Here is a 56,720-nt window from a genome sequence, read left to right on the forward strand (position 1 = left end):
GGGGTCGTTCGATGCCGGCGGTGAAGGTCACCACGATGCTGTCCTCGGAGAACGACAGGTCGATCAGATCACCGGGTCCGTAGCCGGGCAGGCCGCACACCCACAGCTGGTTCAGATCGTCCATCACCTGCTTGGGCGTGACCCCGAGATCGCGGGCGGCCTCGGCCGCGCTGATCCCCGGGTGCGCCAGGAAGTAGGGCACGAGATTGAGCAGTCGTCCCAGTCGCGCCGACAGTCGTGTGCTCATCGCTCCTCCTCCCCCGCATCCGTGACCGCCTGTTCGAGGATGCGGTGCACCTCGGCCCGTAACTCCGGTGGGTCGAGCACCAACGCGTCCGCGCCCTGCCCGGCGACGATCCGGGCGATCCATTCCCACGAGCGCACCGGCACCTCGAGTTCCACCCCGTCGCGGTCTCCGATCCGCCGTGCCGCGCCGGTCCGTCCGAGCCGGCGTAGCTCCCACGCGCGTCCATCGGCCACCCACAGGCGTGCCGATCCGCTGACCTCCGCCGGGGAGGTCGCGGCGAGCACCCGCCCCCGCAGATCCACGCCCTCCGGGATCTGCACCGCCCCCTCTGGGCCGATCGCGGTGATCTCGTCGCCGATGCGCGAGAGCCGGAAGGTGCGCACGGCGTCGCGGTCGCGGTCGTGGCCGACGAGATACCAGCGGCCGTGCACGGTGACCACACCCCACGGTTCGACGGTGCGCGTCGACCACGGCTCGGTGGGGGAACTGCGGTGGGTGAACCGCACCGCGCGGCGCGCGTCGATCGCGGCGAGCAACGCCGTCAACGCGGGTTCGGAACCGCGGGCGCGCGGCGGCAGCGGCGCGACGACCTCCCCGCCGTCGGAGTCGACACGGATCCCGGCGGCGCGCAGCTTGAGCACCGCACCCTGCGCCGCGGCGGTCAGCTCCGGCGATTCCCACAGCGCGGCGGCGACGGCCACGGCGGCGGTCTCCTCGCGGGTGAGGTCGATCTCGGGCAGTTCGTATGCGTCGCGGTTGATGCGGTAGCCCTCCACCGTCGACGACCGCGACGGCCGGCCCGTCTCGAGGGGCACCCCGAGATCGCGCAGTTCGTTCTTGTCCCGCTCGAACATGCGGCTGAACGCCTCGTCGCTCGCGCATTCGGAGTAGCCGGCCACCGAGGCACGGATCTTCTCCGCGGTCACGAACTGTCGGGTGGACAGCAGCGCGATGACCAGGTTCACCAGCCGTTCGACTTTCGAGATCGCCACGCGCCAACCCTAGTGCCCGCGCGCCGCCGGCACCGCATCACCGTCCATCGGAGCGGACCGGACGGTCCGCTCCNGATGAGCCGTTCGACGCGTTCGTCCACGGACCGGAACGGGTCCTTGCACAACACGGTGCGCTGCGCCTGGTCGTTGAGCTTCAGATGCACCCAGTCGACGGTGAAATCGCGGCCCGCGGCCTGCGCGGCGGCGATGAAATCACCGCGCAGCTTCGCGCGGGTGGTCTGCGGCGGGGTGTTCACCGCGGCGTCGACGGACTCGTCGTCGGTGGCCCGCGCCGCCAGTCCCTTGCGTTGCAGCAGGTCGAACACACCGCGTCCGCGTTTGATGTCGTGATAGGCCAGGTCGAGCTGGGCGATCTTCGGGTCGGACAGCTCCATGTTGTAGCGGTCCTGGTAGCGCTGGAACAGCTTGCGCTTGATCACCCAGTCGATCTCGGTGTCGACCTTCGCGAAGTCCTGCGATTCGACGGCGTCGAGGACGCGGCCCCACAGGTCCACCACCTGCGCGACGTGCGGGTCGGGTTCGCGCTGGTGCAGATATTCCACCGCCCGCGCGTGGTATTCGCGCTGGATGTCCAGGGCGCTGGCCTGCCGGCCGCCGGCCAGGCGCACCGGGCGCCGGCCCGTCAGGTCGTGGGAGACCTCGCGGATGGCGCGGATCGGGTTGTCGAGCGCGAAGTCCCGGAACGGCACCCCGGCCTCGATCATCTCGAGCACCAGCGCCGCCGACCCCACCTTGAGCATGGTGGTGGTCTCGGACATGTTCGAGTCCCCGACGATCACGTGCAGGCGCCGGTACTTCTCGGCGTCGGCGTGCGGCTCGTCGCGGGTGTTGATGATCGGCCGCGACCGGGTGGTCGCCGACGAGACGCCCTCCCAGATGTGCTCGGCGCGTTGCGACAGGCAGAAGGTAGCGGCCTTGGGGGTCTGCAGCACCTTCCCGGCGCCGCAGATCAGCTGGCGGGTCACCAGGAAGGGCAGCAGCACATCGGAGATGCGGGAGAACTCGCCGACGCGGGCGACGAGATAGTTCTCGTGGCAGCCGTAGGAGTTGCCCGCCGAGTCGGTGTTGTTCTTGAACAGGAAGATGTCGCCGCCGATGCCTTCCTCGGCGAGACGCTGCTCGGCGTCGATGAGCAGTTCCTCGAGGACCCGCTCACCGGCATGGTCGTGCTCGACGAGCTGGAGCAGGTCGTCGCACTCGGCGGTGGCGTACTCGGGGTGCGAGCCGACATCGAGATACAGTCGCGCCCCGTTCCGCAGGAAGACGTTCGAACTACGCCCCCAGGACACCACCCGGCGGAACAGATAGCGGGCCACCTCGTCGGGGCTCAACCGACGATGCCCGTGGAAGGTACACGTGACGCCGAACTCCGTCTCGATACCCATGATTCGTCGCTGCACACCTCGACAGTACCGCGCGAACCCGACCCCCATGGGTCGCAACGACATCTACGGTCGAGGTGTGATCGTTCCCGAGCGTTACCGCACCGCCGACCGGGCCCTGTTCGAGCGCTCCGGGGCGCTGCGCGCGTCCCCCGCCGACCCGCTGCTGCGCGATCTCGGACGCGCCGCCAACCACAGTGTGCTGTGGGTGGCGTGCGCCGCGGTGTGCGCCACCGCCGGCGGTCACGCCCGCCGCGGGGCGGTGCGGGGTCTGCTGTCGGTGGCCGGGGCCAGCGCCTTGACCAACGGGCTGCTCAAACCGCTGTTGCCGCGCCGCCGGCCCCCGGCGCGCACCGACCCGAAGTTTCGGCGCCGCACGGTGCCGATCCCCCGCTCGTCGTCGTTCCCGTCCGGGCACGCCGCGTCGGCGGCGGCGTTCGCGACCGGGGTGGTGCTCGAATCCCCTGCGGCTGGGGCGGTTCTGGCGCCGCTGGCCGCGGCGGTGGCCTATTCGCGGGTGCACACCGGCGTGCACTGGCCCGGCGACGTCGTCGTCGGCGCCGCGGTCGGGGCGACGGTGGCGTGGTCGACGCGCCGCTGGTGGGCGGTGCGCAGCCGCGAACCGGCGACCGTGCAGGTCGCGGCGGCCGCGCCCGCCCTGCCCGGCGGCGACGGAATGCTGCTGGTGGTCAACCGCGATGCCGGGACCGCCGAGGAGATCGCCGCGCGGGTCACCGCCGCGCTACCGGGGGTGCGTCGCGTCGATCTGGATCCCGACCGCGATCCGGCGGAGCAGTCGGAACGTCTGCNCGGCTGCCGGTGGCGGTGTTCCCCGGCGGCACCCTCAACCATTTCGCGCTCGACCTCGGCGTGGTGGATCTGGAGGAGACGGTGCGGGCGGTCACCGCCGGGCAGGCGGTGGCCGTCGGGCTCGGGCAGGTGACGGTGACCGGGCCGGACGGGCGCACGGTGCGGCGGTTCGTCAACACCGCCAGCTTGGGCGGCTATCCGGATGCGGTGCGGTTGCGGCAGCACTGGGAACCGCGGATCGGCAAGTGGCCGGCGGCGGGGTTGGCGATGCTCGCGGTGCTGCGCACGGCGAGCCCGATGCCGGTGCAGATCGACGGGGCGGGGCGGGCGGTGTGGTTGCTGTTCGTCGGCAACGGCCGCTACACCCCGGCAGATCAGGTGCCGATGTCCCGGGCGCATCTGGATCCGGGCACCCTCGACGTGCGGTATCTGCCGGCCGAGAGTCGGTTCTCGCGGCTGCGTCTGCTCCTCGCTGCGGCGACCGGCACCCTCGGCGCGTCACCGATGTATCGGCAGCGGCACATCCCGGGCCTGGCGGTGGAGGTCATCGGGGATCCGGTGGCGTTGGCCACCGACGGGGAGGTCCTCGCCGACGGCACCGGTTTCGACTTCGAGGTGGTGCCGTCGGCGTTGACGGTCTATCGGCTCGCGGTGGATCAGCCCGCGTCGGGACCGGACCCGGTCTCCGAGCCGGTCGCGGTGTCGGACCCCGATTCGGGGGCCGGATCGGCGGGCGTCTCCGACGGCGCCGCCTGAGCGGACCCGGTGCTGGGCAGCAGCGCGTCGAGCGCCGCCCCCGAGATACGCCGGAAGGCGCGGCGCGGCCGCTGCTTCTCGAGCACCGCGACCTCGAGTTCCCCGCGGCCGAGCACCCGCGGCGCCGCATCGGCGGTGGCGGGCTGCTGCAGCGCGGTCACCGCCACGGCGACCGCCTCGTCGAGCGGCAGACCCGGCTTGTACGACGAGCGCAGCGCGGTGATGATCGGTTCGGTGTTGCCGCCCATCACCACGAACTGCGGTTCGTCGACGATCGAGCCGTCGTAGGTGATGCGGTACAGCTGCGGGCCGTCGTCGGTGTCGGCGCGCCCGACCTCGGCGACGCAGATCTCCACCTCGTACGGCTTGGGCTGCTCGGTGAAGATGGTGCCGAGGGTCTGCGCGTAGGCGTTCGCCAGTGCCCGCCCGGTCACGTCCCGCCGGTCGTAGGAGTAGCCGCGCATGTCGGCGTGCATGATCCCGGCGCGCCGCAGATTCTCGAACTCGTTGTACTTGCCGACGGCCGCGAAACCGACCCGGTCGTACAGTTCGCTGATCTTGTGCAGCGCCTTCGACGGATTCTCCGCCACCAGCAGCACACCGCCGGCGTAGGTCAACGCGATCACCGACCGGCCGCGGGCGATGCCCTTACGGGCCAGCTCCGAGCGATCGCGCATGATCTGCTCGGCGGACGCATAGTACGGAAGTGTCACCGGGCATCTCCTGCGGTGCGGTCGGCCACGATGGTGCGGGCCAGCTCGGACAGGGTTTCCTCCGCGACGGCCACGGCCCCGGCCGCGGTGATCACCACCGCCGTCGGGTAGATCCCGCGGGTGGTGTCGGGACCACCGGTGGCGGTGTCATCGTCGGCCGCGTCGTACAGCGCCTCGACGGCGCTGCGCAGCGCGCTCTGCTCGTCGGCATCGGCGCGGTAGAGCTTCTTGAGCGACGAGCGGGCGAACAACGATCCGGAGCCGACCGCGTGGTAGCCGGCGCGTTCCTCGTAGCGGCCCCCGACCACGTCGTAGGACACGATCCGCCCGGCGCGGTGCGCATCGGACGCGTCGAGGTCGAAACCGACCAGCAACGGCACCACGGCCAAGCCCTGCATGGCCGCACCGAGATTGCCGCGCACCATCGACGAGAGCCGATTGGCCTTGCCGTCGAAGGTCAGCGGCACACCTTCGATCTTCTCGTAGTGCTCGAGTTCGACCGCGAACAGTCGCACGAGCTCGATCGCCAGACCCGCGGTGCCGGCGATGCCGGCCGCCGAATAGTTGTCGGTGATGAACACCTTGTCGACATCGCGGGAGGCGATCAGGTTACCCATGGTCGCGCGCCGGTCGCCGGCGATGAGCACACCCCCGTCGAAGGTCAGCGCCACGATGGTGGTGCCGTGCGGGGCGAGGTCCACGTGGTCACCTCGTTCGAATCGGAACCGGTTCTCCGGCAGCATCTCCGGGGCGTGCATCCGCAGGTGGTCGGAGAACGACGACAAGGGCGACGCGAGGTGCAGCTTCGGCTGCACCTCGCGGTNTGCACATATGCCCGCACGAAGTCCTCTGCGTTCTCCTCGAGCACGTCGTCGATCTCGTCGAGAAGATCGTCGGTGTCCGAGGCGAGCTTCTCGCGACGCTCCTGACCGGCACCGCCGTCACCGACGACCTCGTCGTCGTCTCCGCCGCCACCGCGTGTGGTCTGCTCCTGTGCCATAGCCGCCGACCTCCTCCTGTACTCGGCGCGGAACCGTCACCGGTCGACGATCGGTGTGGTCACCGCTGCTTCGAACTCCTACCCTACCCAGCGAACCGGTCCACCGGTGGCGACACGCGTACTCGCGGCCTGTGATCCGGCCACCGCCCTCCGCCGGGAGGGGTGGTCAGTGAGTGAGCTGATCGACCAGTTCCGCCGCCGACTGCGCAGTCTCGAGCAGCTCCCCGACATGCGCGCGGCTGCCACGCAGCGGCTCGAGCGTCGGGATGCGCACCAACGATTCGCGACCGAGATCGAAGATCACCGAATCCCAGCTCGCCGCCGCGATATCGGCACCGAAACGGCGCAGGCACTCACCGCGGAAGTAGGCGCGGGTGTCCGACGGCGGGGTGTGCACCGCATCGAGGACCTGCTGCTCGGACACCAGCCGCTGCATCGACCCGCGGGCCACGAGGCGGTTGTACAGGCCCTTGTCCAGGCGCACATCCGAGTACTGCAGGTCGACCATGTGCAGGCGCGGCGCCGACCAGGACAGTCCCTCGCGGTTGCGGAAGCCCTCGAGCAGCCGCAGCTTCGCGGGCCAGTCCAGCAGGTCGGCGCATTCCATCGGGTCGCGTTCGAGCAGATCGAGCACCATCGCCCACTTGTCGAGGATGTCGAGGATCCGCTTGTCCTCGGTGCCATCGTGGAACTTCGCGACCCGCTCGTGGTAGATCCGCTGCAGCGCCAGACCTGTCAGCTCCCGGCCGTCGGCGAGCGCGACGGTCTTGCGCAGCGACGGGTCGTGGCTGATGTGGTGCACCGCGGTGACCGGGCGGGCGAGCTGCAGATCCGACAGGTCGATGCCGGCCTCGATCAGGTCGAGCACCAGCGCGGTGGTGCCGACCTTGAGGTAGGTGGACATCTCCGCCAGATTCGCATCGCCGATGATCACGTGCAGGCGCCGGTACTTGTCGGCGTCGGCGTGCGGCTCGTCGCGGGTGTTGATGATGCCGCGCTTGAGGGTGGTCTCGAGACCGACCTCGACCTCGATGTAGTCGGCGCGCTGCGAGAGCTGGAAACCGGGCTCGTCACCGGACTGGCCGATCCCGACCCGGCCGGAGCCGGTGATGACCTGCCGGGAGACGAAGAACGGGGTCAGGCCCGCGACCACCGCGGAGAACGGGGTCTCCCGGTCCATCAGGTAGTTCTCGTGGGTGCCGTAGGAGGCGCCCTTGCCGTCGACATTGTTCTTGTACAGCTGCAGTCGCGGCGCGCCGGGCACACTCGACGCGTGCCGGGCGGCGGCCTCCATCACCCGTTCCCCGGCCTTGTCCCAGATCACCGCGTCGAGGGGGTCGGCGACCTCCGGGGCGGAGTATTCGGGGTGGGCGTGGTCGACGTACAGGCGCGCCCCGTTGGTGAGGATCATGTTCGCGGCACCGACCTCGTCGGCGTCGATGACCGGGGCCGGGCCGTTGAACCGCCCCAGATCGAAGCCCCGCGCGTCGCGCAGGGGCGATTCGACCTCGTAGTCCCAGCGGGTGCGGCGGGCGCGCGGCACCCCTTCGGCGGCCGCGTAGGCCAGCACCGCCTGCGTGGAGGTCAGGATCGGGTTCGCCGATGGCTCGTTGGGTGAGGAGATCCCGTACTCGACCTCGATACCGATGATCCGCTGCATGCCCTCGAGCCTAGGCGATCCGGACGCTCACGGTCGTGACCAGCCCCGCCACCGGTCAGCGGTGCGGCTGCGGGGTGCAGTCCAGATAGCCGTGCGCCCCGATCGCCTGCAGCGCCACCCGGCCCGAGCGGCGCCCGCGATGCTCGACCACCGCGGTGCCCGGCAGCAGCTGCGCGAACGGGGTGGTGACCCGGTTGGTGACGATCTTGTCGAACCGGGCCAGGGTGCGCGGCAACGGCACGGTCGGTCTCCCCCTGGATAGGCCGCGACGGCCGGACCTTCCGGAGGAGGGAAGGCCCGGCCGTCGCGGATCGATTGTCGCGGGTCGATTCCTACAGGTACTGGCCGGTGTTCGACTCGGTGTCGATCGCGCGGCTCGCGCTGGCGTTCTTGCCGGTGACCAGGGTGCGGATGTACACGATCCGCTCGCCCTTCTTCCCCGAGATCCGGGCCCAGTCGTCCGGATTCGTGGTGTTGGGCAGGTCCTCGTTCTCGGCGAACTCGTCGACGATCGAATCGAGCAGGTGCTGCACCCGCAGACCGGGCGCCCCGGTCTCGAGCACCGACTTGATCGCATACTTCTTCGCCCGGTCGACGATGTTCTGGATCATCGCGCCGGAGTTGAAGTCCTTGAAGTACAGGACCTCCTTGTCGCCGTTGGCGTAGGTGACCTCGAGGAAACGGTTGTCCTCGGACTCGGCGTACATCCGCTCGACGACCCGCTCGATCATCGCCCGCACGCACGCGACCCGATCGCCGCCGAACTCGGCGAGATCGTCGGCGTGCACCGGCAGGCTCTCGGTCAGGTACTTCGAGAAGATGTCCTGCGCGGCCTCCGCGTCCGGACGCTCGATCTTGATCTTCACGTCGAGGCGGCCGGGCCGCAGGATCGCCGGGTCGATCATGTCCTCACGGTTCGACGCGCCGATGACGATGACGTTCTCGAGCCCTTCGACACCGTCGATCTCGGCGAGCAGCTGCGGCACCACCGTGGTCTCCACATCGGAGGACACACCGGAACCGCGGGTGCGGAAGATCGAATCCATCTCGTCGAAGAACACGATCACCGGGGTGCCCTCGGACGCCTTCTCCCGGGCCCGCTGGAAGATCAACCGGATGTGCCGTTCGGTCTCACCGACGAACTTGTTCAGCAGCTCCGGGCCCTTGATGTTCAGGAAGAACGACTTCGCTTCCTTCGAATCGTCCCCGCGGGCCTCGGCGATCTTCTTCGCCAGCGAGTTCGCGACCGCCTTCGCGATCAGGGTCTTACCGCAACCGGGCGGGCCGTACAGCAGCACACCCTTCGGCGGGCGCAGCGAGTACTCGCGGAACAGGTCCTTGTGCAGGAAGGGCAGCTCCACCGCGTCGCGGATCTGCTCGATCTGCCGGCCCAGACCGCCGATGTCGCTGTAGCCGACGTCCGGGACCTCCTCGAGCACGAGATCCTCGACCTCGGCCTTGGGGATCCGTTCGAAGGCGTAGCCGGCCTTGCTGTCGACCAGCAACGAATCACCGGGGCGCAGCGTGAACGAGTTCTCGTCGTCGACGAGCAGATCGGTCTTGTCGTCGGCGGCGGCCGCGGCGAGCGGGGCGGCCAGCCACACGATGCGTTCCTCGTCGGCGTGCCCGACCACCAGCGCGCGGGTGCCGTCGTCGAGCACCTCCCGCAGGGTGGTGATCTCGCCGACGCGTTCGAAACCACCGACCTCCACGACGGTCAACGCCTCGTTCAGCCGCACCGTCTGACCGGGCCGGAAGGTGTCGAGTTCGAGATTCGGGGACACCGCGACCCGCATCTTGCGGCCCGAGGTGAACACGTCGACGGTCTGATCGTCGAACGTCTCGAGCAGCACCCCGTAGCCGCTCGGCGGCTGGGCCAGCCGGTCGACCTCCTCGCGCAGCGTGATCAGCTGCTGGCGCGCATCCTTGAGGGTCTCGAGCAGTTTGCCGTTGCGGACCGTGAGGGACTCGAGCCGGGCTTCGAGATCGCGTACCTGATCGGACGGTTCGCCGAGCCGACGACGCAAGGTCGCCACCTCTGCGCGCAACTCTTCGATTTCGCGTGCCGCCGCAACCGCATCCGGCTTCTCTGACGAGCTCATAGCGACTCCCTCCACTGTCGGTCATTCCACGCTACCGGGACATCGCCCCACATGGGGGAGGACACGAAACAGTCGTGTTCCGAACATGTGTCGCGCGTGGGGCGCGCCATGGCGCCGCACCTCCGGCACGCTGTTAGGCTCCCCTAAATATCGTGCGTCGACCGTTTCTCTCGAAAGGTACTCCTCCGTGACCCCACGTCCAGTTCGCACACTCTGCGCCGCCACCGCGATCGCCGCCCTCACCGCCCTGACCGGCTGCAGCTCCGACGACGCCGGCGACGACACCGCTGCCACGACCAGCGCCACGACGACCACCAGCACCACCGTGACCGCCGCGGTCACCGTCGAGCAACTGCAGGAACAGATCGACGTGTTCTTCGACCCGGCCGCCACCACCGAGGACCGTGCCGCGGTCGTGGAGAACGGCGCCGCGCGCACCGCCGTGCTCGATCAGTTCACCGGTGTGCTCGCCGGCTACCCGCTCACCGGCACCGTCGGCGAGATCACCACGGTCGACGCCGACACCGTCACCGCGACCACCGAGGTCGCCGGCCCGCACGGCGGCGCCCCGATGCCGCTGACCTTCGAGCAGATCGACGGCACCTGGGTCATCGCCGACGAGAGCGCCTGCTCGATCCTGGCCGCGGGCACGCTCAGCTGCGAATAACCCCTGCGGGTCGGCGTCGGCTCAGCCCTTGCTGGGCCGGCGCTGCGGCTTCGGGGTCTCCACCCCGTCCTGCAGGCGCCGGGCACTGACCAGGAACGCCGTGTGCCCCTGCATCCGATGCTCCGGCCGCACCGCCAGCCCCACCACGTGCCAGCCGCGCACCATCGACTCCCACGAACGCGGCTCGGTCCAGCAGGTCTGCTCCCGCATCGCCTCGACCACCCGCGACAGCTGCGTCGTCGTCGCCACATAGACGATGAGCACCCCGCCGGGCACCAGCGCCTTCTTCACCGTCTCGAGCACATCCCAGGGGGCGAGCATGTCCAGCACCACCCGGTCGACGCGGCCGTACTTCTCGACGTCGTAGTCCGCCAGATCCCCGAGCACCGTCGTCCAGTTCGCCGGGCGCTGCCCGAAGAAGGTGTCGACATTGCGCTCGGCGTATTCGAGATGGTCCTCGCGCACCTCGTAGGAGATCACCCGGCCGCTCTCGCCGACGGCGCGCAGCAGCGAACACGTCAGCGCGCCGGAACCGGCGCCGGCCTCGAGCACCGTCGCGCCGGGAAAGATGTCGCCCTCCTGCACGATCTGCGCAGCGTCCTTCGGGTAGATCACCTGCGCACCGCGCGGCATCGACATCACATAGTCGACGAGCAGCGGACGCAACGCCAGATAGGGGGTGCCGTTGGTGGAGGTGACCACCACACCCTCGTCGGTGCCGATCAGATCGTCGTGCAGGATCCCGCCGCGATGGGTGTGGAACTCCTTGCCCGGTTCGAGCACCACGGTGTACTTGCGGCCCTTGGCGTCGGTCAACTGCACCCGGTCCCCCACCTGGAAGGGTCCGCTGCGCCCGAGTCCGCCTACTGCCATCGCCGTGTCCACCTTCGTTCCAGCCCCGCACCCGGGATCGGGCACGCGGGTCCGGCACCGTGTCGGACCCGCGTCCTAGCCTGCCAGGTGTGACCACAGCTGCGCCCACACCCCCCACCGACACGACGCGGCCGGTCGCCCTGTCCCCCTCCCGGGCCGCCGACTTCACCCGCTGCCCGCTGCTCTACCGCTTCAAGGCGGTCGACCGGCTCACCGCACCCCCGACCCGCGCCCAGGCACGCGGCACCGTCGTGCACGCCGCCCTCGAAGCGTTGTTCGGCCTCGACGGACCGGCCCGCACCGCCACCGCCGCGCAGACCCTGCTGCCCGACGCCCTGGCCCGGGTCCTCGCCGCCACCCCCGATCTGGGCGTGGACACCGACGACGCGGGGTTCCTCGCCGAGGCCGCTGCGCTGCTGGACACCTACTTCACCGTCGAGGACCCCACCGCGGTCACCGCCGACGGCTGCGAACTGCGGGTGGAGACCACCCTCGACGGCGACGTCCCGCTGCGCGGCATCATCGACCGCCTCGATGTCGACGCCACCGGTGCGGTGCATGTCGTCGACTACAAGACCGGCCGCGCCCCGTCCCCGCGCGGCGAGCGGGCGGCGCTGTTCCAGCTGAAGTTCTACGCGCTGATCGTGTGGCGGCAACGCGGCATCGTCCCGGCCTCGCTGCGGCTGCTGTATCTCGGCGACGGTCAGGTGCTGCACTACCGGCCCGACCCCGAGGAACTGCGTCGCTTCGAACGGATCGTGCGGGCGATGTGGGCGACGATCCGGCAGTTGCGCGCCAGCGGCGACTTCCGCCCCAATCCCGGTCCCGGCTGCCGGTGGTGCGATCATCGGGCATTGTGCCCGGCGTTCGGCGGTACCCCACCGCCGTATCCCGCCGACGGCGTTGCGACGCAATCGACACCGGGCGCGCCCCACCGCATCGAGCAGCAGGAGAATCCCGAGTGAGCGACGCCGCCTACTACGTGCCGGTCCCCCGGCCGACCACCCCCACCGGCCCGGTCGACGACGTCGAGATCGCGGTGTTCCGCCCCACCGAACACACCGTCAGCACCTGGGGACCGCACCTGCAGCACGGCGCCCCACCCTCGGCGCTGCTCGCCCGCGCCATCGACCGGCACCGGCCCCGCCCCGACACCCGCCTGAGCCGGCTCACCGTCGAACTGCTCGGCCCCGTCCCCCTCACCGACCTCGAGGTGCGCACCCACATCGAACGACCCGGTCGCCGCATCGAACTGGTCGTCGCCGAATTGTGGACCACCGCCCCCGACGGCACCGACCGCCCGGTGGCGCGCGGCACCGGCTGGCGCCTCGAAACCATCGACCTGCCGCAGGTCGCGCGGACCTCCGAAACCCCGCTGCCCGCCCCCGACCACTTCGAAGCCACCGCCCCGCACGTCTTCTGGAAGGGCGGCTACATCGACACCGTCGAATGGCGCATCATCGTCCCCTTCGGCGCTCCCGGCCTGTCGTCGGCGTGGGTGCGCAGCGAGATCGCCCTCGTGGAAGGCGAAACCCCCAGCGGGCTCGACCGGTTGATGAGCGTCGCCGACGTCGCCAACGGTGTCGGATCCAAACTCGACCCCCGCGAGTACACCTTCCTCAACACCGAACTGACCGTGCACCTGTTCCGCGCCCCCGAGTTCCGCGAACAGGACTGGGTGGGGATCGCCGCGGAGATGTCCGTCGGACCCGACGGGGTCGGCATGACCGCCGGTCTGCTCTACGACGAGACCGGCGCGCTCGGCCGCATCGCCCAGAACGTGCAGGTGCGGTCCCGCTGATCAGCGGGACCGCACCGGAAGATGTCGGGATCGGTGCGCGTCTATTCGGGGGCGCGCATCGCCCGGCACGAGCGGATGTTCGACGCGAGGATCGCGCGGGCACCGATCTCGGCGAGCCGGTCCATCACCGCGTTGTGGCCCTTGCGCGGCACCATCGCCCGCACCGCCACCGAATTCTCGTTCGCCAACGGCGAGATCGTCGGCGACTCGAGACCGGGCGTGACCTGCACGGCCTGCTCGAGCAGGTGCTTCGGGCAGTCGTAATCGATCATCACGTACTGCTGCGCGAAGACCACACCCTCGAGACGGGCGATCAGCTGGTTGCGGGCCCGATCCGAGCGATCCGAATCCTCCCGCTCGATCAGCACACCCTCCGAATCGCACAACGACTCGCCGAAGGCGACGAGATCGTGCTGCCGCAACGTCCGGCCCGAGCCGACCACATCGGCGATCGCGTCGGCGACCCCGAGCTGGATGGAGATCTCCACCGCACCGTCGAGCCGGATCACCTCGGCCTCGATGCCGCGGGCGGCGAGATCACGACGCACCAGATTCGCGTACGAGGTGGCGATGCGCAGACCCTGCAGATCCTCGACCGACCAGTCGCGGCCCTTCGGCGCGGCGTACCGGAAACGCGAGGACCCGAAGCCCAGCGACAACCGCTCGGTGACCGGAGCCCCCGAATCCATCGCCAGGTCGCGGCCGGTGATCCCCAGATCCAGCTCGCCGGAACCGACGTAGATCGCGATGTCCTTCGGCCGCAGGAAGAAGAACTCGACGTCGTTGACCGGGTCGATGACCGTCAGATCCCGCGAGTCGGTGCGCCGACGGTAGCCGGCCTCCTGCAGGATCTCGGCGGCGGACTCGGACAGCGAACCTTTGTTGGGGACTGCGACGCGCAGCATGACGGATTGGGTCCTTTCGAACGACGAGCAGAAGCGAGGAAGGGATCTACAGGGGGGGCACGGACGGCGGCACCGGCACAGCGGGCCACCGGCCGTCACAGATGCTTGTAGACGTCCTCGAGCTTCAGACCCCGCCCCACCATCAGCACCTGCACCCAGTACAGCAGCTGCGAAATCTCCTCGGACAGTTCCTCGTCGGACTGGTACTCGGCGGCGATCCACACCTCACCGGCCTCTTCGAGTACCTTCTTGCCCTGGAAATGCACGCCGGCGTCCAGGGCGGCGACGGTGCCGGAGCCCTCGGGGCGGGTCGCGGCGCGTTCGGACAGCTCGGCGAACAGGGAATCGAAGGTCTTCACAGGGGTCGATTGTTTCATGCCCCGCCACCGGCCCCACAGCCAGGACACCGACCCTCGCTCAGAACTCGAGTTCCCGCCCGCTGACGAACCGCCGCTCCACCCCGCTGATCGGATCGGTGAACTCCAGCGACCGCGCCAGCAACCGCAGCGGATCGGTGAAATCGTCCGCGGCGCGCCGCCGGAACCACGGATAGAAGTTGTCCCCCACGATCGGCACCCCCAACGACGCCAGATGCAGCCGCAGCTGGTGGGTGCGACCGGTGCGCGGGAACAACCGGTAACGGGCCAGCTCCCCACGCCGCTCGACCAGCTCGATGCGCGTCTCCGAATTCGGTTCGTCGGCGAACTGCTCGGCCGTCGGCTCCCCGTGCCGCTTGACGATCCGCGTGCGCACCACCTGCGGGAACGACAGGTCGGACCGATAACCGGCGACCGCCTCGTACACCTTGCGCACCCGCTGACGCTCGAACAGCTCCTGATAGGGCCGCCGCCATGCCGGATCCGTCGTGCACAGCAGCACCCCGGCGGTCATCCGGTCGAGCCGGTGCACCGGCACCAGATGCGGCAACTCCAGCTCGCGCCGCAACCGCACCACCACCGACTCGCGGATGTGCGCTCCGCGCGGGATCGTCGCCAGGAAATGCGGCTTGTCCACCACCACGAGACCGTCCTCCCGATGCAACACGCGCACCGGGAACGGCACCGGCACCTCCGGCGGCGGATCGCGGTAGAAGTACACGAACCGCGTCGGCTGATACGGCGTGCACGCATCGACGCGGCGGCCGTGCTCGTCGACCAACTCTCCCGCCCCCATGTGCGCCGCCCAGTCCTCCTCGGGGTGGCCGGCCTGCAGGAACTCGACGATCGTGGCCGCGTCGGCATCGGCGGGCATCCGGATGCGGTCGGGGCCGAGCCCGTCGCGCACCGGCAGCGGTGCAGCACGCACCGGTCTACGCCTCCACGAGGTCCGGGACGCAGCCCTCGCACACCAGAGTCAACTTCCGGCCGTGGAGATCCGGATGATTCCGGTACCGCGAGGTCGGCGTCCCGCACAGGGTGCAGCGGCCGATCACCGGCGCCTCGGCGCTGAACTCGACGTTCATCCGCCCGTCGAAGACGTACAGCGAACCCTCCCACAGGCCCTCGTCTCCGAAGGTCTCGCCGTAGCGGACGATGCCACCGTCGAGCTGGTAGACCTCTTCGAACCCGCGATTGCGCATCAACGCCGACAGCACCTCACAGCGCACCCCACCGGTGCAGTAGGTGACCACCGGGCGGTTCTTGAGATGGTCGTAGCGTCCGCTGTCGAGCTCGGCGACGAAATCGCGGGTCGTGGCGACATCCGGCACGATCGCATCCCGGAACCGGCCGATCTGCGCCTCGAAGCGGTTGCGGCCGTCGAAGAACACCACCTCGTCGCCGCGCTCGGCGACCAGCTCGTGCACGCCGTGCGGCGACAGATGGGTGCCGCCGTCGACGATGCCGTTCTCGTCGACCTTCACCTCGTCGGGCACCCCGAACGTCACGATCTCCGGACGTACCTTCACCGACAGCCGCGGAAAGTCGTCGCCGGTGCCGTCGGACCACTTGATATCGGTGTCCTTGAAGGCCGCATAACCGCGCAAGCCACGCACGTACTTCTTCACGTCGGCGATGTCACCGCCGACGGTGCCGTTGATGCCGTGCTCCGAGATGAGAATCCGCCCGGTCAACCCCAGCGACGACGCGAGGGTGTGCTGCCACAACCGGATCGCCTCCGGGTCGGGCAACGGGGTGAACTTGTAGAACAGCACGATCTTCGGGACCGCCACCTCAGGGCACCCCCGCACCGTGCAGCTCGTGCAGATCCTCGGCGCTCAACCCCGCGAGCGTGGACCGGAACACCCGCCGCTCCGAGCCGGGCACATCCACCAGTGACGGCACCACCAGCACCGTGCACCCGGCCGCATCCGCCGCGGCCGCCCCGGTCGGAGAATCCTCCACCGCCAGACACTGCGCCGGATCCAGACCGAGCAACTCCGCAGCCCGACGGTAGGGCGCCGGATCGGGTTTGCCGGCCGGCACCTCGTCGCCACACACCGAATGATCGAAATGCTCACGGCCCAGGGTCGCGAGGGCCACCTCACACAACGCCCGCTCGGTGTTGGTCACCAGCACCGACCCCAGTCCCGCCTCGCGGACGGTGCGCAGCGCGGCCTGCGCGCCGGGCCGCCACGTGAGCCCGTCGGCGAACAACCGGCCCATGTAGTCGGTCAGCCACGCCGCCGCAGCCGCCGCCTCGTCCGGGGTCGGTTCCAGACCCAACCCGGCGAAGGTGCGCAGCACCGCCAGATCCATCGGCCCCCCGATCGTGGAGATGCGGGTCTCGTCGCTCATCGGCCCACCGAGATGCAACGACAACTCGTGCATCCCGATGTCCCACAAGCGTTCCGATTCGAGCAGGGTGCCGTCCATGTCCCACAGCACCGCCCGCAGCGCACCGGTCTGCACCGCGAGCGGCGCCTCCACCCGATCAGACATTGAAATACTTCGCCTCCGGGTGGTGCAGCACGAACGCATCGGTGGACTGCTCGGGATGCAACTGCAGCTCCTCCGACAGCTCCACCCCGATCCGCTCGGGTTCGAGCAGCTCGACCAGTTTGATGCGGTCCTCGAGATTCGGGCACGCGCCGTAACCGAACGCGAACCGGGCACCGCGGTAGGCAAGCTTGAAGTACTCCGCGACCTCCTCCGGATCCTCGTCCGCGGCCGTGCCGCCCTCGGCGAACGCCAGCTCCTGCCGCACCCGCCGATGCCAGTACTCGGCCAGCGCCTCGGTCAGCTGCACACCGATGCCGTGCACCTCGAGATAGTCGCGGTACGAATTCGACGCGAACAACTCGTTCGCGAAGTCCGCGATCGGCTGCCCCATCGTCACCAACTGGAACGGCCACACATCCACCTGGCCCGACGCGAGCGCATCCTCCCGCGACCGCACGAAATCGGCGATGCACAGGAACCGCGAACGCTGCTGCCGCGGGAAGGTGAACCGGTAACGCTCGGGAGCATCCGGGCGCGGCTCGGTCAGCACCACCACGTCGTCACCCTCGGACACCGCCGGGAAGTAGCCGTACACCACCGCCGCGTGCTGCAGGATGCCCTCGGTCGCCAACCGGTCCAGCCAGTACCGCAACCGCGGCCGGCCCTCGGTCTCCACGAGCTCCTCGTAGCTCGGGCCGTCGCCACCGCGCTGCCCGCGCAGGCCCCACTGCCCCAGGAACAGCGCACGCTCGTCGACCAGCGCCGCATAGTCGGCCAGCGGGATGCCCTTGATCACCCGGGTGCCCCAGAACGGCGGCGTCGGCACCGGCAGATCCTTCGCGACATCACTGCGCTCGGGGATCTCCGCCGGCGTTTCCGCGGCCTTGCGCTTCTCCGCGATCCGCTTGCTGCGCTCGTGCCGCTCCTTGCGCTCGGCGGCCTTGCGGGCGGCCTCGATCGCCTCCGGACTGTCCGGCGCCGGACCCTCACCGCGCTTCTCGGCCATGACCCGGTCCATCAGCGACAGACCCTCGAACGCATCGCGCGCGTAGGACACCTTGCCCTCGTAGACCTCCGCCAGATCGTTCTCGACGTAACTGCGGGTCAGCGCCGCACCACCGAGCAACACCGGGAACTGCTCCGCGACCCCGCGGGAGTTGAGCTCCTCGAGGTTCTCCTTCATCACCACCGTCGACTTCACCAGCAGACCCGACATGCCGATCACATCGGCGCGCTTGTCCACCGCCGCGTCGAGGATCGTCGCGATCGGCTGCTTGATGCCGAGGTTGACCACCTCGTAGCCGTTGTTCGACAGGATGATGTCCACGAGGTTCTTGCCGATGTCGTGCACATCGCCCTTGACCGTCGCCAGCACGATCCGGCCCTTGCCCTCGTCGCCCGTCGACTCCATGTGCGGCTCGAGGAACGCCACCGCGGTCTTCATCACTTCGGCGGACTGCAGCACGAACGGCAACTGCATCTGACCCGACCCGAACAGCTCACCGACAGTCTTCATGCCCGACAGCAGCGTGTCGTTGATGATCGCCAGCGGCGGGGTGGTCCTCATCGCCTCGGTCAGATCGTCCTCGAGACCGTTGCGCTCGCCGTCGACGATGCGCCGCTCGAGCCGCTCGAACAGCGGCAACGCCGCCAGCTCCTGCGCCCGCGACTCGCGTGCCGACGCCGCCGACACCCCCTCGAACAGCTCCATCAGCTTCTGCAGCGGGTCGTAACCCTCGCTGCGCCGGTCGTACACCAGATCCAGCGCGACCTGCCGCTGTTCCTCCGGGATCCGCGCCATCGGCAGAATCTTCGACGCGTGCACGATCGCCGTATCCAGACCCGCCGCGGTGCACTCGTTCAGGAACACCGAGTTCAACACCTGCCGCGCCGCCGGATTCAGACCGAACGACACATTCGAGATGCCCAGCGTGAAGTGCACCTCCGGATGCGCCTCGTGGAGGCGGCGGATCGCCTCGATCGTCTCGATCGCATCGCGCCGCACCTCCTCCTGACCCGTCGAGATCGGGAAGGTCAACGCATCGACGATGATGTCCTGCGGCGACAACCCCCACCGACCGGTCAGATCCGCGATCAACCGCTCGGCGATGCGCACCTTGTGCTCGGCGGTGCGGGCCTGGCCCTCCTCGTCGATCGTCAACGCGACCACCGCCGCGCCGTGCTCGACGACGTGCTCCATGATCCGCTCGAACCGCGAACCCGGACCGTCGCCGTCCTCGTAGTTCACCGAGTTCACCGCACACCGACCACCGAGATGCTCGAGACCCGCCTTGATCACGTCCGGCTCCGTCGAGTCGATCATGATCGGCAACGTCGACGACGTCGCGAACCGCGACGCCAGCTCCGCCATGTCCGCCGCCCCGTCACGCCCGACATAGTCGACGTTCAGATCAAGCATGTGCGCACCGTCGCGGATCTGATCCTTCGCGATGTCCAGGCACTTCTGCCAGTCCGCGGCGAGCATCGCCTCCCGGAACGCCTTCGACCCGTTCGTGTTGGTCCGCTCACCGATCATCAGGATCGACGCGTCCTGCTCGAACGGCACCGAGGTATACAGCGACGACACACCCGGCTCCGGCTGCGCGGCGCGCGGCGCCGGCTGCACCCCCCGCACCGCCGCCGCAACCTGCCGGATGTGCTCGGGGGTGGTGCCGCAGCAGCCACCGACGAAGGTCAACCCGTACTCGGAGACGAAACCTGCCAGGGCCTCGGCGAGCTCCTCCGGCTGCAGCGGGTACTCGGCGCCGTTCGCGCCCAGCACCGGCAGACCCGCATTCGGCATCACCGACACCGGGATCGTCGCGTGCTGCGACAGATACCGCAGGTGCTCGCTCATCTCCGCCGGACCGGTCGCGCAGTTCAACCCGATCAGGTCGATGCCGAGCGGCTCGAGGGCGGTCAGCGCGGCACCGATCTCGGAACCGAGCAGCATCGTGCCGGTGGTCTCCACTGTCACGTGGGTAACGATCGGGATCCGGCGACCGGCCTGCTCCATCGCCCGCTTGCTACCGATGATCGCGGCCTTCGCCTGCAACAGGTCCTGACAGGTCTCCACCAGGATCGCGTCGGCACCACCGTCGAGCATGCCCAGCGCCGCCTCACCGTAGGCGTCGCGCAGCGCAGCGAACGGCGCGTGGCCGAGGGTGGGCAGCTTCGTACCCGGACCCATCGACCCGATCACCATCCGGGCCATGCCGTCGGCGCCGGGACCCATCTCGTCGGCGACCTCGCGGGCGAGGCGGGTACCGAGCTCGGACAGCTCACGGATGCGGTCGGCGATGTCGTAGTCGGCGAGGTTGGGCAGGTTGCAGCCGAAGGTGTTCGTCGAGACGACATCGGCGCCGGCCTCGAAGTACGCCCGGTGGATCCCCCGGATCACATCGGGACGAGATTCGTTGAGGATCTCGTTGCACCCCTCCAAACCGCGGAAGTCGTCGAGCGACAGATCCGCGGCCTGCAACATGGTGCCCATCGCCCCGTCTCCGATGACAACGCGCTGGCTCAGCGCATCGAGCAGGACAGAATGAAGTGGGGTGGACATGCCCTTCAGACTAGTGGGCGCCCGGATCGGGCCGGGTCGTAGGCTGGACGAGTGAGTACACCAGAGTTTCCCGAGACCCCGGACCAGGACGTCCCCGTCCTGCGCGATCCGGTGCTCGTCGCCGCCTTCGAAGGGTGGAACGACGCCGGCGACGCCGCCAGCGGCGCCGTCGAACACCTCGAGTTGATCTGGGACGCCGAGCCGTTCGCGGAGCTGGACTCCGAGGAGTACTACGACTACCAGGTCAACCGGCCGCAGGTGCGGCTCGTCGACGGGGTCACCCGCGAGATCGACTGGCCCACCACCCGGCTGTCGCTGTGCTCCCCGCCCGGCAGCGACCGCGACATCGTCCTCCTGCACGGCATCGAGCCGAGCATGCGCTGGCGCAGCTTCTGCGACGCCATCATCGAACTCGTCGACGAGTTCGAGGTCCACACCGTCGTCCTGCTCGGCGCACTACTCGCCGACACCCCGCACACCCGCCCGGTCCCGGTGACCGGCACCGCCTACAGCTCCGAGGCCGCCGAACGCTTCAAGCTGCAGACCTCCCGCTACGAAGGACCCACCGGGATCACCGGCGTGCTGCAGGACGCCTTCGTCCGCGCGGGCATCCCCGCGGTGTCGTTCTGGGCGGCGATCCCCCACTATGTGTCCAACCCGCCGAACCCCAAGGCCACCGTGGCGCTGCTGCGCCGCGTCGAGGACGTCCTCGACCTCGAGGTGCCCCTTGGCGAACTCCCCCTCCTCGCCGAGGAGTGGGAACAGACCGTCACCGACATGATCGAGGACGACGAGGAGATCGCCGAGTACGTGCGCACCCTCGAGGAGCGCGGCGACGCCGAGGCCGAGGAGGACATCTCCGAGGTCATCGCCAAGATCGACGGCGACGCCCTCGCCGCCGAGTTCGAACGCTATCTGCGGCGACGGGGCCCCGGCGGCTTCAACAAGTGAGGGATCTGCGCGAACCGCTGCAGCGCACGGCGCTGTACGCGGGCGGCTTCCTCGGTCCCTTCGGCGGCAGTGTCGTCGTGTCGATGCTGCCGGAGATCGGCGCCGACACCGGTGTGTCCACCGGCACAGCCGCGACGACGGTCACCGCCTATCTCGGTGTGTTCGCCGCCGCGATGCTGTTCTCCGGCACGCTCGGCGCACGGTGGGGACGCGTCCGCACCGTGCGCACCGCCTATCTCGTCTACGCGGCGGTCTCGATCGCCGCGGCGCTGGCGCCGACCTTCTCGGTGCTCATCGGCACCCGCATGCTGCAGGGCGCGGCCAACGCGTTCACCACTCCGCTGCTGCTCGCGGCGCTGGCCGTTATCACCCCGAAGGACAGGCTCGGCCGCGCTCTCGGATTGTTCGGGGCGATGCAGGCCGCCGGCCAAACCGTCGCCCCACTGATCGGCGGTCTCGCCGCCGAGGTGAGCTGGAGATGGGCGTTCGTCGTGCTTGCCGGCGCCGCGCTGCTCCTGGCGCTCGCCGGCCTGCCCGAATCGGTGCGCGACGACCCGTCCGGTACCACTCGGGTCCGACTGCGCGACGCGCTGACCCCGCGCGTCCTGCGTATCGGGCTGGTCGCATTGCTCGGTTGGGGTGCGCTCGGCGGACTCGGATTCCTCCTCGCCTTCCGGGTCGAGGACGACTTCGGGTTGTCCCCGTCCGAACGCGGCGTGGTACTCACCGTGTTCGGACTCGCCGGCATCCTCAGTTCCCGGCCGGTCGGGATGCTCATCGACCGCGTCGGTGCCCGCGCGATCGTGCTCATCGGCGCGGTGAGCGGCGCAGCGCTGGTCGTGGTCGTCGGTACCGTCCCGTGGCTCGTCGTGCTCGGCGTCGCGTGGTTCCTGGCAGGTATCGCTTCGCAGTTCATCCTCGTCGGGGTCAACGCCGCGGTGCTCGGTGGGCCGGGCGGCAACTGCGGTGGCGCGGTGTCCGTCGTGCAGGCCTTCCGCTTCGGCGGTGCGGCCTTCTCCCCTCTCCTGCTGACGCCGGTGTACGGCGCCGACCCGGTCCTCGCGTTCCTGCTGCCTGCCGCGCTGCTCGGTGTGCTCGTTCCCCTGGCCATGACTCGACGCCCTGAGGCATCGAGCCGCTGACACCCACGTTCTCTTGGCAGGTTTGGTGGTTGGTAGTTGGTGCCCCGCTGTGTGGTGAGTAGGTCCTGAAGGAGGATTGGTTCTGTTTTTCTATGATTTCCGTATTGTTCAGAATATCTCTAAAAGCTCTCGAACCGGTCCCGCAGTCGCCTCAGACCGAGCGTCTCTCCCGTCCTCGCCCACCCGGCGTCCACCCTCTCCACCGGCAGGCCCGCATCCAGCAGCTCCCCCGCCATCGTCCCCCAGCGTCTCGGCCACGATCGCCCGGTACGAGGCCCCCCTCCTCCCCCAGCGTCTCGGCCACCTGGTCCTGCGTGGGGCCCTCCGCGGCCCGGCGCAGCAGCACTTCCCGCACGCGGGCGCCGAGCTCGCCGTGGTTCTGTCTGCGCTGCAGCAGTTCCGCGCACTCCCGCAGCAGTACGGCGGCGGCCTCCGGGCTCGTGGTCGGCATGGGCCGGTCCAACGCCCGCGCGTCCACTACCACCGCATGCGTCGACGCCGTCGTCTTCACCAGGAACCCCCGGTCGCGAAACACCGGCGCGATCCGCTCACCGAGCGATTCGGCCACCTCGATGCGACGGATCTCGGACGGCTGCCCCCACAGCGCACCCCAATGGGCGAGAATCCCCGGGACGTCGCGCTCCAGCAGGAAGCCCCGCAGCTGCGCCGGCACGTGCCGGTCGTCGAGGCAGAAGCGGACTTCGTCGCCCGCATACTCCAGGGCGGCGCGCGAGAAGGCGAAGGTGAGATCGAAGAAACGGGTGCCCACCTCGATGCCGTCGCGCACCGTCGCACAGCTCATCAGGGCGTAACCGAAGATCCCGTGCACCGCCGCCCGGATCGATGCGCGCTTCGGCACCACGGTGTTCCGGTGGCCTCTGGACGTCACCGACCGAGGGTCCTTCGACGAATTCCTCAGCCTGGCCCACATGGAGTTCGGCGGGATCGACGTGCTCGTCAACAACGCCGGTATCATGCCCACCGGCGCGTTCCTCGAGGAGACCGACTCGGTCACCGACCGGCAGATCGACATCAACGTCCGCGGTGTGATCCTCGGTTCGAAGCCGGCCGCGGCGCGGTTCACCGAACAGGGCTACGGACACATCGTCAATCTCGGCTCCGTCGTGGGCATCGAAGGCGCCCCCGGCCTCACGGTGTACTCCGCGACCGAGCACGCCGTGATCGGCCCGGACGAGGTCGCCGCCGCGATCGTGCAGGTGATCGCGACGGCTCGTCCCGGCCTGCGGTACGTGCCCCGCACGGCGGGCGCGATCCTCGGAGCGCGGAAGGCGGTGCCGGAAGCGACCCGTCACCGCATCACCGCGGCATTCGGTCTGCAGTCGCTGGCACTGAACACCGACGAGACCGCGCGGGCGGCCTACCGTCGGCGCACCGAGGCTCCGAACCAGGCAGCGGCCGGCGAGGACTCGGCGGCGAAGAATCCCTCCGGCAGCGCACGCTGATCCGACGCGCGCTGCCGACCGGGGCTCAGTCTCCGGTCGGCAGCGCGCGCAGCGAGCGCACCGTGGCGTCGACGGCGCGAGCCGCCTCGGCGCCCTTCTTGACGAAGTGCCGCGTGAAGTACTCGACGTGCTCGTCGTGCTCGTGGAAGTTGTGCGGGGTGAGCACGACGGAGAAGACCGGCACATCGGTGTCGAGCTGGACGCGCATCAGGCCGTCGATCACCGCGGTGGCGACGAAGTCGTGCCGGTAGATGCCGCCGTCGACGACCAGCCCGGCCGCGACGATCGCGTCGTAGCGTCCGGTCTTCGCCAGTCGCTTGGCGTGCAGCGGGATCTCGAAGGCGCCGGGGACCTCGAAGAAGTCCAGGGCGTCCTGCGAGACGCCGAGGCGGGTGATCTCCTCGGTGAAGCCTGTACGTGCCTGGTCGACGATGGTGCGGTGCCAGGTCGCCTGAACGAACGCGATGCGCCCGGTGATGTCGGTCATGGTCACGAAACTAGCGCATGCCGCGTCATAGTTTGCGGTGCGGGAGAGGGGCTGTTCCGCCCTATGGGATTTCGATTATTTCTCTTTTCCGTCATGCACAGAGTGACTACGGTGGTGGATGTGACACAGTCGGCTCCCGCCCCCGAGAACACCATCGGTCCCCGCCCCGAGCGGTACATCGACATCTACCGTCGCGCCACCGCCCGACTCGAGGCGTGCCTGCCGCTCGGCTGGTCGCTGTCGAGCGACCGCCCCCGCTCCCCCGAGGCACCCACCCGGATGCTCGTCTCCGCCCCCGACGGCGACACCGTGTCCTTCTCCGTGGTCGCCTCCCGAGGTGTGCTCTCCGGCGACGTCGCGCGCATCGCCGCCGACCTGTCCGACTCCGACCGCGGCTTCGTGTGCGCCCACTATCTGTCCGATCCGGTGCGCCGCCAGCTCGACCGGCACGGCATCTCCTACGCCGACGCGACCGGCAACCTCTCGCTCGTCGCCGACCGCCCGGCGGTGTGGGTCCGCGACCGCGGCGCCGACGCCGACCCGTGGCGCGGCCCGGGCCGCCCGTCCGGGGTGCTCACCGGCGAACCGTCCGACCGCGTGGTGCGCGCACTCGCCGATCACGTCGGGGAGATCTCCGTCCCGGAACTGATCAAGCTGTCCGGCGCGTCCACCGGCGCGACCTACCGCGTCGTCGAGGTGCTCGTCGAACGTGAGCTCGTGCGCCGGGTCCCGCGCGGCCCGATCGTCGAGGTGCGCTGGGAACCGATGCTGCGGGCCTGGGCCGCCGAGCGGAAGGTGTGCGCGGTCCGCCGGTTCACCGCCCCCGAGGGCGTCACCGCGACCCGCGCGCGACTGGCCGAACGCATCGACATCCCCTACGCGCTCACCGGCGTCGGCGCCACCGACTACGCGGCCCCGACGCTGCTCGAGGTCTACGCCGACGACCCCGACGACTTCGCCGACAGTCTCGGCCTGCGCCCGGTCGAGCACGGCGGCGACGTCGTGGTGGCGATCCCCTGGTCGCCGGTGATCTTCGAACGGATGGACCGTCGCGGCGGACTGCGCCATGCCGCCGTCTCACACGTCTACGCCGACCTGCTGGCCGGCCCGTTCCGCAACGACGATGCCGCCGAACACGTCCGCTCCCGGCTCACCGCGGACGAGCACTGGCGACGCCCGGTCCGCTGACCGCTGCATCCGGCCGATCCCCCTCCCCGGATCCACGGCCGAGCCTTTCGATCTTTGTGTACGGTGCGAACCATGACGGGTCGCCGCGACGACAGGAGTACCGATCAGATGACCGCGCCGCGCACCGTGGAGGACCTACCGTCGGCACTCGACGGCGCCGCTCTGTCCGATCGTCTCGCGGGCCGCCGGCCCGCGGTCTTCCTCGACTACGACGGTGTGCTCACCCCGATCGTCGCCCGTCCCGAGGACGCGGTGTGGTCGGATGCCATGCGCCGCACCGTCCGTGAACTCGCCGACCGCGTGTCGGTGTGCATCGTCACCGGCCGCGACCGCGACGTCGTCCAGCAGCTCATGGGGGTCGACGATCTCGTCGTCGCCGGCAGCCACGGTTTCGACATCTGGAGCCCCACCCACGGGCAGATCGCCCACGACGTCCTCACCGACTTCACCGATCTGATCACCGAGACCACCGAGACCCTGCGCACCCGCCTGGACGGTCTCGACGGTGTCGGCATCGAACCGAAGCGCGCGTCGGTTGCCGTGCACTACCGGCAGGCCTCCCCCGAGGTGCACGACCGGGTGGGTGCGATCGTCGAGACGCTGTTGCAGGAGAACCCCGACCGGCTCGCCGTGGTGCCGGGAAAGATGGTCTACGAACTCAAACCGGCCGTGGACTGGAACAAAGGCAAGGCGGTTCTGCACCTGATCGAGGTCCTCGGTCTCGCCTCCGACGACGTCGTGCCGCTCTATCTCGGCGACGACATCACCGACGAGGACGCCTTCCGGGCGTTGCGGGGTCGCGGCATCGGGATCCTCGTCGGCAGCCCCGACGACCCGGAGATGGCCGGACGCCGCACCGACGCCGAGTTCGTCCTCGCGTCGGTCGACGACGTCGAACGTTTCCTGTCGGCCCTGGGTAGATGACAGCGCCGCCGGGTGACAGCACCGCCGGACAGTTCGTGTCGAGTACGACCCGCCAGGAGGTTCGCGTGTACGACCCGGAGTTCACCCTCGACTACGACGGTTTCGATCCAGACGACGAACCCCTGCGCGAAGCCCTGACCTCGACGGGCAACGGCTACTTCTGTTCACGCGGCACCGCCGAGTGGGAAGACATGGGCGAGGTCCATTATCCGGGGACCTACGCGCATCGTTGCTACAACCGCGAGACCACCATCATGGGTGGCAGCCCGGTCCTGAACGAGGATCTGGTCAACCTCCCGAACTGGCTCGTGCTGAAGCTGCGCATCGACGGCGGCGAGGCGATCCGCCTGGCACAGGTGGAGATCCTCGACTACCGGCACGTCTACGACATCCGCACCGCCACCGTGGTCCGCGAACTGCGGTTCCGGGATCGGCACGGCCGCGAGACGTCGCTGTGCAGCAGGCGGTTCGTGAGCATGGAGCATCCGAACCAGGGGGCGCTCGAATGGTCGCTGACCCCGGAGAACTGGTCGGGGCGGGTCGAGATCGTCACCGCCCTCGACGGCCGGGTCTCCAACCGCGCCGTGGCCCGCTACCGCGATCTCGAGGCACGGCACCTCGATCCGGTCTCGCCGCGCACCTACGGCCCCGAGACGATCGCGCTGAAGGTGCAGATCCGCCAGTCCGACACCTACATCGCCCAGGCCGCCCGCACCCGGGTGTTCCGGGAGGGCTCGTGCGGGGCGATGCTCGTCGACCGCGATCTGTACCAGATGGAGGACTACATCCAGCAGGTCCTCTCCTTCGACATCGCCGAGGGCTCGACGGTACGCATCGAGAAGATGGTGGCGATGTTCACCTCCCGCGACGACGCGATCACCGAGCCCCTCGCGTCGGCGGGCCGGCACGTGTTGCGCTATCCGAATTTCGCCGAGGCGTACGACGAGCACGTCGCGGCCTGGGACGAGTTGTGGGACATCTGCGACATCCGGCTGCCGCGGGAGCCGCGCGCGCAGTTGCTGTTGCGTCTGCACGTCTCGCACGTGCTGCAGGTCTGCTCACGGCACACCGCGCGCCTCGACGCGGGAGTGCCGGCGCGCGGACTCAACGGCGAGGCTTATCGCGGGCACGTGTTCTGGGACGAGATGTTCGTCTATCCCTTCCTGAACATGCGGGTCCCCGAGATCACCAAGGGACTGATCCTCTACCGTTACCGCCGGTTGGGCGAGGCGCAGGCCGCGGCGAGCGAGGCCGGTTACCGCGGCGCGATGTTCCCCTGGCAGAGCGGCAGCGACGGCACGGAGGAGACCCAGACGGTGCATCTCAATCCGATGTCGGGGCAATGGGATCCGGACTTGAGCCGGAACCAGCGTCACGTCAGCGCCGCGATCTTCTACAACGTGTGGCACTACTACCAGGCCACCGACGACGTCGACTTCCTCGCCGACTACGGCGCCGAGATGATGCTCGAGATCGCGCGGTTCTGGGCGTCGATCGCGCACTACAACCCCGACCGGGACCGCTACGAGATCCACGGCGTGATGGGCCCGGACGAATTCCACGAGCGGTATCCGGGAGCCACCGAGGGCGGTCTGCGCAACAACGCGTACACCAACGTGATGGTCGCGTGGATCGCGGCGCGCGCCCTGGACGTCTTCGAGGTGTTGTCGAAGAGCCGGCGCACGGCCCTGCGGGCCCGGTTGCGGGTCACCGACGAGGAACTGCGCACCTGGTCGGAGATGAGCCGGAGAATGTTCGTGCCCTACCACGACGGGGTGATCAGCCAGTTCGAGGGCTACGAGGATCTCGAGGAACTCGACTGGGAGCACTACCGCACGAAGTACGGCAACATCGGTCGGATGGACCGCATCCTGCGCGCCGAGGGCCGCGACCCGGATGCCTACAAGGTGGCCAAGCAGGCCGACACGGTGATGCTGTTCTTCCTGTTCGACGACGCCGAGCTGCGGCAGGTGTTCGAACAGCTCGGCTATCCGTTCGATCGCGACCTCGTGCGCCGCACCGTCGACTACTACGACCAGCGCACCTCGCACGGGTCGACGCTCAGTCACGTGACGTTCGCCGGTGTGCTCGCCACCTTCGATCCGCAGTCGTCGTGGCTGCGGTTCAAGCTCGCGCTCGAGAGCGACGTCAGCGACCTGCAGGGCGGCACCACCAAGGAGGGCATCCACATGGGGGTCATGGGCGGCACCCTCGATCTGGTGCAGCGCTACTACGTCGGTGCCCGCGCGTACGGCGACGTGCTCGTCTTCCGGCCCAAGCTGGTCTCACACCTCGACGGGGTGTCGTTCTCCATGCGGTACCGCGGCACTCCCCTGCGGGTGCGGATCGACGGCGACAAGCTGTCGGTGCGCGCCGAGACCGAGGGCTTCCGGGTGCCGGTGCAGGTCGCGGTGGACGGCGAACTCGTCGAGCTCGGCGCCGGCGAGTCGCACGAGTTCCGGCTCGACGCCGTCCCTGCCTGACCGCGAGGAGGGCATCGTGGCCGAGACGCAGTCGCGGTTCCGTGCGGTGATCTTCGACGTCGACGGGGTGCTCGTCGATTCACCGCACGAGACGGCGTGGCGGGAAGCGCTGGCGGAGTTGATGACCGGCGACTGGCGCGACCTGCAACCCGAGACCTCCTGGACCGACGACGCGTTCACCGCGGCGGTGTACCGGCAGGTGCTGTCGGGTCGGCCGCGGATGGACGGCGCCCGCGCCGCGCTCGAGTACTTCGCGGTGCCCGACGCCGAGCGCCGCGCGGTGGACTACGCCCAGCGCAAGCAGGCCCGGTTGCTGCGGTTGATCGACGAGCGCCGGTTCCGCGCCTACGACGACGGGGTGCGCTTCGTCGCGGCGGTGCAGGCGGCGGGGATCGCGGTGGCCGCGGCGTCCTCGTCGAAGAATGCCGGGCTGTTCCTGCGGGCGGTCCCCGCCCACGACCGTCCTGGCGAGGCGCTGCTCGACCGGTTCGACGCGGATCTGTCCGGCCGCCCGGTCGCCCACGGCAAACCCGACCCGGAACTGTTCCTCACCGCCGCCGACGAACTCGAGGTGCCCGCCCAGGCGTGCGTGGTCGTCGAGGACGCGATCAGCGGGATCCGGGCGGCGAAGGCCGGCGGCATGTGGGCGCTCGGTGTCGCCCGTTTCGACGACGCCGCCGACCTCGAGGACGCGGGCGCCGATCTGGTGGTGACCTCCCTCGACGAGGTCGACGTCGACGCCTTCACCGCCGGGCGACTGGCCCGCCGCGGATCGGTTTGACGCTCAGTCTATTCCGACGCCCTGCCAGTGCCAGTCGGTGATCACCGGCATGTCCTCGCCGTGGGTACGCACGTAGCGGGTGTGTTCGGCGAGGATGTTCTCGAGTTCCTCGCGGGCGTGCCCGGCGATCGGCCGGATCCGCTCGACGCGGTCGAGGACGTCGAGCGCGAGGTGGTAGCGGTCGATGCGGTTGAGCACGCACATGTCGAACGGTGTGGTGGTCGTGCCCTCCTCGATGTAGCCGTGGACGTGGAAGTTCTCGTGGTTGGTGCGCCGGTAGACGAGACGGTGGATCAGCCACGGATAGCCGTGGTAGGCGAAGACCACCGGCTTGTCGGTGGTGAACAGCGCGTCGAAGTGCGCGCCCGGCAGCCCGTGCGGGTGCGCCCGGTCGTCCTGCAGCCGCATGAGGTCGACGACGTTGACCACCCGGATCCGCAGGTCGGGGAAGCGGCGGTGCAGGATGTCGACGGCTGCGAGGGTTTCCATCGTGGGGATGTCGCCGGCGCAGGCGAGCACCACATCCGGTTCGACGTCGCGGTCGGTCGAGGCCCACTGCCAGATCCCGATGCCCTTGCGGCAGTGGGTCATCGCGTCGTCGATATCGAGGAACTGTACGGCCGGTTGCTTCCCGGCGACGATCACGTTGATGTACTGGCGGGTGCGCAAGCAATGATCGGCCACCGAAAGCAGGGTGTTGGCGTCCGGCGGCAGGTATACGCGCACGACCTCGGGTTTCTTGTTGACGACGTGGTCGATGAATCCGGGATCCTGGTGCGAGAAGCCGTTGTGGTCCTGCCGCCACACGTGGGAGGTGAGCAGGTAGTTCAGCGACGGGATGGGGCGGCGCCAGCGGATCCGGTTCGTGGTGAGCAGCCATTTGGCGTGCTGGTTCACCATCGAGTCGACCAGGTGCGCGAAAGCCTCGTAGCTGGAGAACAATCCGTGCCGGCCGGTGAGCAGATACCCCTCGAGCCAACCCTGGCAGGTGTGTTCGGACAGGATCTCCATGACGCGGCCGTCGGGGGCGACCCGGTCGTCACCCGGCTCGATGCGCGCGTTCCAGGTGCGGTCGGTGGCGTCGAGGACCGCGTCGAGGCGGTTGGAGTTGTTCTCGTCGGGCGCGAACATCCGGAAGTTCGTGGCGTTGCGCCGCATGACGTCGCGCAGGAAGGTGCCGAGGATGCGGGTGGCCTCGCCGGTGGCGGTGGCCGGTTCGGGAACGTCGACGGCGTAGTCGCGGAAGTCGGGCAGGATCAGATCCCGCAGAACCGCTCCCCCGTTGGCGTGCGGGTTGGCGCTCATCCGCCGGGTGCCACGGGGCGCGAGGTCGCGCAGGGCCGCGACGGGAACGCCGTCGTCGTCGAACAACTCCTTCGGCCGGTAGCTGCGCAGCCACTCCTCGAGGAGGTGGCGGTGCTCGTCGTTCCTGCGCGGATCACCGATCGGCACCTGGTGGGCGCGCCACGTGCCCTCGACCGGGGCGTCGTCGACCTCCACCGGGCCGGTCCAGCCCTTCGGGGACCGGAGCACGATCATCGGCCACGCCGGGCGGGTCGCGTTTCCTGAGCTGCGGGCGGTCTGCTGGATCTCGGAGATGCGGTCGAGCGCCGCGTCGAGGGCGGCGGCGAAGCGCCGATGCATGTCGGCGGGATGGTCGCCGGCGACGACGATCGGTTCGTGCCCGTAGCCACGCAGCAGCGAGATCAGTTCGTCCTCGCCGATGCGCGCGAGCACCGTCGGGTTGGCGATCTTGAAACCGTTGAGGTGCAGGATCGGCAGTACCGCGCCGTCGCGGCGCGGGTCGACGAATTTCGTCGAATGCCAGCTCGCGGCCAGCGGCCCCGTTTCGGCTTCGCCGTCGCCGACGATCGCGGCGACGATCAGATCGGGATTGTCGAAGGCGGCGCCGTAGGCATGCGAGAGGGAGTAGCCGAGTTCACCGCCCTCGTGGATCGATCCGGGGGTCTCGGGGGCGACGTGGCTGGGAATGCCGCCGGGGAACGAGAACTGGCGGAACAGGCGCCGCATGCCGTCCTCGTCGCGGGAGATATCCGGGTAGACCTCGCTGTAGGTGCCTTCGAGCCACGCCGCGGCCACCGGTCCGGGTCCGCCGTGACCGGGACCCATGACGTACATCATGTCCAGGTCGCGGGTGGTGATGGCGCGGTTGAGGTGCGCGTAGACGAAGTTCAATCCCGGTGTGGTGCCCCAGTGTCCGAGCAGCCGCGGTTTGATGTGTTCGGGCCGCAGCGGTTCGCGCAGCAGCGGATTGTCCATGAGGTAGATCTGGCCGACGGACAGATAGTTCGCGGCCCGCCACCACGCGTCGAGGGTGCCGAAGTCGGTGTCGGTGGTGGGGAGCTGCATCGTTCTCCTCGTCGTCGCTGATATCCGGCGCCGGCCAGGGCTTTCCCGCGAATGCGCATGCGGGGCCCGGCCTGCCGCGTACCCTCGCTCGGAACGGTACCCAATCGGGGAGGTACCCACTCCCGGTACCGACCGGAACGATCCGACACCGGAAGTCGAATGCGAATGCCCTGGGCCAGGACCGCACAGGAACGCACAGTCGATTACGAAGCACCGCAGCGGCGGGTGATCCATCCCGTTCGCAGGCCGCGCGGTGGGGGTGATCGGGCGCTCGTGGCGTTCGCACACCTGGTCACGGCGGTGGCCGGTGGCCGCGGATACTGGTTCGACGAGATGTACATGCTGGCCGTGGGCCGCAATCACCTCGACTGGGGGTCGGCCGACCAGCCGCCGGTCGCGCCGCTGATCGCATGGGTCGCCGAGGTGGTCGTGCCCGGGTCGGTCCTCGTGCTGCGGATACCGGCGATCGTGGCGACGGTGGCTGCGGTCGTGGTCGTCGCGCTGATCGCCCGCGAGCTGGGTGGTGATCGGCGTGGCGCTCGCCGCGCTCGTGCCGTCCGTCTCGGTGCCGATGTCCAACAGCGACGTCGGGGAACGGATCGCCGCGAGCACCGCGGGCGCGTACGAGGATCTGTCGGCGCACAGCCCAACCGCGCGTACGGCTATTTCCCTCTTCCCGACGAGTCGAGCACCGATGTGCTGTTCACCGGTGCCGACCCGTTCGACCTCGAACCGTATTTCACCGAGATCCGTGAGGTGCGCGGACCTGTGAGCGACGACATCGACGCCCGGGTGTGGCTGCTGACGGGAAGGACCACCGGGTGGCACGAGATCCGGCAGCAGATCCGCACACTCGACGTGGCGTGAGCTACGGCTGGGTGGCCTTCGCCTCGTTCTTCCGTTGCACCATCTCGCCGATCCAGGCCGGCGCGTACGGTGACGTGCAGCCCGGTGACGTCGGATAGTCCTTCAGCACCTCGAGGCGTTCGCCGATGTCGAGCGCGCGGGCCCGGTGGTCGGGGTGTTCGATGCCGACCTGCGCCAGGCACGTGTTCATCGCCCACTGCAATCGTTCGGGGGCGTCGCGCATCTGAGCGTCGATGATGTCGAGCAGGCCGGACAGGTCGAGGCCGTCGGCGTTCTTGACGACACGCTCGGCGGTGAGTGCCCAGCCTGCGCTCGCGACGATCGGATCTGGATCGGTCATCCATCGCCCGCGCAGCTCCTCCGCGTGCGGGTTCTTCTTCACGACGTAGTTCACGAACCAGTCGTGCACCTTCGGGGTGCCGGTCTCACGGACCATCGTGTCGAGTTCGTCGGCGGTGAACGCCTTCGGGCGGCAGATCAGCAGCGCGAGCAGCCGGGCGGCGGTGTCGCCGGTGGCCCAGAGTTGCTGCGCGAGCTCGTGCTGCGTCTTCACCCGCTTGGCGACGGCGCGCAGGGCGCTGAGGTTCACGCCGTGGTCGTCGCCGTGTTTCTCGTTCACCGCGCGGATCTTCGGGTCGCCGAGTGCAGCGAGTTCGGTGAGCAACTCGTCGATGGTCGGAGCGTCCGTTTTCGTCTGTGCCACCGCGATCTCCTGTCCGTATGTCGGTCGCGCCTCAGCCTACGAGCGTCGGGCGACGGCCTGGGCTGGTTCCATCGTCGATTCGGGTGGGTTCGGCGTCGCTGAGTGGGATCGGATCCACCCGGATCCGTTCACAGGCCGAGTTGGGTGACCGCGTTGCCGACGAGACCGGCGTGGTGGCGGCTGTACAGCGCGACCATCCGTTCGTCCGCGTGTCCGGTCTGCGTCATGATCGTCTGTGTGGTCGCGCCGCCGCGCACCGCCTGGGTGACGAACCCGGCCCGCAGGCTGTGCCCGCCCAGGGTGGCGACGAGGTCGTCGCTGAATCCGGCGCGGCGGGCGCGGCGCTGGATCATCGAGTGCACGGACTGCCCCGACAGCGCGGTCGTCCCCACCGCGCCGCTGTGGTGCACCGGCCGGAACAGGGGCCGGTCGCCGTCCTGCGTGCGCCCGGCCGCCAGACCACGGCAGCAGTGCTCGGCCGGTTCGGCCGCGGCGGTACCGAGCAGGTCGACGACGGCCTCGCGTCCGGACTCGTCCCACGCGTCGAGCACCTCCCGCCAGCGTCGATAGGCACACACCGGACAGGTGTGCGGATCGGACCCGTACGGCAGGGTGACCGTGCGGCCGCGCGCACTGCGGTCGGTCTTGGACCGGCGGACCGTCACGTAGAGCCCGTCGGCGCGGTGCGGGACGACGTCGGAGACGACGAGCCCGGTGAGCTCCGAGCGGCGCAGCGCCCCGGCCAATCCCATGAGCAGCAGCGCCGCGTCGCGACGTTCGGCGACGCGTTCGGCCCACCCGCCGTCGGCCGCCTCGACGCGCATCGCGGAGAGGATGGTGCGGATGTCGTCGGTGAGCAGCGGGGTCCGGCGCGCCGGCGGGGTGGCCCGGTCGCGTCGGATGCCGCGCAGCAGGTCCCGGACCGATTCGTGCCCACCGGGTTTCGGTAGGCCCGCCAGGGCGTGCATCTTGTTGATGGTCGACACCCAGCGCGACAGCGTCGACGGCGCGTACGCCCAGCGTCCATCGGGGCGCACTTCGGCGGCCTTCTCGGTGAGGAACCAGCTCAGTTGCTCGGCGGTGGCCGGCATCGGACTGTGCCCGGTGCGTTCGCACCAGCGGGTGAAGATCGTCCAGTCGCCGATCTGGGCGGCGCGGGTGTTCTCCGAAGTCGCCTTCTCCCGCAGCCGCCGCATCGCGGTGGCGACCGTGTCCGGGACCGCGGGCCCCTCGGGACGGGGCAGATCCGGGCTGGTCACGGCGTGTTGATCCTCTGGACACGCAGGTCGCGGGCGAGATGATCGCGCTGTTCGATGACCAGGCGCCGCAGCGCGGCCGGGGCATCGGTGTGGGCCTCGAGCCAGGTGTCGACGGGTTCGAGGCTGTCGGCCGCGGGAAACAATCCGACGACGATGCGGCGGGCGATCTCGATGCTGCGGCTCGTCCACGTCTCACAGAGCACCGCGAAGTAATCGGTGTCGTAGGCGGAGATCAGGTCGCGGCGCTCCCCGGCGCGGAACCCGGCGATGGTCGCGTCGAGGTGGTCGTTGGTGAGGCTGTGGTCGGCGAGGATCGTCGCCCACGCGTGCGCCTTGACCTCGGCGCGCGGGCGAGAAGCGAGCGCGCGCAGGTGCGCGGTGCGTCCCGAGGCGGTGTCGTCGTTGCGCAGTTCCTCGTCGAGGTCGGCCTCGTCGGCGTCGCCGGTCGTGGTCAGCGCTGCCCACCAGCTCCATCGCAGGTCGGGGTCGAGGCGCAGGCCCTCCGGCGGTGCGAGGTTGCCGCACAGGATCGCTCGCAGGTCGGCGGCGTGCCGGTCGTCCACGCTCGCCGCGACACCGAGCGCGCGGGCGAATGCCAGCTGGGCGTCGCTGCCGGGTGCGACACCGTGCATTCCGTCCCAGACCGCGTCGAGCCAGCGACGCCGCGCATCGGTGCGCGCCGAGTCCGGCACATAGTGTTCGACGGCCTGGGCCGCGTTGGCAAGCACCGCGGTGAGCAGCGCGATGTCCGCCTCGTACGGGGCGAACCCGGCGGCCATCGACAGATAGCGGTCGACGGCGAGTTCCCCGTCGCGGGTCGCGTTCCACAGCGCCGACCACAGCAGTCCGCGCGCGAGCGGTTCGCGGACGCGGTCCAGGGAGGACTCGACCGTGTCGAGCGACCGCGTGTCGAGGCGAACCTTGGCGTAGGTGAGGTCGTCGTCGTTGAGCAGCACCAGCGCCGCCTCGGGCAGGTCGACGGGGGTGCGTTCGTCGGCGAGGTCGACCTCGACGCGGTGGGTGCGGACGAGGTCGCCGGAGTCGTCGGAGTCGTAGCAGCCGACGGCGAGGCGATGCGGGCGCGGATCGCCCTGCACGATCTCGTACCCGGTCCCGGACTCCTCGAGATGCAGGGTTGATACGCCGGTGGTCTGCAGCCACGCCTGCGCCCACGACGTCAGGTCGCGGCCGGAGGTGCTCGACAGTTCGACGAGCAGATCGTCGAGGGCGGTGTTGCCGAAGGCGTGCTTGCGGAAGTACCGGCGGGCACCTTCGAAGAAGGCGTCGCGGCCGACATAGGCCACGAGCTGCTTGAGCACGCTCGCGCCCTTGGCGTAGGTGATGCCGTCGAAGTTCAGCTTCGCGGCCTCGAGGTCGACGATGTCGGCGACGATCGGATGCGTCGTGGGCAGCTGGTCCTGCAGATACGCCCAGGCCTTGCGGCGGTTCGCGAAGGCCACCCACGCGTCGGTGAACTTGGTGGCCTCAGCGCTGGTGAAGGCGCCCATGAAATCGGCGAACGACTCCTTCAGCCACAGGTCGTCCCACCACTTCATGGTCACCAGATCGCCGAACCACATGTGGGCCATCTCGTGGAGGATCGTGTTCGCGCGACCCTGATGCTGGGCGGCGGTGGCGGCACCGCGGAAAACGTACGCCTCGGTGAAGGTGACGCAGCCGGGGTTCTCCATCGCACCGAGGTTGTATTCGGGCACGAACACCTGGTCGTACTTGCCGAACGGATACGGATAGTCGAAGTGCTCGGCGTAGAAGTCCATGCCCTGCCGGGTGACCTCGACGATCTCGTCGGCGTCGAGATGCTCGGCGAGTGACGCGCGGCACAGCACTCCCAGCGGCACCGTCAGCTCGTCGCGGCTCCACGACGCGTCGACCCGGTGGTACGGGCCGGCGACGATCGCGGTGATGTAGGTGGAGATCGGCTGGGTCGGCGCGAACGTCACGGTCTGGGTGTCGTCGCGCTGCACCGTGCGCTCGGCGGCCTCGTTCGAGAGCACCTGCCAGCGGCGCGGGGCGGTGACCACGAAGGTGAACGGCGCCTTGAGATCCGGCTGTTCGAAGCATGCGAACACGCGACGGGCGTCGGCCGGTTCGTACTGGGTGTAGAGATAGGTTTCGCTGTCGACGGGGTCGACGAAGCGGTGCAGCCCCTCCCCCGACCGGCTGTACCGGCCGGTCNCAGACCACCGATGGTGATCCGCGCGCCGTCGTAGACGACGGGCACGAGCTCACCGTTGATCGTCACCGACTCGACGGAGTCGCCGATGAAATCGAGCCAGGCCTCGTCGGTGGAGGCGGTGAATTCGAGCGTCGTGACCGTGGGGAATCCGGTGCGTCGGGCGTCGACGGCACCCCGCAGGTCGAGTTCGACGCGGTAGGAGTGCACGTCGAGTGCGCGGGCGCGCGCGGCGGTTTCGGCACGGGTCAGATTCGCGGAGCTCACGAGTCCCGATCCTGCCATCACGCGCCCGGACCCGGCGGTATTAGCTTGAATCCACCGATGCCCCCGGCGGGTAGCGGCGTGTCGAAATAAAGAAAACGCCCCCTGAACTGGGATGATTGATGTTCTTCACGCACAAACCAGTCCAGTTCAAAGAAGGGCACTTCCAGTGCAAGTGTCCCACACGTTCAACGCCGAGTCCGCACTGTTCGACGACGACAACATCGTGTCGTACGGCGGCCTGATACCGGTGATGACCTTGGCGCAGCTGACAGGCCTGTCCGACCTGCTGACCGAGAAGATCACGATCACCACCTCGAAAGTCAAATCCGGGGCAGCGAACCCCGCTCCGAAACTGACCACCCTGATCGCCGGAATGTGCGCCGGCGCGGACAGTATCGACGACGTCGACGTGCTGCGCTCCGGTGGCATGACCACCTTGTTCGACCGGGTATACGCACCATCGACCATCGGAGCATTGCTGCGCCAGTTCACCTTCGGACACGCCCGCCAACTCGAATCGATGCTGCGCGCACATCTGGCCGCACTGGCGAACAGGGTCGAACTGCTGCCCGGACGTGCGCGCCAGATCTATCTCGACATCGATTCGCTGCTCCGTCCGGTCTACTGACACGCCATACAGGGCGCGAACTACGGGCACACCAAGATCGCCGGCAAGCAACTACTCCGCAAAGGTCTGTCCCCACTGGCCGCGGTACTGAGCACCGACGACTGTGCCCCGGTGATCGCCGGGATGCGGCTGCGCTCCGGCAAGACCGGATCCGGCAAGGGTGCCGGGCACATGATCGCCGGAGCGATCGCCACCGCCCGCTCCGTCGGCGCAGCAGCACAGATCCTGGTACGCGGCGACTCGGCATACGGCACCCGCAAAGTCGTCCGTGCCTGCCTACGCGCCGGCGCCGAGTTTTCACTGGTGATGACGAAGAATTCGGCGATCACGAAGGCGATCGCCACGATCGATGAGAACGCATGGACGCCGGTGCAGTACCCGAATGCGGTCCGTGACCCGGGCACCGGAGCATGGATCTCCGACGCTGAGGTCGCCGAAATTCCGTACACCGCGTTCGCCTTCACGAAGGACCGGACCACCGCCCGACTGGGGGTCGCCGTAGTATCGGCCGAATTTCGGGCGGATATGGCGTAGTGGGCTGGTAGAGCAGGGTTTTCGTGTTCGGGGTGCACGGTGGGGTGGTTGGTGCTTGGCTTGGCTGCCGATGAGGGTTGATCGGCGTGCTGGAGGTTGGGGTTCGTGGCGACGCGGGTGTTCGCGGACGAGGAGTTGGAGCGTCTGCGGGGGTTCCCGGAGATCAGCCGTGAGGAGTTGTTCCGGTTTTTCACGTTGACTCCGGCTGATCTGGCGTTTGTGGATCCGGGTCGTGGCCGGGGTCCGGCGGACCGGTTGGGTTTGGCGGTGGCGTTGTGCACTCTGCCGTGGCTGGGTTTTGTGCCGGACCGGTTGACTACGGCGCCGCCGGTGGCGGTGGCCCGGCTGGCTGAGCAGTTGCGGGTGGATGCGGTGGGGATCGGTTCGTACGGCAGGCGCGCCAAGACCCGCACCGAGCACGCACGTTTGGCCGCGCAGTATCTGGGCTGGCGGGCGGCCGGGGCGTTGGAGTCGAAGGAGCTGGACGAGTTCTTGCTGGCGCGGGCGATGGAGCATGATTCCCCGACGCTGCTGTTCCGGCTGGCGTGCGAGTACCTGATCTCGGCGCGGGTGATCCGGCCGGGCCCGGTCACGGTGGTGGAGCGAGTCGCCCACGCCCGTCACCAGGCGCAGACCGAAACCTATGACCGGCTCGCGCACGAGTTCACACCCGAACGGTGCACGGAGCTGGATTCGTTGCTGGTCACCGATCCCTCGCTGGGGGTGTCGCGGCTGCGGTGGCTGTCGACGCCTCCGGTGGAGGCGTCGGCGCAGGCGGTGCGCGCCGAGGTCGAGAAGCTGGGGTTCCTGCGCGGGATGGGCGCGGACCGCCTCGACATGTCGGTGCTGCCCGCCGAGCGGCGCCGGTTTCTGGCCACGATGGGCCGGCGTCTGACCCCGCAGGCCCTCGAACGTCGAGAGCCGCAACGCCGGTATCCGATCTTGTTGACGGTGCTGGCGCAGTCGGCGACCGATGTGCTCGATGAGGTGGTGGCGCTGTTCGATCAGGCGATCTCGGCGAAGTTCGGCCAGGCCGAGCGGCGCATGCAGCAGCAGTTGGCCGAACGCGGCAAAACGGGAGAGGATCGCCAGGCCCTCCTCGATGAGTTGCTGGCGATCATCAATGACCCGCAGATCCCCGACGAAGACGTTGGCGGTCTGGTCCGGGGCGATGCGATCGGGTGGGAGCGGTTGCGGGCGGCGATCGCGGCGGCCAAACCGCGGCTGCCGCGTGATCACGGGCATCTGGCCGCACTGGATTCGTCGTATAGCTATCTGCGGCAGTTCACTCCGGCGGTGTTGTCGGCGGTGCGGTTCGCCGGCGGCACCGCGGCGACGGAGCTGCTGGTTGCGGTGGACATGCTGCGCGAGCTGAACGCCACCGGACGTCGGAAGGTGTTCGACGAGGCACCGGCGGGGTTCGTGCCGGTCAAGTGGCGCGGCTATCTCGACGAGGCCCGGAAATCGGGCAGTGTCACCGCGTATCGGCACTATTGGGAGCTGTGTGTGCTGCTGGGGTTGCGGGACGGTTTGCGTAGCGGGGATGTGTTCGTGCCGGGGTCGCGCCGCTACGCCGATCCGGCCGCCTACCTGCTCACTACCGGGCAGTGGGCGCCGCAGCGGGCCGAGTTCTGCCGCCTGGTCGGCAAACCCGCCGACCCCGGCGAAGGGTTGGCGGCGGTAGTCGATGAGCTGCACGAGGCGGTCGAAGGGCTGGAGGCGGTGCTGGCCGGCGGGGACGGCCCGGTCCGTGTGGACGAGGGCGGGGGTCTGGTGATCTCGCCGTTGACCGCCGAAGAGGTCCCCGAGGAGGCGAAGTCGTTGAAGGCGGAGCTGACGGAGATGCTGCCGTTCGCGCCGATCGTGTCGTTGCTGATCGAGCTGGACAAACGCACCGGCTACCTGGACTGTTTCACTCACGCCTCGGGCAAGCAGACCCGCACCCCGGAGCTGAAACGCAACCTCATCGCGGTGCTGCTGGCGTATTCGACGAACCTGGGTTTGACCCGGATGGCGGAGGCCTGCGGCATCTCCTACGACATCCTCGCGTGGACGGCGGAATGGTATGTCCGCGAGGAGACGCTGCGGGCGGCGAACCTGGCGATCATCGACTACCACCAAAGGTTGCCGCTGACCACGGTGTTCGGTGCGGGCACGCTGTCATCCAGCGACGGGCAGCGGTTCCCGGTGCGCGGTAAGTCGACTTCGGCGCGGGAGATGGTCATCCACGGCGGCCGGGTGCTGTCGACCTACACCCATGTCACCGATCAGCACGCCACCTACGGCACGAAGATCATCGTCGCCACCAAACGCGAAGCGCACTACGTGCTCGATGAAATCCTCGGCAACGCCACGGATCTGCCGATCACCGAACACGCCACCGACACCCACGGGGTGACTCTGGTGAATTTCGGGTTGTTCGACCTGCTCGGGATGCAGCTCTCACCCCGGATCCGGGACCTGGGCCGGATCACCCTGTACCGGCCCGGCCCCCGCCGCGAGACCGAGGCCCGGTTCCCGCACGCCGGACCGCTGATGACCCGCAAAGCGAATCTGGAGTTGATCGCCGAGCACTGGGACGATCTGCTGCGGCTGGCGGGGTCGCTGAAGTTCGGGCACGCCACCGCCTCGCTGCTGGTCGGCAAGCTGTCCGCGTCCGGGCGGCAGAACACCCTGGCCACCGCGCTCAAGGAGTACGGCGCGGTCCGGCGCACCGTCTACGCCGCGAAGTATCTGTCGGATCCGGACTATCGACGCAAGATCTCCCGCCAGCTCAACAAGGGCGAGTCCCTGCACGCGCTGCGCCGCGACCTGCTCTATGCGCACGAGGGCATGATCCGCGCCCGCCAGCTCGACGACCAGACCGAGCAGGCGTGGTGCCTGACCTTGGCCACCAACGCCGTGATCGCCTGGACCACCGAGTATTACGGGCTCGCGGTCGAGCAGATGCGCCGTGCCGGGCGCCGCATCGATGACGAGGTGCTGGCCCATATCAGCCCCGCCCACAGCGAGAACATCAACTTCTTCGGCGCGATCGAGGTCGACATCGACGCCGAACTCGCCGCGCTCGGCCCGACCGGGTACCGGCCGCTGCGGGTACGCGACACCCTGTTCTGAGTCAGCAGCACGGTGCCTCGGTTGCGGGGGTCGACGAGGGCGTCGGCAGGGGGCGTGTGAGCTGGTGTAGGCGTCGGCGACGGGCTGCATGGTCATCCCCGCCGTGGTGGGATCGGCGGTGCTCATGGGCGATGGGACGGCCGGAGCCCTTTGCGGATTGCGGTAGGTGACGCGGGCACTGATCGTTGTCGCTGGGGATGGTGCCTGGGCGGTGCGGGTTCGGTGGGCGGCCAGTGCCTGCATACAACCTGTCGTGATCGCCGTGTCAGATCGTGATCGCCGCGTGGTTCAGCGGCGTTCCTCGATTGCATGGGTGTCGGTGGTAAACCGGACGCCGGGGGTGGGCAGCCACCAGTTCCACTTGCCGAGCAGGCGCATGAGGGCCGGGACGAGTACGAGGCGGATCAGGACGGCGTCGATGGCTACCGCAACCGCGAGGGCGAGTCCGAGTTGTTTGAGTTCGAGGATGTCGGCGGTGACGAAGCTGGCGAAGATGGCGATCATGATCGCGGCGGCCGCGGTGATCGGCCGCGCGGTGTGAGTGAGCCCCGCCGCGACGGCGCGCTGGTTGTCGCCGCTGGCGTCCCAGTATTCGCGGATGCGACGAATCAGGAACACCTCGTAGTCCATCGAGAGCCCGAACAGTAGCGCGAACACCACGGTGGGTAGGTAGACCTGCACGAATCCGGGGCTAGTGAAGTCGAGGACGTTCTCGCCCAGACCCCACTGGAACACCGCGACGGTGATACCGAGGGCGGCGCCCGTGGCGAGCAGGTTCATCGCGATGGCCTTGAGGGGCAAGGCGATACTGCGGAAAGCGGCGATGAGGAAGACCAGCGAGGCGGTCAGCACCAAGGCTACGACCAGCGGCAGTTTGGTGGTCATTTCGTCGGAGAGGTCGACGAATTCGGCGGTGCTGCCGCCGATGCGGATCTCGGCTTCGGTCGCGTCGGCGGCTGTGGTGCGCAGGTCGCGGATGAGGTCGGTGGCGGCCATCGAGTCGAAGGTGACCGAGGGGATCGCCATCGCCAGCATTCGACCGTCATTGAGCTGGGCGGGCAGGACGGTGTCGATGCGGGCGTCGCCGTCGATCTCGGTCAAGAATCGGTTGACCCGTGCTGCGGCGTCTGCGGTGAGTGGGGTGTCGCCGGGGCCGGTGGCGATGATCTCGACCGGGGAGAGTGCTCCGGGCGAGAAGTTGGTGGTCAATGCGGTGCTGGCGCGTCCGGTCGGGGTGCCGTCGAGGGCGGTGGTACCCATGTCGAGGCCGTAGCGGATCCCGAATACCGGCAGCGCGGCGAGGACCAGCACCGCTGCGGCCGCGGTGCCGAAGAGGACGGGTCGGCGCATGACGAGATACGCCCAGCGCGCCCAGCGACCACCGACAACGCCCGAAGTGTCGGTGGCGCTGTCGGCAGGGCGCCAGCGGGCCGGGAGACTGCCGCGGTTGACAGCCGGGCCCAAAGCTGCGAGCAGGGCGGGTAGCAGGGTGACGGCGACGGCGAGCATGCTGGTGACGGCGGTGGCGACGCCGATGGCGATGCCACGGAAGATCGGTGCCTGGATGATGATCAACGCGCACAGCGAGATCATCACCACCAGGCCCGAGACCAGAATCGTTTTGCCTGCTGTGGCGAGGGAGCGGCCGACGGCGCCGGAGATCGCGGCGTGGTCGGCGACGGTGTGGTGGGTGAGTTCTTCGCGGAAGCGGCTGACGATGAACATCGCGTAGTCGATACCGACGCCGAGGCCGACCATGGTGGCCATGGCCACGGTCAGCGAATCGAACGCGGTCACAGTGGTGAGGGTGAACAACACTCCGATCGCGGTCAGCATCCCGGCGATGGCCACTGCGATCGGGACCGCCGCCGCGGCCAGGGCGCCGAGCGCGAGGACGAGCAGGACCAGCGCGACCGGGATGCCGATTGCCTCGGCGCGGGCCAGGTCGGCGTTCTGCAGTTCGGTGGCCGCGTTCTGTACCGCCGAGTACCCGGTGACCCCCACGTCGATGGAATCGTCGCCGGTGGTGGCGATGGCGTCTTGCAGGTCGCGCGCGACTCTCGCGCGTTCGGCCATGTCGCCGTCCATGCCGGCGAGCGCGATCGCGACGTGACCGTCGGCCGAGATCTGGGATCCGGGCAGCCCGTCGTAGGGGCCGACGACCTCGACCACGCCCTCGACCGCGGTGGCGACGGTGATCGTGCGAGCCACCGCTGCACGGAACTCGGCGTCGGTGGCGGTGACCGCGCCAGATTGCAGCACGATGACCGCCTGTTCCGTACCGAACTGCGGGAAGTGCCGGGCAACCAGGCGATCCACCTCGGTGGACTCCGAGCCCTCGACACCGAAGTCCATCGCACCGAGCCGGTTCTCGAGCAGCGGGTAGGCCACCGCGCACACCACCAGCAGCAGTCCCCAGACCGCCAGGACCGCACGTCTGCGCCGGGCCATCAGAACGCCCCACCGATACAGCACTCCGGGCGAGCCCGGCGGCGATGGTTGCTGAGGCGAGTTCTCGACGACGGCGGACTTCTGCTGGTTCACGCGTTCTCCCTCGGTAGCGACCACAAATTGATCGCCATATCGCGATGTAATCGTTGACACGAGATTAATCACACTCTCACTCGATATCAATAGGTTTCGCAGCTATCATCGCTTTATGGCGATTAATGATGGCGGGGGTTGCCTCGTCGAGACGCAGGGGTTGGATCCGGCGGTGGCACTGTTCCACAGCCTCTCCGATGCGACACGGTTGGCGATCGTGCACCGGTTGGCGTGCGGGGAAGCGCGGGTCTCGGACCTGATGGCCGGGCTCGGACTGGCTCAGTCGACGGTGTCGGCGCATGTGGCGTGCCTGCGCGACTGCGGGCTGGTCGTGGGGCGTCCGCAAGGGCGGCAGGTGTTCTACAGCCTGGCCCGCCCGGAGTTGATGGACCTACTCGCCTCGGCAGAGACCTTGCTCGCGGCGACAGGCAATGCGGTGGCGTTGTGCCCGAACTACGGCACCGACTCCACCACCGAGACGGAGAGCGCGGAGGTGCGAGCATGAGCGACGCATGCGGCTGCGGCCACGACGAACCCGCCGGTGACGGCGAGGCCGAGGAACGCGAACCCGAAAAGCTCTGGGAAGTCAGCGAACTGCGCGCCGCCGCGGTCGCCGGAGTGCTGCTGGTCGCGGCACTGATCGTCGGCTGGACCGGCGGCCCGCGCGCCGTCGAGTTGGGGTTGGAGATCGCCGCGCTCCTCGTCGGTGCCTACACCTTCGTCCCATCCACGCTCAAACGGTTGGCCAAGGGCAAGATCGGGGTCGGCACGCTGATGACGATCGCCGCGATCGGCGCGGTGATCCTCGGCGAGGTCGGCGAAGCCGCCATGCTGGCGTTTCTGTTTTCCATCAGCGAGGGCCTCGAGGAGTACGCGGTCGCGCGCACCCGCCGCGGGCTGCGCGCGCTGTTGAACCTGGTACCGGACCGGGCCACCGTGCTACGCGAGGGCACCGAAATGGTGATCAGCCCAGCGGAGCTGCGCGTCGGGGACCAGATGCTCGTGCGCCCCGGCGAGCGAGTGGCGACCGACGGGGTGATCGTCGACGGGCGTAGCGCGCTGGATGTTTCGGCGATCACCGGCGAATCGGTACCGGTGGAAGCCGGGCCGGGGGCGGAGGTGTTCGCCGGGTCGATCAACGGCACCGGTGTGCTGACCGTCGAGGTCACCACGACCGCTGAGGACAACTCCCTGGCGCGGATCGTGCGGATCGTGGAGGCCGAGCAGGCCCGCAAGGGCGACGCTCAACGCTTGGCCGACAAGATCGCCAAACCGCTGGTGCCCGGCATCATGATCGCCGCCGCCGCCATCGCGGTGATCGGCGCGCTCTTCGGGGATCCGGTCACCTGGATCGAACGTGCGCTGGTGGTGCTGGTCGCGGCCTCGCCGTGCGCGCTGGCGATCTCGGTGCCGGTCACCGTCGTCGCCGCCATCGGCGCGGCGAGCAAGCTGGGCGTGCTGGTCAAGGGCGGTGCCGCACTCGAGGCGATGGGTCGGGTGCGTGAGGTCGCGCTCGACAAGACAGGCACGCTGACCGCGAACCAGCCTGCAGTCGTCGAGATCTCGGCCGTCACCGGCGCCGAGCAGGCCACAGTGCTCGCTGTCGCCGCGGCGCTGGAATCGCGTAGCGAACATCCCCTCGCCCGCGCCATCCTCGCCGCCGTCGAGACCGTCGCTCCCGCCACCGACGTCGAGGCGGTCACCGGCGCCGGGTTGACCGGCCGCATCGACGGGCGTCGGGCGCGGCTGGGCCGTCCGGGTTGGATCGAACCGGGTGTTCTGGCCGCCGATGTGGAACGGATGCAGCACGCGGGGGCGACCGCGGTGCTGATCGAGCTCGACGGCCAGGTGATCGGTGCGATCGCTGTGCGCGACGAACTGCGGCCCGAGGCACACGAGGTCATCGACCGATTGCACGCGCTGGGAATCCGGGTCTCGATGCTCACCGGTGACAACGTCCGCACCGCCGCCGCTTTGGCCGCTGAGGCGGGGATCGAAGACGTGCACGCGGATCTGCGTCCGGAGGATAAGGCCCGCATCGTCGCCGACCTGCGCAAGGGGCGTTTCACCGCGATGGTCGGCGACGGCGTCAACGACGCCCCCGCACTGGCGACTGCCGACCTGGGTGTGGCGATGGGGGCGATGGGCACCGATGTCGCTATCGAAACCGCGGATGTGGCGTTGATGGGTGAGGACCTGCGGCACCTGCCGCGGGCTCTCGAGCACGCTCGTCGGGCTCGCCGGATCATGTTGCAGAACGTCGGTTTGTCGTTGGGGTTGATCACGATCTTGATCCCGCTCGCGCTGTTCGGGGTTCTCGGGTTGGCGGCGGTGGTGCTGGTGCACGAACTCGCCGAGATCGTCGTCATCGCCAACGGTGTCCGCGCCGGACGCACCAAACCCCTGGCCTCGCTGCCCGATTCGGCGGCCAAGCCCGCACCGGTACTGGCCGGAGCGCCCGCGTGACCGCCACCGCGTCGTCTGCTCCCACCGTGTCGCGGTGGGGGCGGCGACTGCGGTGGGTGGCTGCCGCGGCCGCGCTGGCCGGTATCGACCTCGCGCTCAAAGCGTGGGCGCAGACCACGCTGGCCGGGGCACCGATCGAGGCGGGTCCGGTGGACCTGAGGTTGGCGTTCAACCCCGGCGCCGCGTTCTCGATCGCCGCCGACGCACCCAGTTGGGTGATGCTCACCCTCACCACGGTGATCACCACCGCGGTCGCGGTCGGCGGATGGGTGGTCGCGCCGCGCGCGAACCTGCTCACTCGCGTCGCGCTCGCCGCAATCCTGGGCGGCGCGGTTGCCAACGTGATCGACCGGTTCCCCGACGGTGTGGTGACCGACTACCTGCACACCGGCTGGTGGCCCACCTTCAACCTCGCCGACACCTTCATTGTGCTCGGCGCGACCGCCCTCATCGTCGCCACTCTGATCGGAAACTCCGATGAGCGAGAACCACTCTCACCCGAACACCACGCCGACGACCGGGACTGAGCCGGGCTCATCACGTCGGTGGGCAGGGCTGGCGGCGCTGGTCGTCGCCCTGCTCACCGTCGGGCTGGACCTGATGGTTCTCAACGTCGCCCTGCCCACCCTGGCCCAAGACCTCGGCGCGAGCACCACCCAGTTGCAGTGGATCGTCAACGCCTACACCCTGGTCTTCGCCGCGCTCATGCTGCCCGCCGGCGGCTTCGGTGACCGCTACGGTCGCAAACGGCTCCTGCTGGCAGGTTTAGTCGCCTTCGTCGCCGCCTCGGCCTGGGCCGCTTTCAGCGGGTCCACCGGCTCGCTGATCGCCGCCCGCGCGGTCATGGGCATCGGCGCGGCGATCATCGTGCCGCTGTCGCTGGGGATCCTGCCGACCCTGTTCGGCCCCGACCAGCGTCGTCGCGCGATCGCGGTGTGGGTCGGCGCGTTGGGTGTCGGGTTGCCGCTGGGGCCGATCGTCGGTGGCTGGTTGTTGCAGCATTTCTGGTGGGGCTCGGTGTTTCTGATCAACGTCCCGGTCGGTGTCGCCGCCCTGGTCGCCTGTGCGGTGCTGTTGCCCGAATCGGTCGACCCGCACGCACCGCCGCTGGACCGGCTCGGGNCCCGGTACGGCGTCGCTGGTATTCGGCATCATCCAGGTTCCCGCGTACGGGTGGACCGATCCCGTCGTGCTCGCGGCTCTGGCAGCCGGTGTGGGGCTGATCGCGGGATTTCTGGTGTGGGAAAGCCGTGCCCGCGACCCCTTGGTCGATCTGGCACTGTTCACCAATCCGGCCTTCACCTGGCCTACCCTGGCCGCAACCGCAGGCACCTTCACCCTGGTCGGCGTGCTGTTCGTGCTGCCGCAATACCTGCAGATCCTGCGCCACCACGACGCCTTCGGCACCGGCCTGCGCTTAGTGCCTCTGGTGCTGGCGATCATCATCGCCGCAGCCGCCGTCGACAAAATCGTCACCCGACTCGGCGCCAAAATCCCGATCGTCATCGGCATGGTGATCGCCGCGGCAGGATTCGTGCTCGCATCCCGCATCACCGTCGACTCCGGCTACGGCTTCGTCGCGGCGTGCCTGGCGACCGTGGGCCTAGGTGCCGGGCTGGCGTTGGCGCCAGCTGTCGATGCGGTCATGGCGAGCCTGCCCGAGCACCGCAGCGCGGCAGGAGCTGGGTTGCTGATGGACATTCGACAGGTCGGCGCGGCGTTCAGCGTGGCCATCCTGGGCACCCTGCTCACCGTCACCTACACCCGCGACCTCGACCCCCACCTGAGCGGCCTGCCCGAACCAGTAGTCAGCGCGGCGCGTGACAACATCGCCGGAGCACAACTGGCCGCGACCCGGATTCCCGGCCAAGCGGGCGCCGATCTGGCCGCGACCAGCGCCCACGCCTACAGCCACGCCATGTCCGCAGTGTTCCTCGCCAGCGCCGCCATCAGCGCACTACTGGCCGCGGCCATCGCCGCCAAACTCCCCAACCACACTCCTGCGCCCGCGCCGACATCACCGGCGCGTGATCGAAACTGAAATAGCCACTTCCTTGACAGCGGCTGCGGCACGCGACACAACCGCGTGGCAGCCGGACAGCAGTGCACTCCCCGAGAAAGGGCATCCGCCGGAATGGTTACCTCGATCCTGCAGGCCATCGGACTCTTCCTGGTGACCAACATCGACGACATCATCGTGCTTTCGCTGTTTTTCGCCCGCGGCGCGGGAACCCGCGGAACAACGGCCGCCATCGCGACCGGACAATATCTCGGTTTCGGAGCGATCCTCGCCGCGTCGGTCCTCGTAGCGCTCGGAGTCACGGCGCTGCTGCCCGAAGAAGCCATCGCCTACTTCGGGCTCATTCCTCTGCTGCTCGGTCTGCTCGCCGCCTGGAGAGCATGGCGCAACAACGGCGACGACGATGACCGGTTCGAGGGCAAGAAGGTCGCGGTCTGGACGGTGGCGGCGGTGACCTTCGCCAACGGCGGCGACAACATCGGCGTCTACGTCCCGGTCTTCGCCACCGTCGGGACCGCAGCGATCATCGCCTACTCGGTCGTGTTCCTGCTCTTGGTCGGGGTGCTGGTGATCACCGCGAAGTTCCTCACCACCCGCAGCACTATTGCCGAGATCTTGGAACGGTGGGAACACATCCTGTTCCCGCTCGTGCTGATCGTTCTCGGAATCGTCATCCTCGTCAGCGGCGGCGCCTTCGGCCTCTGACGCACACTCCGTGTCCGCACAAACCAGATCACCACGCCAGAAGGGCGGCACCGTGACTTGCCTGACCCCGCGCCCGAATTACCGATCGCTGCTCCGACGCCGCCATCAACGGGCGGTGCGGAGGTGAGGGCTGCCGGGCAGCGCTGGTCCGGTGGGGTGTCCCTGACTCCCGGGCTCATGACATTCACCGGCGACATCGGCGACGCGCCTGCCCACGCCCACGCCGCCGTGCAAGTCCTCTTCGTCGCACGCGGACGATTAATCCTGACCGACGCGACCGGACACACCATCCCCGCTGTCACAGCGATCATCCCACCCGGGGTGGTCCACCAGGTCCACACCGAACCCGGCACCAGCGGATTCCTCGCCTTCCTCGACCCTGACAGCACGACCGCTCACGCAGCGCTGGCCCGACTGGGCGAGCAACCTCGCCAGGCATCCACAACCTGGGTCAGCGTCACCGCACCCGCGCCACCTGCGTCGGCCGGCGTCCCGGCGCGCCGGTCCTCGCATCCGGTCGTAGCCGAGGCACTGCGCCGGGCAACCGAGTGGGTGGGAGGGCCACCCCCGCTGAGCGAACTCGCCGCCGACATCGGGATGTCGGCGAGTCGCCTCTCGCACATTTTCACCGCCCAGGTCGGACTGCCCTATGTGGCGTGGCGGCGGTGGGTACGATTGCAGCTCGGCTTCACCGTGGTGCGTGACGGCGGATCCCTGACCCAGGCCGCGCACACAGCCGGATTCGCCGACAGCGCCCACCTCACCCGCACCTGCCGCGACCTGATCGGCATCTCACCGACCGAAGCGCTGACCGCCACCGGATGGCGGCCGCCACCAGTGCGTGACCGAACCACCACCGCATAGCGCTGCTCGCGACGTGCGGACTACCTCACTGTGGACTCGGCGCAGTTTCGGCCGAGCCGGTGGACGCTGGAGGCGGTGCCGGTACAGCCTCCGCGGCTACGGGTGCAGGTGCTGGTGGAATTTCAGCGGACGTAGTCGAGGGCGTCGGATGATCGGGATCCGGTTGGGGTGGTCCGAACGTGGTGACGACACCGGTCTCCCGGTTGAACACCAACGATCCGCGATCGAAATCGACCCGCAAACCACCGGGCACGGGGTACTCGTTGCTGCGTGGCGCACCCAGCACGCCGTCGCTCCCGCCGAGCTGGGCAAACCGTTGCCCGATGCGCCCGGCAACTTCGTAGACCCGACCGTCGGGAGCCTGGAACAGATAACCGTGGACGAATCGGGTCTGCTGTGCGCCGTCGGCGGTGAACACCAGCTCCGAGGCGGCCGGCCCCAGCCGCCCCTGCGGTCCACCGGTATCGACCCAGTACCGGGCCAGCACACTGCGGTCGACCAAATCCAACAATTTGCCCGTCAGCGCCGCCAACGTCGACACATCGGCATCAGCATCGGGATCGGGCACCGCAGACGAGTCCGGGCCGCCCGGAGCTTGCCCGGGCCCCGCACCCGGGCTCGTACCCGCCGCGATGGAACGAATACGATCCATGAGCGCATACGCAGCATCACCGGCGCAGGTGGTGTTACCGACATCGCGGTGGGAGAACACCACCGGCAGCTGCACCTGTTCGCCCTCGCCGTACGGGGTGTATTCGGTGCCCTCAGAGATCATGGTGGTGGTCCCTCGGGGATCCAATCCCGCGACACGCGCGCGCCACCCGATGAACTGCCCCATCGCGGTGATCGCCGCCTGGGACGGTTCTTCGGATTCGTGGTTACCCATGAACGCCACCCCGGCGGTGTTCTCGTTGAACCCCCCGGTGTGCGCGCCCTGCACGGGCCGGTCCAAACCGCCGAAATGCCCCTCGAAGATCTGACCGTATTTGTCCACCAGCGCGTGGTAGCCGATATCGCACCACCCCAGCGTTTCGGCATGGTAGGCGTAGATGCCGCGCACGATCGCCGCCGACTCGGCCTTGCTGTAGTCGTTGCGTCCCGCGGTGTGGTGCACCACGATCCCGCCCAGGCCGTCGTCGTAGGTCGGGTCCTCACAGCGCAGCGACTCGTCGGCGCCCCACTGCTCCCGGCTGATCACCCGGGGCCCGCCACCTGCCAGCGGTGCCGCAATCGCCGACAGATCCCCCTCGTCGCGGCCTGGATCGAGCAACACCGCCGACAGCTGCGTGGTCGCGGAACCGAGTCGCTCGGGCCCCGTGATCGCGCTCGGCCCCTGAGGTTCGGACAGACCTGCCTCAGCAGGCCCGCGGGTACTCAGGATCTGCACCGCGTCAGTGTCGCCGACATAGACAGGTTCACTGCCCTGCACGCGTCCCGGGCCCGGGCGACGGGCCGCAACACTGTCGTCGGTCCCGGCCTGGAACCACGGACCCCAGGAACCATCGAGTTGGCGGGCTCGCACCATCGTGGTGATGCCCCCCAAGTCCGGCGCTGTCAAACCGATCATGCTGAAACGACCCCGGTGAGTGAGCTCGGTGACCTGCGCTCCGATTCGATCGGCCAACTGCTCGGGCACCACGCCGGCATCCAACGCCGGTGTCCGGGCCGAGATCGGCGCGGCTCCCTCGCCGGCGATGAAACCGATCGGCCCGACCCGCGAACCCTCCGGTAGCGGTGGCGCACCCGGGACCACCGCAAGATCACCGACCCGCAGGTCCGGCAACGGCATCCCGGCCAGCTCACGCAACGCCACCACCGCCGTCGGAAACTCCGACAGCGCGACCACAGCGGTCCTGGTCTGCGCACGCTGGCCCGGACCGCTGTCGTTGGAGAACCGGTACTGACCCCCTCCACCGAGGAAACCGGCCACGACCGGCGCCGCGACCACAGCGACCGCGACCAGGGGAAGCGTTATGGTTCGTTTGCGGGCGTAGTTCGGCACCAGTACTCCTACCTCGGTAGAAACCGCGGCGGCCGGTCCGCATTCCACAACCCGAACCGCACCACCGATCACACCAACCACAACCACCCCAAGCATGAAGGGTTACTCGAGACTGTAGCCGGGGTGTAGCTGACATTCGGTGCGACACCCGGGCCATTGGCCGCCGCCGGTCAGGTCCTGCCCTGCGATGACCTCCACCTCGGCCGCCACTCGGCGAGGCGAAGTCAGCCGGTTTCTTCAAGCCCCTTCCGCGCCTGAGCGCGAGGCTGAATCCATGTCCACGCTGCTCGCCCGCCCACTCATCCGCTACGGCTACGCACCGTTCATGCTGCTCGGTATCAACGGTGTCGGTATCGCCGTGGCCGCCGGCGGCGCCCACAAGGCCTGGTTGATCGCCCTGCTCGGGGTCGCGGTCGCGGTGTCGTTCACCGCCGAACGCGTGCTGCCGTATCAGGTGTCCTGGAATGCCTCTCACGGCGACACCGGCCGCGACACCGTCCACGGCTTCGTCAACGAAACCCTCATCCTGGCCAGCGTCGCCGCCATCCCCGCTCTGGCCGCGCTCATTCCCGGCGACGGGATCTGGCCGCACGGTTGGCCGTTCGTGATGCAGGTGCTGATCGCGGTCCTGGTCGCCGACCTCGGGATCACCCTGGCCCACTACGCCAGCCACAAGATCGGGATCCTGTGGCGGTTCCACGCCGTGCACCACAGCGTCACCCGCTTCTACGGGCTCAACGGCCTGATGAAACACCCCCTGCACCAAACCATCGAGATGACCGCCGGGGTCACCCCGCTGCTGCTGGCCGGGATCCCGGTCCCGGTCGCCGCCGCACTGTCGCTGGCGGTGGCGGTGCAGCTGCTGTTGCAGCACTCCAACGCCGACTACCGCATCGGTCCCCTCAAACACGTCCTGGCGCTCAACGAGGGCCACCGGTTCCACCACCTGAAATGGGCCGGCATCGGCGACGTCAACTTCGGGCTGTTCACCCTCATCTGGGACCACCTGCTGCGCACCCACAGCTACGACCCGGCACGCCGGTTCACCAGCACCGACCTCGGCATGGCCGCCAAACCCGACTACCCCACCGGCTACCTGGCCCAGCTCGCCGAACCCTTCACCCGACACGGCGCCTGCCACTTCGCACCCGACACCACCCCCACGTCGGAGACCGCCGAACAGGTCACAACAGCCTGACCACCCGTTCCGCCGGACACATCGACCATTCGAAAGGAACCTGCCGTGCCGACCATCCCGCCCGCAGCCCGCGCCCGCTACCACGACGAAATGCACGCCGCCAAGACCACACCCGACCCCGCCCAGCGCTGGGCCCACCTCGAACGTGCCCACATCCTGTCCCAGCCCGACCCGTGGCTACACACCGCCAACCACCTCGCCATGCTCGCCCTGGCGGTGCGCCAGCGCGACCGCCGCGAAGCCCTCGGCCAGATCATCCGGATCATCGTCGCCGCCCCCGGCTCCCTGGCCGGGCTCGCCCCCGAAGGCAACACCGGCCGCGCGCATGTCGGGCTGCGCCAGACCATGCCCACACCACCCGACCTCGCAGCCCTGCTGCACCCGGCGGCCGCATAACCCACCGGTTCGCTCGCCCCGGATAACGGGCTGTTATCCGGGGTAGCGTGAAACTCGACCTGCGGCGGACCCACCGTCGCGCCTACACGAAGCAGCCCTGTTATCCGGGGCAAGCCGGAAACGGGGAACCGATGGCCGCGAAGGTGACACGGCTACGCACCGCGCCGACGCGCACCCTGCGCACCGCCGCCGAGGCGTTCCTCGACACGATCGGCTCGGCGAACACCCGCCGCGCCTACGGCATCGCCATCGTCAAGACCGTCGACGCGATCGACGGCCGGGGCCCCGACGGGCTGATCGGTGCCAGCCGTGCTCTGGACTCGGTCACCGACGCCGAAATCGGCGCCGTGCTGGAAGCGTTGTGGGGCCAAGCGGCGGTCAACACCTGGAACGCGCGCCGCGCCGCGGTCGCGAAATGGCTGTCCTGGTGCCGCGAGCAAGGCTGGACCGCCCCGGCAGTCCCGTCCTCGGCCGCCCGATCGACCCCGCCGGACTCGCAGACACCGGTGCGCTCGCGGACCGCGATCGACCGGCTCATCTCCCGCCGCGACATCGGCCTGCGGGAGAAGACGCTGTGGCGGATGCTCTACGAAACCTGCGCCCGCACCGAGGAACTGCTCCAGCTCAACATCGAAGACCTCGACCTGGCCGGCCGCTGCGCCCGGGTCAAATCCAAAGGCGCCAAACCCCGCACCCGCCGCCGCGGCGCCACCCACCACGAACACGTCCTGGAAACCGTGTACTGGGACGCCGGCACCGCCCGGCTCCTGCCCCGGCTGCTCCGCGGCCGCACCCACGGGCCGGTATTCCTCACCCACCGCCGACCCGGACCCGGAAAATACCTCGCCGACCGCGACCTGTGCCCCGACACCGAACACGCGCGGCTGTCCTACGACCAAGCCCGCGACCTCCTCGACGCCGCCACCGCCACCGACGGCCCCGGCACCGGATGGGACCTCCACGAACTCCGCCACTCCGGCCTCACACACCTCGGCGAATCCGGCGCAAGCCTGCTCGAACTCATGGCCAAGTCACGCCACCGCAAGGCCGAGAACCTGCGCCGCTACTTCAAACCCGCACCCCAGGCCATGCGCGAACTGACCAGCCTCATCGGCCCCGGCACTTCCCGCACCCACTGACCAGCAGCGACGCCATATCCGCCCGAAATTCGGCCAATACTACGGCGACCCCGACTGGTGGTGCGCCGCGTCAAAGACGCCCGCTACCTCGACGCTCCGGAGCCGGTGTGGCGGCATCACCCGTTCTTCACCAACTCGGTCCTGCCGACGGTGGAGGCAGACCTCGTCCACCGCAAACACGCGATCATCGAAACAGTGTTCGCTGACTTGATCGACGGTCCACTCGCCCACTTCCCGTCCGGGTCGTTCGGGACGAATTCCGCGTGGGTGCTCTGTGCTGCGATCGCCCACAACCTACTGCGCGCCACCGGCATCCTCGCAGGTGGGCGGTACGGCCGTGCCCGTGGAGCGACGCTGCGGCGGCGGAGCGACGCTGTCCCAGCTCGTCTGGCTCGGCCGCAACGTCGACCGGTCCTGCATTTGCCCAGTTACTGGCCGTACGCATCGCGATGGTTGCAGTGTGGCACAACACGATCGGATATACGCCTTTGGTGGCTGCCTGAACCCGTCCATCTCCGACGCTGTCGGCTGACCTCGTTCGCAGTGGAAAAGCTGGGTAGGCCAGTGGGTACCGCATGCCCGCAGTCGCTGGCATGCACGCCGGTCAGCCGCGTGCCCGCTTCACCAGCGAGTCGGTGGATTCAGGCTAAGAGCATGTCTCATTTGGTCAGTGTCTTGAAGGAGGTCAACGCGGCAGCGAGTTGGAGAAGGGAAGCGAGGTTCTCACCGTGACGTTCGTAGCGCATCGTCAGCCGGCGATAGCCGCTCAGCCACGCCAGGGTGCGTTCGATCTTCCACGGTAACGGCCGAGGCGCTCGCTGCTGTCGACGCCGCGGCGGGCGATCCGTGGGACGATGCCCCGTGCCCGCAGCCTCCGGCGGTGTACGGGATAGTCGTAACCCTTGTCCGCCCGCACCCGGCCGGGCCGGCGACGACACGGACCACGACGCGAACGCACCGCCGGAATCGCAGCAACCATCGGCTGCAACATGACACTGTCATGGGTGTTCGCCGAGGTCACCGCCGTGACTAGGGGAATGCCATCGGCGTCGGAGAGGATGTGGATCTTCGAGCCGTTCTTACCTCGATCGACCGGGCTGGGACCGGTCAAAGAGCCCCCTTTTTCGCCCGCACGTGCGCGGCGTCGAGGATCGCGGCGGACCAGTCCAGGTCCCCACCGGCACCGAGTTGGTCGAGGACCCGGCGGTGCAGCTCGTCGAACACCCCAGCCTTGGCCCAGGTCGTGAACCGTCTGTGCGCGGTCGGAACACTGACTCCGAATGACGGCGGCAGGTGCCGCCAGGCACAGCCGCTGGTAAGCACGTAGACGATAGCGGTGAACACCGCCCGATCATCGAGTGCCGCCCGGCCGCCGCCCTGCGGCCGCGCCCGGAAGCCAGGCAGCAACGGTTCGACGATCTCCCACAACGCATCTGGTACCAGCCGGGAAGACAACGCATCGACCACGACGGTGCATTATGCCGCACAAACGATCTAGTCCATAAGAGACATGCTCTAACTGAACGGTATTGCGGCTAGGCCGCTGGTGGCCCAGTGGGTGTGTAGAGGCGATTAATGGTGAGGGCGGCAGCGAGTAGGCGGGAGTTGCTTGTGAGGTTGCCCCTTGAGAGTGGACACCAGATTTCATGCCGCGAGTG

General features: G+C 68.9%; 44 protein-coding genes and 8 pseudogenes. 26 read left to right on the forward strand and 26 right to left on the reverse strand.

Translation table 11 applies throughout. The features are described from left to right. The 3 genes and pseudogenes from QR64_RS15455 to pafA form a co-directional block, all read right to left on the reverse strand. Window positions 1-247, reverse strand: a pseudogene (locus QR64_RS15455) (protein pafC); the annotation flags it as partial. Then, window positions 244-1,239 (reverse strand): helix-turn-helix transcriptional regulator, encoded by a 996-nt coding sequence (locus tag QR64_RS15460; protein WP_006552178.1) that lies wholly within the window; start codon window positions 1,237-1,239, stop codon window positions 244-246. The pseudogene QR64_RS15455 and the gene QR64_RS15460, both read right to left, overlap by 4 nt. Before the next feature lie 74 nt (window positions 1,240-1,313). After that, window positions 1,314-2,660 (reverse strand): annotated as a pseudogene (pafA, locus tag QR64_RS15465) (Pup--protein ligase); the annotation flags it as partial. 31 nt (window positions 2,661-2,691) lie between these two features. On the opposite strand from pafA, the gene QR64_RS27950 reads away from it, so the two are divergent. Both QR64_RS27950 and QR64_RS27955 read left to right on the forward strand, forming a co-directional pair. After that, a partial coding sequence (locus tag QR64_RS27950) for a phosphatase PAP2 family protein (RefSeq protein ID WP_318025578.1) occupies window positions 2,692-3,451 on the forward strand: 760 nt, incomplete at its 3' end. 1 nt (window position 3,452) lies between these two features. After that, a pseudogene (locus QR64_RS27955) lies at window positions 3,453-4,208 on the forward strand (diacylglycerol/lipid kinase family protein); the annotation flags it as partial. Here the strand turns inward: QR64_RS27955 and prcA are convergent. From prcA to arc, 6 genes and pseudogenes are all read right to left on the reverse strand, one after another. Continuing rightward, window positions 4,109-4,921 carry a proteasome subunit alpha gene (gene prcA / locus QR64_RS15475; protein WP_039586087.1) on the reverse strand — a complete coding sequence of 271 codons (813 nt, stop codon included), beginning with the start codon at window positions 4,919-4,921 and terminating at the stop codon, window positions 4,109-4,111. The pseudogene QR64_RS27955 and the gene prcA sit on opposite strands and share 100 nt — an antisense overlap. Beyond that, the gene (gene prcB / locus QR64_RS15480) at window positions 4,918-5,736 is read right to left on the reverse strand and encodes a proteasome subunit beta (protein ID WP_152640962.1); all 819 of its coding nucleotides are present in this window, start codon (window positions 5,734-5,736) and stop codon (window positions 4,918-4,920) included. The genes prcA and prcB overlap by 4 nt, the downstream gene beginning before the upstream one ends. A 9-nt stretch (window positions 5,737-5,745) precedes the next feature. After that, window positions 5,746-5,921 (reverse strand): annotated as a pseudogene (locus QR64_RS25950) (ubiquitin-like protein Pup); the annotation flags it as partial. Between the two features lie 166 nt (window positions 5,922-6,087). Beyond that, window positions 6,088-7,581: a depupylase/deamidase Dop gene (gene dop, locus QR64_RS15485; RefSeq protein ID WP_006552172.1), complete on the reverse strand. Its 1,494-nt coding sequence runs from the start codon at window positions 7,579-7,581 to the stop codon at window positions 6,088-6,090. Window positions 7,582-7,636: 55 nt separating this feature from the next. Beyond that, window positions 7,637-7,822, reverse strand: a complete 186-nt coding sequence (locus QR64_RS15490) for a hypothetical protein (RefSeq protein ID WP_039586089.1) — start codon at window positions 7,820-7,822, stop codon at window positions 7,637-7,639. Window positions 7,823-7,913: 91 nt separating this feature from the next. Further along, window positions 7,914-9,683, reverse strand: coding sequence for a proteasome ATPase (arc, locus tag QR64_RS15495; protein WP_024101038.1), 1,770 nt, complete (start codon window positions 9,681-9,683; stop codon window positions 7,914-7,916). Window positions 9,684-9,870: 187 nt separating this feature from the next. Here arc and QR64_RS15500 point away from each other — a divergent pair, with 187 nt between their 5' ends. Then, window positions 9,871-10,350, forward strand: a complete 480-nt coding sequence (locus QR64_RS15500; protein ID WP_006552169.1) for a hypothetical protein — start codon at window positions 9,871-9,873, stop codon at window positions 10,348-10,350. Between the two features lie 21 nt (window positions 10,351-10,371). Here the strand turns inward: QR64_RS15500 and QR64_RS15505 are convergent, their stop codons facing one another. Then, window positions 10,372-11,223, reverse strand: a complete 852-nt coding sequence (locus QR64_RS15505) for a tRNA (adenine-N1)-methyltransferase (RefSeq protein WP_019289521.1) — start codon at window positions 11,221-11,223, stop codon at window positions 10,372-10,374. An 89-nt stretch (window positions 11,224-11,312) separates the two neighbouring features. Between QR64_RS15505 and QR64_RS15510 the strand changes: the two genes are divergently transcribed. Both QR64_RS15510 and QR64_RS15515 read left to right on the forward strand, forming a co-directional pair. After that, a complete protein-coding gene (locus tag QR64_RS15510; protein ID WP_033098346.1) occupies window positions 11,313-12,188 on the forward strand; it encodes a RecB family exonuclease in 876 nt (291 codons plus the stop codon). Then, window positions 12,185-13,024, forward strand: a complete 840-nt coding sequence (locus tag QR64_RS15515; RefSeq protein WP_019289519.1) for a thioesterase family protein — start codon at window positions 12,185-12,187, stop codon at window positions 13,022-13,024. The genes QR64_RS15510 and QR64_RS15515 overlap by 4 nt, the downstream gene beginning before the upstream one ends. A gap of 41 nt (window positions 13,025-13,065) precedes the next feature. Here QR64_RS15515 and hisG read toward each other — a convergent pair whose 3' ends face one another. From hisG to metH, 6 genes are all read right to left on the reverse strand, one after another. Then, complete coding sequence (hisG, locus tag QR64_RS15520; RefSeq protein ID WP_006552165.1) at window positions 13,066-13,929, reverse strand: ATP phosphoribosyltransferase; 864 nt, start codon at window positions 13,927-13,929, stop codon at window positions 13,066-13,068. Between the two features lie 95 nt (window positions 13,930-14,024). After that, window positions 14,025-14,306: a phosphoribosyl-ATP diphosphatase gene (locus QR64_RS15525; RefSeq protein ID WP_170318512.1), complete on the reverse strand. Its 282-nt coding sequence runs from the start codon at window positions 14,304-14,306 to the stop codon at window positions 14,025-14,027. Between the two features lie 40 nt (window positions 14,307-14,346). Next, window positions 14,347-15,234: a pseudouridine synthase gene (locus QR64_RS15530; protein WP_039586093.1), complete on the reverse strand. Its 888-nt coding sequence runs from the start codon at window positions 15,232-15,234 to the stop codon at window positions 14,347-14,349. Between the two features lie 4 nt (window positions 15,235-15,238). Then, window positions 15,239-16,099, reverse strand: a complete 861-nt coding sequence (locus QR64_RS15535) for a rhodanese-related sulfurtransferase (protein WP_039586094.1) — start codon at window positions 16,097-16,099, stop codon at window positions 15,239-15,241. A 1-nt stretch (window position 16,100) separates the two neighbouring features. After that, on the reverse strand, window positions 16,101-16,808 hold the full coding sequence (locus QR64_RS15540; RefSeq protein WP_039586096.1) for an HAD family hydrolase: 708 nt from the start codon (window positions 16,806-16,808) through the stop codon (window positions 16,101-16,103). Next, the gene (metH, locus tag QR64_RS15545) at window positions 16,801-20,370 is read right to left on the reverse strand and encodes a methionine synthase (protein WP_024101032.1); all 3,570 of its coding nucleotides are present in this window, start codon (window positions 20,368-20,370) and stop codon (window positions 16,801-16,803) included. Before metH ends, QR64_RS15540 begins: the two co-directional genes overlap by 8 nt. Window positions 20,371-20,421: 51 nt before the next feature. Between metH and QR64_RS15550 the strand changes: the two genes are divergently transcribed. Together QR64_RS15550 and QR64_RS15555 are read left to right on the forward strand one after the other, a co-directional pair. Beyond that, complete coding sequence (locus QR64_RS15550; RefSeq protein WP_006552160.1) at window positions 20,422-21,321, forward strand: PAC2 family protein; 900 nt, start codon at window positions 20,422-20,424, stop codon at window positions 21,319-21,321. Then, window positions 21,318-22,463 carry an MFS transporter gene (locus QR64_RS15555; RefSeq protein WP_039586098.1) on the forward strand — a complete coding sequence of 382 codons (1,146 nt, stop codon included), beginning with the start codon at window positions 21,318-21,320 and terminating at the stop codon, window positions 22,461-22,463. Before QR64_RS15550 ends, QR64_RS15555 begins: the two co-directional genes overlap by 4 nt. Window positions 22,464-22,614: 151 nt before the next feature. Here the strand turns inward: QR64_RS15555 and QR64_RS15560 are convergent, their stop codons facing one another. Further along, window positions 22,615-23,352 (reverse strand): AraC family transcriptional regulator ligand-binding domain-containing protein, encoded by a 738-nt coding sequence (locus QR64_RS15560; RefSeq protein ID WP_161793629.1) that lies wholly within the window; start codon window positions 23,350-23,352, stop codon window positions 22,615-22,617. On the opposite strand from QR64_RS15560, the gene QR64_RS15565 reads away from it, so the two are divergent. Then, window positions 23,327-23,926, forward strand: a complete 600-nt coding sequence (locus tag QR64_RS15565) for an SDR family NAD(P)-dependent oxidoreductase (RefSeq protein WP_006552157.1) — start codon at window positions 23,327-23,329, stop codon at window positions 23,924-23,926. The genes QR64_RS15560 and QR64_RS15565 overlap by 26 nt on opposite strands. Window positions 23,927-23,951: 25 nt before the next feature. Here QR64_RS15565 and QR64_RS15570 read toward each other — a convergent pair whose 3' ends face one another. Further along, complete coding sequence (locus QR64_RS15570) at window positions 23,952-24,413, reverse strand: 6,7-dimethyl-8-ribityllumazine synthase (protein ID WP_006552156.1); 462 nt, start codon at window positions 24,411-24,413, stop codon at window positions 23,952-23,954. Window positions 24,414-24,533: 120 nt separating this feature from the next. Between QR64_RS15570 and QR64_RS15575 the strand changes: the two genes are divergently transcribed. The 4 genes from QR64_RS15575 to QR64_RS15590 all read left to right on the forward strand — a co-directional run bounded on the left by QR64_RS15575 (window position 24,534) and on the right by QR64_RS15590 (window position 29,789). Further along, complete coding sequence (locus tag QR64_RS15575; protein ID WP_006552155.1) at window positions 24,534-25,601, forward strand: helix-turn-helix domain-containing protein; 1,068 nt, start codon at window positions 24,534-24,536, stop codon at window positions 25,599-25,601. Between the two features lie 72 nt (window positions 25,602-25,673). Then, the gene (gene otsB, locus QR64_RS15580; protein WP_230810854.1) at window positions 25,674-26,525 is read left to right on the forward strand and encodes a trehalose-phosphatase; all 852 of its coding nucleotides are present in this window, start codon (window positions 25,674-25,676) and stop codon (window positions 26,523-26,525) included. A 65-nt stretch (window positions 26,526-26,590) separates the two neighbouring features. Then, complete coding sequence (locus QR64_RS15585; protein WP_200886513.1) at window positions 26,591-29,008, forward strand: glycoside hydrolase family 65 protein; 2,418 nt, start codon at window positions 26,591-26,593, stop codon at window positions 29,006-29,008. A gap of 16 nt (window positions 29,009-29,024) precedes the next feature. After that, window positions 29,025-29,789 (forward strand): HAD family hydrolase, encoded by a 765-nt coding sequence (locus tag QR64_RS15590; protein ID WP_039586102.1) that lies wholly within the window; start codon window positions 29,025-29,027, stop codon window positions 29,787-29,789. A 3-nt stretch (window positions 29,790-29,792) separates the two neighbouring features. On the opposite strand, the gene QR64_RS15595 is transcribed toward QR64_RS15590, so the two are convergent. Further along, window positions 29,793-32,159, reverse strand: coding sequence for a phosphoketolase (locus QR64_RS15595; RefSeq protein WP_039586104.1), 2,367 nt, complete (start codon window positions 32,157-32,159; stop codon window positions 29,793-29,795). A 273-nt stretch (window positions 32,160-32,432) separates the two neighbouring features. On the opposite strand from QR64_RS15595, the gene QR64_RS15600 reads away from it, so the two are divergent. Next, a complete protein-coding gene (locus QR64_RS15600; protein ID WP_138941540.1) occupies window positions 32,433-33,026 on the forward strand; it encodes a hypothetical protein in 594 nt (197 codons plus the stop codon). A 1-nt stretch (window position 33,027) separates the two neighbouring features. On the opposite strand, the gene QR64_RS15605 is transcribed toward QR64_RS15600, so the two are convergent. From QR64_RS15605 to QR64_RS27960, 4 genes and pseudogenes are all read right to left on the reverse strand, one after another. Then, window positions 33,028-33,729, reverse strand: coding sequence for a DNA alkylation repair protein (locus QR64_RS15605; RefSeq protein ID WP_039586106.1), 702 nt, complete (start codon window positions 33,727-33,729; stop codon window positions 33,028-33,030). A 128-nt stretch (window positions 33,730-33,857) separates the two neighbouring features. After that, window positions 33,858-34,988: a tyrosine-type recombinase/integrase gene (locus tag QR64_RS15610; protein ID WP_039586108.1), complete on the reverse strand. Its 1,131-nt coding sequence runs from the start codon at window positions 34,986-34,988 to the stop codon at window positions 33,858-33,860. Further along, window positions 34,985-37,184: aminopeptidase N (gene pepN, locus QR64_RS15615; protein WP_235367164.1), on the reverse strand; the 2,200-nt coding region annotated here is incomplete at its 5' end. The genes QR64_RS15610 and pepN, both read right to left, overlap by 4 nt. Before the next feature lies 1 nt (window position 37,185). Continuing rightward, window positions 37,186-37,449 (reverse strand): annotated as a pseudogene (locus QR64_RS27960) (aminopeptidase N); the annotation flags it as partial. Window positions 37,450-37,615: 166 nt separating this feature from the next. Between QR64_RS27960 and QR64_RS15620 the strand changes: the two are divergent. Further along, window positions 37,616-38,596 (forward strand): annotated as a pseudogene (locus QR64_RS15620) (IS1380 family transposase); the annotation flags it as partial. 120 nt (window positions 38,597-38,716) lie between these two features. Next, window positions 38,717-41,728 carry a Tn3 family transposase gene (locus tag QR64_RS15625; protein WP_039586110.1) on the forward strand — a complete coding sequence of 1,004 codons (3,012 nt, stop codon included), beginning with the start codon at window positions 38,717-38,719 and terminating at the stop codon, window positions 41,726-41,728. Window positions 41,729-42,016: 288 nt separating this feature from the next. On the opposite strand, the gene QR64_RS15630 is transcribed toward QR64_RS15625, so the two are convergent. Beyond that, window positions 42,017-44,272, reverse strand: a complete 2,256-nt coding sequence (locus tag QR64_RS15630) for an MMPL family transporter (protein WP_050993554.1) — start codon at window positions 44,270-44,272, stop codon at window positions 42,017-42,019. A gap of 115 nt (window positions 44,273-44,387) precedes the next feature. Between QR64_RS15630 and QR64_RS15635 the strand changes: the two genes are divergently transcribed. The 7 genes from QR64_RS15635 (at window position 44,388) to QR64_RS15660 (ending at window position 50,327) form a co-directional block, all read left to right on the forward strand. Next, on the forward strand, window positions 44,388-44,777 hold the full coding sequence (locus QR64_RS15635; protein WP_019290696.1) for an ArsR/SmtB family transcription factor: 390 nt from the start codon (window positions 44,388-44,390) through the stop codon (window positions 44,775-44,777). Continuing rightward, on the forward strand, window positions 44,774-46,738 hold the full coding sequence (locus tag QR64_RS15640) for a heavy metal translocating P-type ATPase (RefSeq protein ID WP_019290695.1): 1,965 nt from the start codon (window positions 44,774-44,776) through the stop codon (window positions 46,736-46,738). The genes QR64_RS15635 and QR64_RS15640 overlap by 4 nt, the downstream gene beginning before the upstream one ends. Next, window positions 46,735-47,265: a signal peptidase II gene (lspA, locus tag QR64_RS15645; RefSeq protein ID WP_019290694.1), complete on the forward strand. Its 531-nt coding sequence runs from the start codon at window positions 46,735-46,737 to the stop codon at window positions 47,263-47,265. Before QR64_RS15640 ends, lspA begins: the two co-directional genes overlap by 4 nt. After that, window positions 47,216-47,860, forward strand: a 645-nt coding sequence (locus tag QR64_RS27965) for an MFS transporter (protein WP_235367166.1), incomplete at its 3' end; no start/stop codon positions are given. The genes lspA and QR64_RS27965, both read left to right, overlap by 50 nt. A 31-nt stretch (window positions 47,861-47,891) precedes the next feature. Next, the gene (locus tag QR64_RS27970; protein WP_235367169.1) at window positions 47,892-48,779 is read left to right on the forward strand and encodes an MFS transporter; all 888 of its coding nucleotides are present in this window, start codon (window positions 47,892-47,894) and stop codon (window positions 48,777-48,779) included. A 93-nt stretch (window positions 48,780-48,872) separates the two neighbouring features. After that, window positions 48,873-49,463, forward strand: a complete 591-nt coding sequence (locus QR64_RS15655; RefSeq protein WP_019290692.1) for a cadmium resistance transporter — start codon at window positions 48,873-48,875, stop codon at window positions 49,461-49,463. 123 nt (window positions 49,464-49,586) lie between these two features. Further along, the gene (locus QR64_RS15660; RefSeq protein ID WP_037217579.1) at window positions 49,587-50,327 is read left to right on the forward strand and encodes a helix-turn-helix transcriptional regulator; all 741 of its coding nucleotides are present in this window, start codon (window positions 49,587-49,589) and stop codon (window positions 50,325-50,327) included. A gap of 25 nt (window positions 50,328-50,352) precedes the next feature. On the opposite strand, the gene QR64_RS25210 is transcribed toward QR64_RS15660, so the two are convergent. After that, window positions 50,353-52,329, reverse strand: a complete 1,977-nt coding sequence (locus QR64_RS25210) for an N-acetylmuramoyl-L-alanine amidase (protein ID WP_039586111.1) — start codon at window positions 52,327-52,329, stop codon at window positions 50,353-50,355. Window positions 52,330-52,603: 274 nt separating this feature from the next. Here QR64_RS25210 and QR64_RS15670 point away from each other — a divergent pair, with 274 nt between their 5' ends. The 4 genes and pseudogenes from QR64_RS15670 to QR64_RS26935 form a co-directional block, all read left to right on the forward strand. After that, window positions 52,604-53,527: a sterol desaturase family protein gene (locus tag QR64_RS15670; protein ID WP_019290689.1), complete on the forward strand. Its 924-nt coding sequence runs from the start codon at window positions 52,604-52,606 to the stop codon at window positions 53,525-53,527. Window positions 53,528-53,572: 45 nt separating this feature from the next. Continuing rightward, entirely contained in the window at window positions 53,573-53,923 is a 351-nt protein-coding gene (locus QR64_RS15675; RefSeq protein WP_019290688.1) for a DUF3703 domain-containing protein, read from the forward strand. Between the two features lie 47 nt (window positions 53,924-53,970). Then, window positions 53,971-55,062 carry a tyrosine-type recombinase/integrase gene (locus QR64_RS15680; RefSeq protein ID WP_235367168.1) on the forward strand — a complete coding sequence of 364 codons (1,092 nt, stop codon included), beginning with the start codon at window positions 53,971-53,973 and terminating at the stop codon, window positions 55,060-55,062. 51 nt (window positions 55,063-55,113) lie between these two features. Continuing rightward, a pseudogene (locus QR64_RS26935) lies at window positions 55,114-55,565 on the forward strand (IS1380 family transposase); the annotation flags it as partial. Between the two features lie 156 nt (window positions 55,566-55,721). Here the strand turns inward: QR64_RS26935 and QR64_RS26575 are convergent. Beyond that, window positions 55,722-56,529 (reverse strand): annotated as a pseudogene (locus QR64_RS26575) (IS5 family transposase). Window positions 56,530-56,720: the final 191 nt, after the last annotated feature.

Source organism: Rhodococcus sp. Chr-9, assembly GCF_000801125.1.
Taxonomy (GTDB): Bacteria; Actinomycetota; Actinomycetes; order Mycobacteriales; family Mycobacteriaceae; genus Rhodococcus; species Rhodococcus pyridinivorans.

Bases quoted from the DNA above. Each gene is read 5' to 3' on its own strand.
- dop (WP_006552172.1), bottom strand. From the start codon at position 7,581: ATGCAGCGGATCATCGGTATCGAGGTCGAGTACGGGATCTCCTCACCC.
- arc (WP_024101038.1), bottom strand. From the start codon at position 9,683: ATGAGCTCGTCAGAGAAGCCGGATGCGGTTGCGGCGGCACGCGAAATC.
- QR64_RS15505 (WP_019289521.1), bottom strand. From the start codon at position 11,223: ATGGCAGTAGGCGGACTCGGGCGCAGCGGACCCTTCCAGGTGGGGGAC.
- hisG (WP_006552165.1), bottom strand. From the start codon at position 13,929: ATGCTGCGCGTCGCAGTCCCCAACAAAGGTTCGCTGTCCGAGTCCGCC.
- QR64_RS15525 (WP_170318512.1), bottom strand. From the start codon at position 14,306: ATGAAACAATCGACCCCTGTGAAGACCTTCGATTCCCTGTTCGCCGAG.
- QR64_RS15540 (WP_039586096.1), bottom strand. From the start codon at position 16,808: ATGTCTGATCGGGTGGAGGCGCCGCTCGCGGTGCAGACCGGTGCGCTG.
- metH (WP_024101032.1), bottom strand. From the start codon at position 20,370: ATGTCCACCCCACTTCATTCTGTCCTGCTCGATGCGCTGAGCCAGCGC.
- QR64_RS15570 (WP_006552156.1), bottom strand. From the start codon at position 24,413: ATGACCGACATCACCGGGCGCATCGCGTTCGTTCAGGCGACCTGGCAC.
- otsB (WP_230810854.1), top strand. From the start codon at position 25,674: ATGACGGGTCGCCGCGACGACAGGAGTACCGATCAGATGACCGCGCCG.
- QR64_RS15595 (WP_039586104.1), bottom strand. From the start codon at position 32,159: ATGCAGCTCCCCACCACCGACACCGACTTCGGCACCCTCGACGCGTGG.
- QR64_RS15635 (WP_019290696.1), top strand. From the start codon at position 44,388: ATGGCGATTAATGATGGCGGGGGTTGCCTCGTCGAGACGCAGGGGTTG.
- QR64_RS15640 (WP_019290695.1), top strand. From the start codon at position 44,774: ATGAGCGACGCATGCGGCTGCGGCCACGACGAACCCGCCGGTGACGGC.
- QR64_RS15655 (WP_019290692.1), top strand. From the start codon at position 48,873: ATGGTTACCTCGATCCTGCAGGCCATCGGACTCTTCCTGGTGACCAAC.
- QR64_RS15670 (WP_019290689.1), top strand. From the start codon at position 52,604: ATGTCCACGCTGCTCGCCCGCCCACTCATCCGCTACGGCTACGCACCG.